Annotated in this window: 37 protein-coding genes, 1 tRNA gene and 1 pseudogene (1 of these 39 running past the window's edge); 23 read left to right on the forward strand and 16 right to left on the reverse strand. The window is 43.3% G+C overall.

The window, feature by feature from the left end; genetic code table 11:
- Positions 1-121: 121 nt before the first annotated feature.
- The gene (locus CXF61_RS14235; RefSeq protein WP_264755654.1) at positions 122-256 is read left to right on the forward strand and encodes a hypothetical protein; all 135 of its coding nucleotides are present in this window, start codon (positions 122-124) and stop codon (positions 254-256) included.
- Here the strand turns inward: CXF61_RS14235 and CXF61_RS01275 are convergent.
- Positions 244-1476, reverse strand: a pseudogene (locus CXF61_RS01275) (IS3 family transposase). The gene CXF61_RS14235 and the pseudogene CXF61_RS01275 overlap by 13 nt on opposite strands.
- Before the next feature lie 74 nt (positions 1477-1550).
- On the opposite strand from CXF61_RS01275, the gene CXF61_RS01280 reads away from it, so the two are divergent.
- Positions 1551-2318 (forward strand): hypothetical protein, encoded by a 768-nt coding sequence (locus CXF61_RS01280; RefSeq protein ID WP_165596875.1) that lies wholly within the window; start codon positions 1551-1553, stop codon positions 2316-2318.
- 332 nt (positions 2319-2650) lie between these two features.
- Here the strand turns inward: CXF61_RS01280 and CXF61_RS01285 are convergent.
- The 3 genes from CXF61_RS01285 to CXF61_RS01295 form a co-directional block, all read right to left on the reverse strand.
- A tRNA-Leu gene (locus tag CXF61_RS01285) sits at positions 2651-2735 on the reverse strand.
- Between the two features lie 218 nt (positions 2736-2953).
- On the reverse strand, positions 2954-4735 hold the full coding sequence (locus tag CXF61_RS01290) for a sigma 54-interacting transcriptional regulator (protein WP_165596876.1): 1782 nt from the start codon (positions 4733-4735) through the stop codon (positions 2954-2956).
- A 115-nt stretch (positions 4736-4850) separates the two neighbouring features.
- Positions 4851-6206, reverse strand: coding sequence for a two-component system sensor histidine kinase NtrB (locus CXF61_RS01295; RefSeq protein ID WP_165596877.1), 1356 nt, complete (start codon positions 6204-6206; stop codon positions 4851-4853).
- Positions 6207-6341: 135 nt separating this feature from the next.
- Here CXF61_RS01295 and rimO point away from each other — a divergent pair, with 135 nt between their 5' ends.
- The 12 genes from rimO (at position 6342) to CXF61_RS01355 (ending at position 21551) form a co-directional block, all read left to right on the forward strand.
- Positions 6342-7937, forward strand: coding sequence for a 30S ribosomal protein S12 methylthiotransferase RimO (gene rimO / locus CXF61_RS01300; RefSeq protein ID WP_165596878.1), 1596 nt, complete (start codon positions 6342-6344; stop codon positions 7935-7937).
- A 172-nt stretch (positions 7938-8109) separates the two neighbouring features.
- The gene (gene pyrH / locus CXF61_RS01305; RefSeq protein ID WP_057759121.1) at positions 8110-8835 is read left to right on the forward strand and encodes a UMP kinase; all 726 of its coding nucleotides are present in this window, start codon (positions 8110-8112) and stop codon (positions 8833-8835) included.
- 115 nt (positions 8836-8950) lie between these two features.
- Positions 8951-9505, forward strand: a complete 555-nt coding sequence (frr, locus tag CXF61_RS01310; RefSeq protein ID WP_057759123.1) for a ribosome recycling factor — start codon at positions 8951-8953, stop codon at positions 9503-9505.
- A gap of 389 nt (positions 9506-9894) precedes the next feature.
- Positions 9895-10653, forward strand: coding sequence for a polyprenyl diphosphate synthase (gene uppS, locus CXF61_RS01315; RefSeq protein ID WP_165596879.1), 759 nt, complete (start codon positions 9895-9897; stop codon positions 10651-10653).
- A gap of 189 nt (positions 10654-10842) precedes the next feature.
- The gene (locus CXF61_RS01320) at positions 10843-11652 is read left to right on the forward strand and encodes a phosphatidate cytidylyltransferase (protein ID WP_165596880.1); all 810 of its coding nucleotides are present in this window, start codon (positions 10843-10845) and stop codon (positions 11650-11652) included.
- A gap of 179 nt (positions 11653-11831) precedes the next feature.
- A complete protein-coding gene (ispC, locus tag CXF61_RS01325; protein WP_165596881.1) occupies positions 11832-13040 on the forward strand; it encodes a 1-deoxy-D-xylulose-5-phosphate reductoisomerase in 1209 nt (402 codons plus the stop codon).
- A 96-nt stretch (positions 13041-13136) separates the two neighbouring features.
- Positions 13137-14513 (forward strand): RIP metalloprotease RseP, encoded by a 1377-nt coding sequence (gene rseP, locus CXF61_RS01330; RefSeq protein WP_165596882.1) that lies wholly within the window; start codon positions 13137-13139, stop codon positions 14511-14513.
- A gap of 262 nt (positions 14514-14775) precedes the next feature.
- The gene (gene bamA, locus CXF61_RS01335) at positions 14776-17193 is read left to right on the forward strand and encodes an outer membrane protein assembly factor BamA (protein ID WP_165596883.1); all 2418 of its coding nucleotides are present in this window, start codon (positions 14776-14778) and stop codon (positions 17191-17193) included.
- Between the two features lie 146 nt (positions 17194-17339).
- Positions 17340-18356 (forward strand): UDP-3-O-(3-hydroxymyristoyl)glucosamine N-acyltransferase, encoded by a 1017-nt coding sequence (lpxD, locus tag CXF61_RS01340; protein ID WP_165596884.1) that lies wholly within the window; start codon positions 17340-17342, stop codon positions 18354-18356.
- A gap of 52 nt (positions 18357-18408) precedes the next feature.
- Positions 18409-18945 (forward strand): 3-hydroxyacyl-ACP dehydratase FabZ, encoded by a 537-nt coding sequence (fabZ, locus tag CXF61_RS01345; protein ID WP_165596885.1) that lies wholly within the window; start codon positions 18409-18411, stop codon positions 18943-18945.
- A 173-nt stretch (positions 18946-19118) separates the two neighbouring features.
- Positions 19119-19898, forward strand: coding sequence for an acyl-ACP--UDP-N-acetylglucosamine O-acyltransferase (gene lpxA / locus CXF61_RS01350; RefSeq protein WP_165596886.1), 780 nt, complete (start codon positions 19119-19121; stop codon positions 19896-19898).
- A 300-nt stretch (positions 19899-20198) separates the two neighbouring features.
- Positions 20199-21551, forward strand: coding sequence for a sodium-dependent transporter (locus tag CXF61_RS01355; protein WP_165596887.1), 1353 nt, complete (start codon positions 20199-20201; stop codon positions 21549-21551).
- Between the two features lie 140 nt (positions 21552-21691).
- On the opposite strand, the gene tgt is transcribed toward CXF61_RS01355, so the two are convergent.
- Positions 21692-22843, reverse strand: a complete 1152-nt coding sequence (tgt, locus tag CXF61_RS01360) for a tRNA guanosine(34) transglycosylase Tgt (RefSeq protein ID WP_057759140.1) — start codon at positions 22841-22843, stop codon at positions 21692-21694.
- 321 nt (positions 22844-23164) lie between these two features.
- Between tgt and CXF61_RS01365 the strand changes: the two genes are divergently transcribed.
- On the forward strand, positions 23165-23758 hold the full coding sequence (locus CXF61_RS01365) for an SOUL family heme-binding protein (protein WP_227526564.1): 594 nt from the start codon (positions 23165-23167) through the stop codon (positions 23756-23758).
- 64 nt (positions 23759-23822) lie between these two features.
- Here CXF61_RS01365 and asd read toward each other — a convergent pair whose 3' ends face one another.
- On the reverse strand, positions 23823-24956 hold the full coding sequence (gene asd, locus CXF61_RS01370) for an aspartate-semialdehyde dehydrogenase (RefSeq protein WP_165596889.1): 1134 nt from the start codon (positions 24954-24956) through the stop codon (positions 23823-23825).
- Between the two features lie 439 nt (positions 24957-25395).
- Between asd and CXF61_RS01375 the strand changes: the two genes are divergently transcribed.
- The gene (locus CXF61_RS01375; RefSeq protein ID WP_102091961.1) at positions 25396-26526 is read left to right on the forward strand and encodes an endonuclease/exonuclease/phosphatase family protein; all 1131 of its coding nucleotides are present in this window, start codon (positions 25396-25398) and stop codon (positions 26524-26526) included.
- 473 nt (positions 26527-26999) lie between these two features.
- Here CXF61_RS01375 and CXF61_RS01380 read toward each other — a convergent pair whose 3' ends face one another.
- Positions 27000-28391: a peptidylprolyl isomerase gene (locus CXF61_RS01380; RefSeq protein WP_165596890.1), complete on the reverse strand. Its 1392-nt coding sequence runs from the start codon at positions 28389-28391 to the stop codon at positions 27000-27002.
- Positions 28392-28547: 156 nt separating this feature from the next.
- The gene (locus CXF61_RS01385; protein ID WP_165596891.1) at positions 28548-31631 is read right to left on the reverse strand and encodes an LPS-assembly protein LptD; all 3084 of its coding nucleotides are present in this window, start codon (positions 31629-31631) and stop codon (positions 28548-28550) included.
- Positions 31632-32012: 381 nt separating this feature from the next.
- Here CXF61_RS01385 and CXF61_RS01390 point away from each other — a divergent pair, with 381 nt between their 5' ends.
- A complete protein-coding gene (locus tag CXF61_RS01390; RefSeq protein WP_413775318.1) occupies positions 32013-33116 on the forward strand; it encodes an aminoglycoside phosphotransferase family protein in 1104 nt (367 codons plus the stop codon).
- A 46-nt stretch (positions 33117-33162) separates the two neighbouring features.
- A complete protein-coding gene (gene murU, locus CXF61_RS01395; RefSeq protein ID WP_165596893.1) occupies positions 33163-33900 on the forward strand; it encodes an N-acetylmuramate alpha-1-phosphate uridylyltransferase MurU in 738 nt (245 codons plus the stop codon).
- 182 nt (positions 33901-34082) lie between these two features.
- Here murU and CXF61_RS01400 read toward each other — a convergent pair whose 3' ends face one another.
- From CXF61_RS01400 to CXF61_RS01430, 7 genes are all read right to left on the reverse strand, one after another.
- Positions 34083-34199 (reverse strand): DUF2474 domain-containing protein, encoded by a 117-nt coding sequence (locus CXF61_RS01400; RefSeq protein ID WP_165596894.1) that lies wholly within the window; start codon positions 34197-34199, stop codon positions 34083-34085.
- Between the two features lie 95 nt (positions 34200-34294).
- Positions 34295-35311 carry a cytochrome d ubiquinol oxidase subunit II gene (cydB, locus tag CXF61_RS01405; protein ID WP_057759155.1) on the reverse strand — a complete coding sequence of 339 codons (1017 nt, stop codon included), beginning with the start codon at positions 35309-35311 and terminating at the stop codon, positions 34295-34297.
- Complete coding sequence (locus tag CXF61_RS01410; protein ID WP_165596895.1) at positions 35311-36807, reverse strand: cytochrome ubiquinol oxidase subunit I; 1497 nt, start codon at positions 36805-36807, stop codon at positions 35311-35313. The genes cydB and CXF61_RS01410 overlap by 1 nt, the downstream gene beginning before the upstream one ends.
- A gap of 451 nt (positions 36808-37258) precedes the next feature.
- Positions 37259-39736, reverse strand: coding sequence for an esterase/lipase family protein (locus CXF61_RS01415; protein WP_227526565.1), 2478 nt, complete (start codon positions 39734-39736; stop codon positions 37259-37261).
- Between the two features lie 305 nt (positions 39737-40041).
- On the reverse strand, positions 40042-41166 hold the full coding sequence (locus CXF61_RS01420; RefSeq protein WP_165596896.1) for a tetratricopeptide repeat protein: 1125 nt from the start codon (positions 41164-41166) through the stop codon (positions 40042-40044).
- Between the two features lie 250 nt (positions 41167-41416).
- Complete coding sequence (gene coq7 / locus CXF61_RS01425; protein WP_102094419.1) at positions 41417-42061, reverse strand: 2-polyprenyl-3-methyl-6-methoxy-1,4-benzoquinone monooxygenase; 645 nt, start codon at positions 42059-42061, stop codon at positions 41417-41419.
- 228 nt (positions 42062-42289) lie between these two features.
- Positions 42290-43621, reverse strand: a complete 1332-nt coding sequence (locus tag CXF61_RS01430) for an MFS transporter (protein WP_057759165.1) — start codon at positions 43619-43621, stop codon at positions 42290-42292.
- Between the two features lie 483 nt (positions 43622-44104).
- Here CXF61_RS01430 and CXF61_RS01435 point away from each other — a divergent pair, with 483 nt between their 5' ends.
- Together CXF61_RS01435 and CXF61_RS01440 are read left to right on the forward strand one after the other, a co-directional pair.
- Entirely contained in the window at positions 44105-47674 is a 3570-nt protein-coding gene (locus tag CXF61_RS01435; RefSeq protein WP_165596897.1) for an autotransporter assembly complex protein TamA, read from the forward strand.
- A gap of 119 nt (positions 47675-47793) precedes the next feature.
- The gene (locus CXF61_RS01440) at positions 47794-52788 is read left to right on the forward strand and encodes a translocation/assembly module TamB domain-containing protein (RefSeq protein ID WP_165596898.1); all 4995 of its coding nucleotides are present in this window, start codon (positions 47794-47796) and stop codon (positions 52786-52788) included.
- Positions 52789-52939: 151 nt separating this feature from the next.
- Here CXF61_RS01440 and hemP read toward each other — a convergent pair whose 3' ends face one another.
- Positions 52940-53098, reverse strand: a complete 159-nt coding sequence (hemP, locus tag CXF61_RS01445) for a hemin uptake protein HemP (RefSeq protein ID WP_227672156.1) — start codon at positions 53096-53098, stop codon at positions 52940-52942.
- Between the two features lie 299 nt (positions 53099-53397).
- Between hemP and CXF61_RS01450 the strand changes: the two genes are divergently transcribed.
- The 3 genes from CXF61_RS01450 to CXF61_RS01460 form a co-directional block, all read left to right on the forward strand.
- Positions 53398-54534 carry an NUDIX domain-containing protein gene (locus CXF61_RS01450; RefSeq protein WP_165596899.1) on the forward strand — a complete coding sequence of 379 codons (1137 nt, stop codon included), beginning with the start codon at positions 53398-53400 and terminating at the stop codon, positions 54532-54534.
- Between the two features lie 466 nt (positions 54535-55000).
- A complete protein-coding gene (locus CXF61_RS01455; protein ID WP_165596900.1) occupies positions 55001-56233 on the forward strand; it encodes a lipocalin family protein in 1233 nt (410 codons plus the stop codon).
- A 370-nt stretch (positions 56234-56603) separates the two neighbouring features.
- Positions 56604-57671 carry the 5' portion of a glyceraldehyde-3-phosphate dehydrogenase gene (locus tag CXF61_RS01460; RefSeq protein WP_165596901.1) on the forward strand. It continues 375 nt past the right edge of the window, so 1068 of the gene's 1443 nt are visible here — the first part of the coding sequence; it begins with the start codon at positions 56604-56606; its stop codon lies off the right edge, out of view.

Genomic DNA, 57671 nt, shown 5'->3' on the forward strand with positions numbered 1-57671 from the left:
GCTTTTGAAAAAGCTTCAAACTTAAGCTAGGTTCAATAAAATAGCATTACAGTCTAATCTAGAAGAATTAGTCATCACTAGATAGCAGAGGTTTTTCTAAGCAATTAATTTAGGAATGGTTATGAGTATTGGTAAAGATGCAGTCGATAGGATGTTTGCAAAACAAGAGCTTTTTGATAAAGCTTACCAGGAAGGTATGACCCCTGCCGTCAAATCCGTACAGTTAAACTTGGGAGATTTTAATTACGCAGCCTGACGATAATAGTCAAACCACACCTGTCTTGGCGATTTATAGCTCAAGCCCTTTTGAATCCTCGTTTGGTTGTAGTACAGCTCAATATAGCCAATGATATCGTTGATCGCTGCAAATCTAGTCTTATAATCCTGATGATATACCAGCTCGTTCTTTAAAGTGCCCCAGAAGCTTTCTATCGGAGCGTTATCGAAACAGTTGCCTTTGCCGCTCATTGAGCCTATAAACTGATGCTGCTTAATGGTCTTGTGGTAGGCGTGACTACAATACTGGCTGCCTCTGTCAGAATGGACTATTAGTTTTTTGGCAGGTCGTTTGTTCTTGATGGCAATGTTCAATGCGTGACAGACCAAATCTGCGGTCATGCGTTTGTTGATCGCATAGCCGACCAGCTCTTTGGTATATAAGTCTTTGACTCCTGCTAAGTACAACCAGCCCTCATGTGTCCAGATATAAGTAATATCGCTTACCCATGCTTGGTTAGGGCGATTGGCATCAAACTTCTGATCCAGCACGTTATCATAGACCAGTTTGTTGTGATTAGAGTCGGTGGTCACTTTAAAGCGCTTATGACGACGACATCTAATGCCGTGTTCCTCTTTGATGCTTCTTACCATATATAGGCTAATGTCATGCCCTTGCTCGCTTAGATGAGCATGCAGTCGATCTACGCCATAACGTTCTTTCGTTTCATTGTGAGCGGCTTTAACCAGTAACTCGCACTGATTACGATGTACCTGCTGACAGCTGATATGACGACCCAGCCAGTCATAGTAGCTTGAGGGTTTAACCTGTAGTACGCGGCACATGCTACTAATGCTAAAGACTTGCTGATTGTCTTTAATAAAGGCGTACTTCACTAACTGTCACTGCGGGCATAGCCCTACGTCTTGCGTCACTAAAACAGTCTACTAGACTGTTTCTTAACGTTCCTCATTGGCGAAGTACGCCGTCGCCTTTTTTAAGATCTCGCGCTCCTCTTCAGCCACTTTAAGCTGCCGCTTGAGCTGCTTTATTTCTTGAAGAGCACTTATAAGATCAGGATCATATTGATCTGTGCCGACAAGCTTGCCTTGATTGGCTTTGTTCTGCCAATTTGAGAGCGTTTGCATGGCAATGCCAAGCTGCTTTGCGGTAGCCGAGATATTGCCATTATTGTCTGATATCTTCTTGACAGCTTCTGCTTTAAATTCGTCACTGTAGGTTCTTATTTTCTTGGTCATGATAAACTCCGATTAATACGCTTAGTTTACCAAGTTTAGTTGTACGGTTTCTTCAGCATAGCTCAGATGGCTATATGGATATGTTATTGGATGACTATGTTGGGCTAGTAATAGGTTTAGATGATGCAGGTCGTGTTTATGAAGAGAGCTTCTATACTACTGTTAAATCGGTTTTAGGGTTGAAATTGGACAGATCGTCTTCAGTAGCTAATATGTATAGATCCTTGGTAGTGGGTTATGATTCTTCTAATTCCTATAGTTCTTACGATTCATATAATCTTGGCTACGACAGTATAACCAATAAGGTCGTAATAGAGCTACTTGGTAGAACAATAGCGCTCGCTAATCACTCTATAGCGCATTCAATAGATCCGGATGATATCCCAAAGATAGACGCAAAGAAGGTAACAGCGGACTTTAGAGGGTTTTATATACATACCCTTGCAAGAGTGATTATTCACTATATTGTCAATGCTAAGAATAAAGATACTTCAAGATTAGAATCTTTGCTTAAAGATGAAGAAGAAATCCTTGAGAAAGCTAAATTAGATTATCAATCTGAAGAGTCAATGTTATATATAGAGAAAAGAGTTTACTCCTTGAGAGACGAAATACACTACAAAACACAGCCTACGACATTTATCAGTTTTTTGAATTTCTTAAGATCAAATGGACTATGTTATGACTTAAACTACGATGAAGTCAAAATTGCTACAAAGCTCAAAGAATATGTCAACTCTCAGCAAATTCAAGATGTAGAGTATATCGATGACATTGAGTTGAAACGATTTTCTACTCTAAGCTTTGCTCAGTTTATCACCTCAGAATTTTTTGAAGCTTAGAGCAAACCATTCTACACAGCATAATGAAGCAGCCCTATAAGCTAATAACTTATAGGGCTGTTTCGTTATACGAAATACAGTGAAATACTCTTTGTAGAATTTACTTGGGCAAACATATGTAAAACTGATTATAGCCCACGGAAAAATATGGGCTATTTCTACAAAAAACTCTCCAAACACTTATGATTCAAGGCTTCTAGAAGGATGGTGCAGTTGATACTGTTCCACAATTCAGCCCACGGAAGATATTTATACTAGATTCCAGACATAAAAAAACCTGCCCGAAGGCAGGTTTAGTATAGGTTTGAGACAATTTATTCACTATCCGAAAATGGTGGGGCTGGAGAGACTCGAACTCTCACACCTTGCGGCGCCAGAACCTAAATCTGGTGCGTCTACCAATTCCGCCACAGCCCCATTTTCGTTACTCTATCATCAAAAGCGGTTAAGCTCAAACGCTATCTAGACAGTTAACTGATTCGGTAGTGCGTCTCAGTGGTTGGCTATTATATAGAGTTTTAATTGTTTGGCAACCCCTATTTGCAATTATTTTTAATTATTTAGCATTTATTTTCGATATTAATTTTAAGTAATTGATATTAATAATAATTTAATATCATGTTTTATGCGTTTATTTACTCTTTAGTTGGTACTCTCGGGGCAGAGATATCCAACTGCTGCAATTTGCGCGTCAGAGTATTGCGTCCCCAACCAAGTAAGCTCGCGGCTTCTATCTTTTTGCCGCCACTATGATTGAGTGCTGCTGTTAATAAAACGCGCTCAAACTCAGGGGTTGCTGTTTGCAAAATATCAGTTTCACCCGTGCTTAACGACTGCTCAGCCCAATCAGCCAATGCTTGCTGCCAACTTTGGTTTTTAGGCAACGGGCTACTTCGCTCATTTTGATGATTATTTAACGCACTGCCTTTTAGTACATCGCTGCTTTGTGTCAAACTCTCTTGAGTTTCTTCCTCTGCTGCGCGGTGCTCTTCATAAAGCGCTGCATCAGGTGAGATGTTTTCAAGTAGCTCTGGCGGCAAGTCTGTCGCCATCACCGTATCACCAGTGGCCATGACCGTGAGCCATAAACAGACATTTTCTAATTGACGTACGTTACCGCGCCAGTCAAACGTTTGCATAATTTGCAATGCAGCAGGATGTAAATGTTTTGGAGAGGTACTCATTTGTTCTGCGGCAGACTGCATAAAGTAGAGGGCTAATGCAGGAATGTCCTCAGGGCGTGTACGTAGTGGTGGTAGGGGTAACCGAATGACATTGAGACGATAAAACAAATCTTCGCGGAATCGGCTTTGTTTTACCAGCTCTTCTAAGTTTTGGTGGGTGGCTGCGATGATACGCACGTCGACCTTTATTGGCTGCTGACCACCAACACGATAAAACTCACCATTGGCCAGTACGCGTAACAGCCGTGTCTGAGTGCTAAAAGGCATGTCACCGATTTCATCTAAGAATAAAGTACCACCGTCTGCCTGCTCAAAACGGCCTTGACGCATCGTCGTTGCACCAGTAAACGCACCTTTTTCGTGACCAAATAGCTCAGACTCGATCAAGTCATGCGGTATGGCTGCCATATTAAGCGCAATAAATGGTTGCTGTTTACGCGGAGAGTGTTGGTGCAATGCACTGGCCACCAATTCTTTACCTGTTCCAGACTCACCAGTGATTAAGACGGAAATGGGAGATTGTGCCAGCCTGCCAATAGCACGAAACACCGTTTGCATGGCTGGAGACTGTCCAATGATGCCGCTAGGGTTCCCATTATCTTTGGTTACGCCGGCACTTTTGTTCTTATTGTCTTTGGTTGTCTTACTAGAAGATGCGGCTTTAGGTTTTATCAGGTCTTCGGTAGACGTGTCAGACGTTGTATTGGTATTGGGTTCATCAGAAAGGGAAACAGTCGTTGTTTCTAAATTGGGCTGATAATTGATGGCTTTATAAATCGTTGCAACCGCGTCATCTAAGTCAAAAGGCTTGGGCAAGTATTCAAAAGCACCAGTCTGATAGCTATTGATAGCAGAGGTCAAGTCTGAGTGTGCCGTCATAATTACGATTGGCATTTTAGGAAAGTGCTGATGGACCCAGTCGCTAAAAGACAATCCATCCATCATTGGCATACGAATATCGGTCAATATGACGTCTGGTAATTGCTCGGCTGACTCTTGCTGTTTTAAAACATCATTAAGGCGAGTCCATGCTGCTTGTGCTTGAGTAAAACTGATAACGGTCAATCCAGCATCTTCAAACGTGTCGGCCAACACCATACGTAGGGCTGCATCGTCATCGATTAACCACAATGTTGCAGAGTGGTCGCTGGGTGCATTATTCACAGTTACTATTTGTGATTGTGGTGATTGATCATCGCTTTTAGGTTGGAGGTCGTCGCTATATTCAGTCATGTATTGGGCCTAATCAGCAATTATTGATGGTAAGTTGGGGATTGGGAGTTGAGCGTTATGAAACTTAGCAGCCTTTAATTCATAAATTCATAAATTCATAAATTCATAATTTGTTTTATGTCTCAGTGATGGGTTGAGTAAATGGTAGATATAGCGTAAATCGGGTTTGCTTATCTTCTTGCTCTTTTGTCGAGCTCACATCAATCATACCATGATGATGACTGATAATATCTTGGACGATGGATAATCCAAGGCCTGTACCGGCTGCACGGCTAGTGACCATCGGGAAAAATATCTGACCGATCAATGCTGGATCAATACCTGAGCCATTATCAGTAATAGTAATTTGCATCACTTGCTTGTGCTGCTGCCCGACGATCGTATGCTGAAAGGCAACCCGCGTTTGAATATGCAATGTCGGTTGATAGTCAGAATTGCTCTCAGTTTGTATGGCAGCTTGTGGTGATTCTTGAGACTCTGAGATTTTATTCTGTTGTAGTGTTTGTTCGAACTCAGTCATCGATTCACAAGCATTATTAATGAGGTTTAAAAACACTTGAATAAGCTGATCCTTATCAGCGCACAATTCTGGCAATGATAAATCATAATCACGCTGTAACACTACCTGTGGATACTGGTTGGTCACTAAAGTTAAGACATGCTCTAGAGGCTCATGAATATTGAGCGTTTGCCAGTTTGGTAGTTGATTGGAACCCAGAAGCTGCCCAATAAGATGAGTCAATCGATCAGTCTCTGAAATAATAATGTCCGTATAGTTGCGCAGTTTTTGATTCATTTTTTGCAAATCATGCTGCGTGTCAGCGTTGGTAGTTATCAAAGCATTATCAGCGCTAGAGGTGTTAGTAGTAGATGCGTCGCTGAATTTAATGAATTGCCGTTGCAACAGTTGTGCTGCCCCGCGAATACCAGCAAGAGGGTTTTTTATTTCGTGTGCCACCGAGCGTAGCATATGACGGGCCACTGTATACTGCTGCTGTTGACGCTGCTCCTCAGAGATACGACTTTGACGATCTTTACCCCACATCTCGATAATAAAATAAGGCTGCTGTTCATAGATGACTGGCGTGACGCTATAGTCGACTGACAATGATAAATTACCGTTTAGCGGTGTTTTTATGATGTGGTCATGATCGATAAAAGGCTGTTGGTAGTTCTGAGCTTGCACAAAACGCTCGGTCAAAGAGTAAGCTGGCTCGCTCGAAGACTCATTTTCATTTATATCATTATCGATAAATGCAGTATCTTTAGTCTTCAATTCATCAGGTGCTAGCAGGGTCAATATTGATTGATTGATTAGTCTGCCGCTACTAATGGCGAGTAGCTGCTCGGCTTGAGCATTCAACCGTGTGATTGATAGCTCATCGTTAACCCATAAAATAGCGGTGAATAAGTGCTGAGATATAAATGCGAGGTCAGGGGTTGTTTTAGCGGTTATAAAATCAGCGTTCATCAGTAGTACCCAAAAAAGTCAGATGCTTGAGATAATATTTAACCACAAATCAAGACTATAGAGCGGCAAAACTGGTGATTTTTGCAAAAAAAACGTACAATGCGCTCAGCCAATTTATCTCTAGCAAGGTCAGCCATGTCCAAAACTTCTACCGAGTCAGTGAATACGACAGCAACAGCTCCTCTATCTGCCGTAAAAGACACTGCCACTATCTTCAATCCTGCCGCGCCTACCATAGTACAAGAGCAGAGTCAGGCAGATGCCAGTCAAACAGACACTAAACAACCTTACCATCATAAAGCCAACCATAACCAAAACCGTAGTGTCGGCCAAAGCAGCGATGCTACTTCAGCCTCGACTGCCAATGCGACTGCTACGATGCCAGTTAGTGCAGCGCCAAAGATTGGCTTTGTGTCACTAGGTTGTCCAAAAGCATTGGTGGATAGTGAGCGTATTATCACTGAGCTAAGCCGTGATGGCTATCAAGTAGCCAGTGATTATGACGGTGCCGACTTGGTCGTAGTAAACACTTGCGGATTTATTGAATCAGCAGTACAAGAGTCACTCGATGCAATCGGCGAGGCCATTAGCAAAAATGGTAAAGTGATTGTCACTGGCTGTTTGGGCAAAGAAGCGGACAAAATCCGTGAGATGCATCCAGCTGTACTAGCAGTGACGGGCGCGCATGCTTATGACGAAGTGATTACGGCAGTGGCGCAGCATGTGCCTAAGCCAAATCGCAGTCAGGACGCCAACTATGATCCAAAAATAGATTTGATTAATGAAGCGGGCATCAAACTGACCCCAAGCCATTATGCTTATCTAAAAATATCAGAAGGCTGTAATCACCGTTGTACGTTCTGCATTATTCCAAGCTTGCGCGGTGATTTGGTATCGCGCCCGATTGATAATGTGATGAACGAAGCACTGGCACTCAAGAAAGCTGGCGTGAAAGAATTACTTATCATCTCGCAAGATACCTCGGCATATGGCCTTGACCTAAAGTACAAGACCAGCTTTTGGAATGGTATGCCGCTCAAGTCTAAGTTTTATGACTTATGCCAAGCATTGAACGATTTGGGCATTTGGGTTCGCTTGCATTATGTCTATCCGTATCCACACGTAGACAAAGTCGTTGAGTTGATGGGTGAGAAGAAACTGCTTCCTTATCTGGACATTCCGTTCCAGCATGCCAGTCATCGCATCCTAAAGGCGATGAAACGACCTGCACATAGCGAAAACACCTTGGCCCGTATCAAAGCGTGGCGTGATATCTGTCCTGATATCGTGATTCGTTCGACCTTTGTGGTTGGCTTTCCTGGCGAGACAGAAGAAGATTTTCAGTGCTTGCTTGATTGGCTAGTTGAAGCACGCCTCGATCGCGTGGGCGCATTTACTTATTCAGAAGTAGAAGGCGCAGTGGCCAACGACTTGCCTGATCATGTCCCTGAAGACGTCAAGCAGTCTCGCTATGAGCGACTAATGGCGCTACAGCAAGATATTTCAGCGCAAAAGCTACAGGAAAAGGTCGGCAAGACTTTAACGGTATTGGTCGATGAAATTGATAGCGATGAAAATATTGCTATTTGCCGTAGCTATGCTGATGCACCTGAAATTGATGGTCATGTCTATGTTGATGACATCAACGCTCAAGTTAAAGTAGGGCAGTTCTTAACCGTGACTATCGACGATGCTAGCGAATACGATCTATTCGCCAGTTATCAAGGCTAGATATCCAATAAGATATGCGAGTGAAAATTGCCCAATGGCGGGCAGTTTTTGCTACAATTAGCGCAATTTAGCCTTTTTAATACGCTTAGCTGTAAGTGTAGCGTTGTGGGCAAACTCGATTTGTATTTTACCGATAATTTTCTTTATAATTTCATGATAACAAGGTGACCTCATGTCTGACAAAAACCCGCGTTACGCTCGTATCTTGCTGAAACTCTCCGGTGAAGCCTTAGCTGGCAGTAAAGACATGGGTATTGATACCGAAGTGCTTGATAAAATGAGCTTGTCTATCGCTCACTTGCGTGGACTTGGTGTCCAAGTTGGTATCGTGGTCGGCGGTGGTAACTTATATCGCGGTGCGCAATTGCAAAAAGAAGGTCTGGTTGGCCGTGTTACGGGTGATCAGATGGGCATGCTAGCGACCGTTATGAACGGACTGGCAATGCGTGATGCGCTTGAGCGTCGCAATATCAAAACGCGCTTGATGTCAGCGTTACCGATTGGTGAAGTCACCGAAAGCTATAGCAGTCGTAATGCCATTCGTTATCTCAAAAACGGCGAAGTTTGTATCTTTGTGGCAGGTACGGGCAACCCATTCTTTACCACTGACACCGCTGCTTGTTTGCGCGGTATCGAAATCGAAGCTGGTTTGATTTTAAAAGCGACTAAGGTCGATGGCGTTTATGACAAAGACCCGAGCTTACATGATGATGCGGTCAAATATGACGGTCTGACTTTTGATGAAGTACTAGAGCAAAAGCTAGGCGTCATGGATTTAACGGCTATTGCGTTATGCCGTGAGCATAACGTACCGCTGCAAGTGTTTGATATGACAAAGCCTAATGCATTATTAAATGTCATCATGGGTGAAAATGAAGGCACACGAGTTTTTCATTAATTGATGCGATACTGGCAACTAACGTCAGTAAATAATAGCTAACGATTAGCAATAAATAATTAATATCCCAATAGCAAATAAAAAATTTGTCGGTAACGATAAATAAGGATACACAATGATCAAAGAGATTAAGCAAGACGGCGAAGCACGCATGCAAAAAACATTGGAAGCGCTTGAAAGCACTTTCAGTAAAGTTCGTACTGGTCGTGCGCATCCAGGTATGTTGTCAGGTGTGATGGTCAGCTACTACGGTTCTGATACACCATTGAACCAAGTGGCAAGCGTTAACGTTGAAGATTCACGTACCTTATTGGTTCAGCCTTTTGACCGTACGATGGTACAAGCAGTAGACAAGGCCATTCGTGAAGCAGATTTGGGTCTAAACCCAATGTCTGCTGATGTGATTCGTGTGCCGATGCCAGCATTGACAGAAGATACCCGTCGCGATATGCAAAAACTTGCACGTGGTGAAGCTGAGAGCAGCCGAGTTTCTATCCGTAATATTCGTCGTGACATGATGAACGATATTAAAGACTTGGCAAAAGAAAAAGAAATCTCAGAAGATGACGAGCGCCGCGCTAGTGATGATATTCAAAAAATCACTGACAAGTATATCGAAACAATCGATGCTCGCTTGAGTAAGAAAGAAAGCGATTTGATGGAAGTTTAATACTGATATATTTGGTGTTGATAGCAAGAAATAGTTCGGAAGATTACCTGTAATTGAGCAGCCAATACTTTATAGCTATTGGCTGTTTATTATTGTGTAGACTGATATAGTCAATCTTTCATAAAAGAGCGACAGCGTTGACCTCGCTTAAAGTATCACAGTTACATCTGCACTCGGTTGCTCTGTTTCTCTTTTAAACTGAATCAACCATATGAGGCCATATCTAAGGCACGCAAAAGGTGTGATTGATTGAGCTGTATCTATCGCATTCTGAACGCTAAAAACTAACAATGCAATTGTGATAAGTTAGTGAATTATATAAATGTCGCTTTTTAATCGCTGTTACACACGTTATTATTATTTTACCTTAACAATAAGCAAGTTCGCCTATGTCCACTTCAGCCGTTTTGGCACCCGCTATTCTTCCGCGTCATATCGCCATCATTATGGATGGTAATAATCGCTATGGTAAGGCCAATGATTTGGGCCACGGTCAAGGACATGTGGCTGGCAAAGATGCGCTCGACCCTATCGTTGATTACTGTGTCAATACAGGCATTGAAGTACTGACTGTATTTGCGTTTTCTAGCGAAAATTGGCAGAGACCGCCTAATGAGGTAGCATTGTTGATGCAGCTACTTACATCGACGATTCATGAGCAAATGCCGCGCATGAATGAGTATCGTATTCGCTTGCGTTTCATCGGTGACCGTAGTCAACTTAGTGCGTCGCTGCAAGCGTTAATGGCTGACGCGGAAGAAAAGACGGCGGATTTTGATGCGATGACGCTGGTGATTGCGATTAGCTACGGTGGACAATGGGATATCGCAAATGCAGCACAACAGCTGGCTCAGCAAGTGCAAGCTGGCAAATTAAAAGCGGAAAATGTCAGTGAGGAGTTGTTAGGTAACTACGTACAATTAGCCGATACGCCAGCAGTAGATATGCTGGTACGTACGGGCGGCGAGTATCGTATTTCTAATTTCTTATTGTGGCAATCTGCTTATGCTGAGCTGTTCTTCACTCCTACATTATGGCCAAATTTTACAGCAGAAGAGCTAGCTTCGATGACCACAGAGTTTGCTAAACGTCAACGCCGCTTTGGCAAAACCAGCGAGCAGGTAGTGATAGAGCAGCAAGGGCACTGAGCAGTGAGCTGATAGATAAGTTTAGTCGGTTCAGTTCAGTTAGTATTGTATAACTGGTCAATAGGGTTGGTTTATGCAATGATAAACGGCTTGAATTAGTATTGAATGCTATCACTAGGCCATCGTTAGTTAGCTGCTATAATGCATTTTTTGACCATCTGTTCTTCATTATTATAAGGCTCGATAAGTATGTGGCAACGAATTAAGACGGCAATTGTTCTCGTTATTATCGTTGGTATTGCAATGTTTGCGAGCCAAACGCCTATTTTATTTGCACCACTGTTGGCCATTGGGGTCATTATCGCCGCTCATGAGTGGGCTAAATTGATGCCTAAATGGCGCCAGCCTGTGGTATTCGTTCTATTGATTTTAGCGCTCACTATATCCTCACTAATGTTCAAAGTGACTTGGTTGTTTTGGTGGGTGGCGTCACTCGTTATATGGCTGATGGCGCTGTCTTGGGTTCGAGTCTTCCCAACACAAACAAGATGGTACGGCAACCAATTGGCAATGATGGGCGCAGTTATTTTAACGGCATCTATTACGGCGATGTTCTATCTCTGGCAACTGTCGGCATGGTGGCTGCTGTATGTGTTCTTATTAGTATGGTGTGCAGATAGTGGCGCATATTTCGTTGGACGCAAGTTTGGTCGCCGAAAAATGGCACCCAATGTATCGCCCAATAAGAGCATGGAAGGGTTGGCTGGTGGCCTCGTCACAGGGCTATTAGTTGTGGTAGCTATCAGCGTCTTTAAATTACAGCTGACGGGTGTACCGCTAATCGCATTTGTAGCGTTATCGGCCATCACTATTCTTGCCTCTGTACTTGGAGACTTGTTTGAGTCGATGCTCAAGCGCCGTGCTGATGTAAAAGATTCAGGCACTATCTTGCCAGGTCACGGTGGTATCCTTGATCGTATTGATTCGCTTCTGTCTGCAACACCGATATTTGCCCTTGGTTTTTGGGCGATACAGCAGCTTGGTTTGATAGTGGTATAAGGTTTTATAGCAGCACTGTTCTATTTAAACCTACTCTGTCGTTTATTCTCAGTAATATTGATATAAGTGAGCCGAGCGCGAGTAATACATTAGTATGGCAAGCGTGGCTACTAGCATGACAATTTTATAGTTAACAGACGTTATTCTATTTTTATTATTTTTAAGTATCATGGGCATTAATGGTTATGACGCAACGCATCGCCGTACTAGGCGCGACAGGCTCGATTGGCGATAGCACCTTAGCAATATTAGCGGCGCAACCGCACACCTATGAAGTCTATGCTTTATCAGGCTATCATCGCTTAGATAAGCTATTTGCGCTCTGTCAGCAATTTCTGCCGAAACGCGTTAGTGTGCCGACGTCAGCCGTAGATGATTTTGCTAACAGGCTTAAAGCGGCAGGGATTGCTAGTGATGTCGTAGGGGGCGAGGCAGGATTGGTAGATATTGCCACTGACTCACAGACTGATACGGTTGTAGCGGCGATTGTAGGGGCGGCAGGGCTGCCGTCCACGTTAGCAGCAGCGCGTGCAGGCAAACGTATCTTGTTGGCCAACAAAGAAGCCTTAGTCATGGCAGGTAAGGTCATGATTGATGCGGTCAAGACACATAAAGCCACTTTGCTGCCGCTAGACTCTGAACACAATGCTATTTTTCAATGCTTACCACTCGCTATTCAACAAGACCATACGCAAATCCATCAGTCAAATCATGGTGTCCGCAAACTGTGGTTAACAGCCTCTGGTGGGCCATTTTTGCAGCAGTCGTTCGAGCAAATGCAGCAGGCAAGTGTCGCAGAAGCGGTCAAACACCCTAATTGGTCAATGGGTCAAAAAATATCTGTCGATTCGGCGACGATGATGAATAAAGGGCTTGAGCTGATAGAAGCCTGCCACTTATTTGATTTGCCTGAAGATAAGATAAATGTGGTCATTCATCCACAAAGTATCATTCACTCAATGGTAGAATATAGCGATGGGAGTTTTTTGGCGCAGCTGGGCAGTCCAGACATGAAAACGCCCATTGCGCACGCGCTGAGTTATCCTGATCGGATGGATAGTGGCTCACAGCCGTTAGACTTATTTGCACTCAGTGGTTTGGAGTTTATTGAGCCAGACTTGCAAAAATTCGCCTGCCTGCGTTTGGCTCGTCAAGCCATGCAAGCCGGAACACAAGCCACGATTGTGCTCAATGCGGCAAATGAAATTGCAGTGGCGGCGTTCCTTGATGGGAAAATTCGTTTGACTGATATTGCTAATATTAACGAACAAGCCTTAAATGACATACAGCTGCCCCCATTGAACGAAACTGCTGACATAGAAGACATATTGGCAATCGATAAGATTGCACGCCACTTGACTGATAAGTTGGTAGCAAAGCTAACATAATCGTAGCAAGCGTCTCTTAGCTGATACGTGACATTGATAAACGATATTGGCGAAGATGTTAATAAAAATGCTGAGAGACAATACTGAGAAAAAATCATGACGTTTTTACTAACACTTCTTGCCGCAATCTTTGTCTTAGGCCCGCTTATTGCCTTACACGAATGGGGACATTATATTGTGGCGCGGCTTTGCGGTGTCAAAGTACTAACGTACTCTATCGGTTTTGGCCCTAAAGTTTTTGGTTGGACCAGTAAAAAGAGCGGCATCGACTATCGTATCTCAGCATTGCCACTCGGCGGTTACGTAAAGATGCTGGATGAGCGTGAAGGTAATGTGGCAAAAGATGAGCAGCACCTTGCGTTTAATCGGCAGCATCCGCTCAAGAAAATTGCTATCGTTGCAGCTGGTCCTATCATGAATTTTGTTATCGCTATCGCGCTATTTTGGGTACTATTTATGACCCCATCTGAGCAGTTGGCGACTAAGATTGGACAAGTACTACCAGATACGCCTGCTGCGATGGCACAGTTGCCGGTCGGTAATAAGATTGTTGCGATTGATGGACATGATGTGCAGACATGGGAAGGTATTAACTATCGCCTTGCAGGACGTATGGGTGAGACGGATAATGTCAGCATTACCTTGCAGTCAGACGCCCAAACCAATCAGTCGACTAAAACCTATCAAGCACCAGTTACGCAGTTTATGCAAGGTGAGGCTCAAGGCAAAGACGCATTGACCAGCTTTGGTATGTTGCCATGGCAGCCGCAGATTGCGCCGATTGTAGGCGGTTTGACTCCCGATGGTGCCGCTAGCCGCCAAGGTCTAAAGGTTGGCGACCGCATTACTGCTATTAATAATGAGTCAATCGAAGATTGGATTACTGCCACACGTATCATTCGTGATAATCCTGAGACGCTATTGAACTTTACGGTGTTACGTGATGATAAGTCTGTACAGTTGCAGATTATGCCTCAAGGCAAAAAAGACAACTTAGGTAATGATTACGGACAGATTGGTGCAATGGTGGATCAGACTGAGATTGTGATTCCTGATGATTACAAGACTACCGTGGTCTACGGTCCTAGTGAGTCGTTAGTGAAGTCGTTTGAAAAGACTGAGCAGCTAGCAGTAATGACGGTAAGCTCGATGGGAAAAATGCTGTCAGGTATGATTGGTTTAGACAATCTATCAGGGCCAATTACCATTGCCAAAGTCGCCAAACAAAGCTTTGATATCAGTTGGCAAATGGTATTATCGACAGCGGCGCTGATTAGCCTGAGTCTTGCCGTCTTAAACCTTTTGCCGATTCCAGTATTAGATGGTGGTCATATTGTATATCACTTTATTGAGTTGATTCGCGGCAAGCCATTGTCTGAAGGTGTGCAAATGGTCGGTCTAAATATCGGTTTACTCTTGCTGGCAGGTTTCATGGTGTTAGCAATTGGTAATGACATCAGCCGACTATTTTGATCAACTGATGAGCAATATGGCTGATAAAGCACGATATACTAATGGTTTTACGCCTATTATAAGCTGATTATTGTTATGATAGGAATGCTACTCTGTGTCGCAGCCTCTGTACTAATCGTAATTTTTAGTTTATTTTGTGATGCAATTTATATAAAGTGTTCTGAGTTACCCTTGCATGGGTTTATAACCTTATGCGCACGGGTTAGACAATACGTGCCTTTTAACTTAACTTAAGCAATTTTTTTATTGACGGATAGTGTTTATGCGTACGCCTTTAATTATGAGCGCGGCTGGGTTGCCGTTAGTTGTAGCGATGATGAGTATGCCAGTACAGGCTGCAGAATTTGTAGTAACTGATATTGGTTTTAACGGCCTACAACGCCTAACCCCTGATAGCCTCTATCCGGTCTTACCTGTTACGGTAGGCGATACGGTGAATGATAGTAGCTTAGCTGCCAGTATTAAGGCGCTATATGCAACTGAGAACTTTGCTGATATTCAAAGCCGTGTCGAAGGTGGTAAGCTAAGGTTTGACGTCATTGAGCGTCCAACGATCGCTGAAGTTACTTTCGAAGGTAACAAGCTCATTCCAAAAGAAGGACTTGAGCAGGGATTGAAGAATGCTGGTCTTTCTGCTGGTGACGTACTTAAGCAGTCTACTTTGCAAGGCGTGGCTAATGAGCTACAACAGCAATACGTTAGCCAAGGTTACTACAATAGTAATATCGAAGTAGATCAAACGGTACTTGATGGTAACCGCGTAAAACTTGACGTGCGCTTTGTAGAAGGCAAGCCTGCTAAAGTTGTCGATATCAACATTATTGGTAATAAGCACTTTAGTGATGAAGAGATTAAAGACGTTTTCGCGGTAAAAGAATCTTCATGGACACGTCTATTATCTAAGTCTGATCGATACGCTCAAGAAAAACTGGCCGCCAGTCTAGAGAGTTTAAAGGCGCTATATCAAAACGATGGTTATGTGCGTTTTTCAGTTGATAATGCCGTATTGAACATCAGCGAAGATAAAAGTAGTGTGTTTATCGAAGTTAGCTTAAGCGAAGGCGAACAATACCAGTTTGGCGAAGTAAACTTTTTAGGTAAACCTACCTTTGAAAATAGTGAGCTAAAAGAGCTGGTGAGCTTTGCATCTAATGAAAAGTACTCGCAAGCAAAACTAGACGAAACCACTGCTTCTCTCAAAAGACGCTATGGTAACGAAGGCTATTATCTAGCTCAAATCAGACCAGTACCACGTATCAATGACGATACTAAAATGGTCGATGTCGATTACTATATCGACCCTGCGCGTCCTATTTATGTGCGCCGTATCAACTTTACGGGTAACTTAAAAACTCAAGATGAAGTATTGCGCCGTGAAATGCGTCAGTTAGAAGGTACGCTATCGTCCAATGACAAAATTCAACTGTCACGCACGCGTTTGATGCGTACTGGCTTTTTTAAAAATGTCACTGTCGACGTTAAGCCTGTGCCCAACCAGCCAGACCAAGTTGATGTCAACTATACGGTCGAAGAGCAGCCTTCTGGCAGCTCAACGATTGCTGCTGGTTACTCGCAAAGTGGCGGTGTGACTTTCCAGTTGGATTTAACCCAAAATAACTTTATGGGTACGGGTAACCGCGTGAAAGCAGCGCTATCACGTTCAGAAACGCGCGATTCTTACAGCTTAGGTTATACCGATCCGTACTTTACCGAAAACGGTGTGTCGCAAGGTGTCAGCGCATATTATCGCGAAACCAAATACGACGACAGAAACGTTAGTAAATATGTCACCGACGCTTATGGTGCCACGCTGAACTACAGCTATCCTGTTGATGAAACCAAACGTGTGAGCGCAGGCTTAAACGTTGATAAGACAACCGTGCGCGGTGGTAGCCGTCTTGGTGTGTCCAACGTGCAGCAGATTATTGATGGCGGCGGTACATTCGAGAAGTTCACGGATGTTGAACGTACTGGCTTTAAAAACGATTATCAGACCTACAACTTATTACTGGGCTGGGATTATAGCACCTTAGATCGCCCTGTATTTCCAAATAAAGGCATGAGCCATACGGTCGATGCGACCATTGGTCTTGGTGATGCTAATTACCAGAAGCTAACTTATAGCGGCAATATATATTACCCTATTTATAAAGACGTGATCGCGCGTGGTTATACCAAGCTTGGCTATGGTAATGATTTGCCATTCTATGAAAACTTCTATGCTGGTGGTTATGGTTCGGTTCGTGGTTATAAATCATCAAGATTGGGTCCTAAGTCGCAAAGCTATAATGATGCCATCAATGATAGTGTTCGTTATAAGGACGAAAAAGTAGGTGGTAATGCGTTAGTTACTTTTGGTACCGAATTGATTTTACCGATGCCGTTTAAAGGCGATTGGGCAGACCAAGTACGTCCAGTACTATTTGCTGAAGGTGGTCAGGTATTTGATACCACGGATAAAGAAGATCGTACCTTTATTGATCCAGATACGACAAATCCAGATAGAGATACCGGTGTTCCACTATTAACTCAAGATAATAAATTCCGCTTTAGTGCGGGTTTAGGTGTCACTTGGTATACGCCAATTGGTCCAATCTCACTTAGCTACGCGGTACCATTTGGTGACAAAGAAGGCGATGAGACTGAAAAAGTCCAGTTCCAGATTGGTAATACATTCTAAATTAATGACATCATTCTCATCTATTTGAGTAGTTTTAGAGATTGTCTCAAATAGACGGAAATATCATTAGAGCTTAGTAGGTCGTCAAAACGCATTGTTATTTTGGCGACCGTTTCATTTATAACCATATTTTATTAATAGTCATTATGATAACGATTGAGCAACTCATTACTCGAATTGAGCAGCGTCAGCCTATTATTAATAAGGCTGAGATTGATACTGAGCAATTGTGTCAACCATTCAGTAGCGTCGGTAGTTTGACGACAGCCAGTCAGCAGCAGTTAAGCTTTTTGGCAGATCCTCACTATATCTCTAGCTTGGCTAGCAGTGACGCAGGCGCGGTGTTGGTAACGGAAGCATATCGTGACCAAGTGCCTACCTCAGCGATAGCGCTAGTCGTCTCAAATCCATATTTGGCTTATGCCAGTGCCAGTCAGCTGTTTGCACGTCATTCTTTATCTAACGGGATTCATCCTAGTGCTGTGATTGCAGACAGTGCTGTTATTGGCGAGCAAGTCAATATCGGCCCTTTTTGTGTGATTAGTGACAATGTGCAAATAGGGGCGCGTAGCTCACTCGATGCTCATGTTGTGGTTGAGGCCAATACCAGTATCGGTACCGATTGTGTGGTTAAGTCGCAAGTCGTTGTCGGGCCTGAGTGTGTCATTGGTAATTACGTTAGATTGCATGCAGGGGTAAGCATCGGATCTGAAGGGTTCGGGTTTGCCCCGACTAAAGATCCTAGTAACACAGGTTGGGAGCGCATTGCCCAGTTAGGCCGTGTCATTATTGGTGATTATGTACGAGTTGGTAGCCAGACGTGTATCGATCGTGGCGCTATTGATGATACTGTTATTGGTAATCACGTGATTATTGATAATTTGGTACAAGTTGCCCATAACGTCCGTATTGGTGACGGTACTGCTATTGCTGCTCAAACGGGTATTGCGGGTAGTACTACGATAGGTAAGCGCTGTATAATAGGCGGCGCTGTCGGTATCACAGGGCATATCGAGATTACAGACGATGTTGTTTTGTCCGGCATGACCATGGTAACCAAATCCATTAAAACCGCTGGCTCATATTCATCTGGTACTGCTGCAATGCCGACTGCTAATTGGCGACGTGCGGCTGTACGTTTTCGTCAGCTGGGCAGTAACTAATACAAACACAAACAAATGATAGATATTCAAAACACAGCAAGGAAGCGTCATTATGAGCAATAACAATATAGATATCCCAACTGATGAAGACGTTAAAAGCTTGGCTGAGCAAGGTCTTACGCTACCATTGATGTATCATACGATTAAGCATTACTTACCGCATCGTTATCCTTTTATGCTGGTAGATCGTATTGTAGCTTGTACGCCAGGTGAGTGTATTACTGGTATCAAAAACGTGACTATTAATGAAGAGTTTTTTAACGGTCACTTTCCTGATGAGCCAATTATGCCAGGGGTATTGATGGTAGAGTCGATGGCCCAGGTATCAGGAGTGCTTGGTTTTATCAGTGCAGGACTGACAGCAGAAGACGGTTACCTCTATCTATTTGCAGGTGTGGATAAAGTCCGTTTTAAACGCCGTGTGATTCCTGGTGATCAGCTTATCATTCGCGCAAAAACTGTGATGCAAAGACATGGTATCTATAAGTTTGATTGTACTGTCCATGTCGAAGATGAATTGGCGGCTAGTGCGCAAATTATGATTGCACGTCAAGAGCAGCAAAAACCTGCTAACGTGAAGGGTGCTTAAGTTTTTAATAAGCCATACTGTACAAAGAGCAATATTGAAACCGCTCACTACCACTGCAATAAATAGCTATATGTAAATTCAACAACATAACTGGTATTAGCTTCGTTAGTAACACTGAAATAGCGATACTTTTTTATTATTTACTCGCATCAAATGATACAAGGGCCCATCTTATGAGTCAGATTCATCCTACAGCACTCATCTCACCGTCCGCGCAGATTGACGAGACTGCTATCATCGGGCCCTATTGTATCGTTGGTGATGAAGTATCAATTGGTGCGCATACGGTTTTGCATAGACATGTGGTTGTGACTAAGCTGACTCGTATTGGTCAACACAATGAGTTTTATCAGTTTGCGAGTATCGGTGAAGATCCTCAAGATTTGAAATATGCAGGTGAGCATACTTGGCTTGAAATCGGCGATCACAATACGATTCGTGAAGCCTGCAGCTTACATCGCGGTACAGCGCAAGACGGTGAGCTGACTAAAATCGGCAGTCATAATCTACTGATGGTAAACACCCATGTTGCACACGATTGTGTTATTGGCGATCATAACGTACTGGCTAACAATGTCGGTGTGGCGGGACATGTGACTATCGGCGACCATACCATCATCGGTGGTAACTCAGGTATTCATCAGTTTTGTACAGTAGATGACTATAGCTTGATTGGCGGAGCAAGCCTTATTTTAAAAGATGTGGCTGCATTTACGATGGTATCTGGCAATCCAGCAAAGGCTCATGGACTCAATATCGAAGGTATGCGCCGTAAAGGTTGGTCAAAAGAAACTATTAATGTCTTACGTCAAGCGTATCGTACGATTTTCAGATCAGGTTTGACCACTGCACAAGCGTTGGAAGTCTTACATAATGAGCTATTGGCTAAAGAGCCAAAAATTCAGCTACTTATTGATTCTTTGCAAAATAGCAGCCGCGGTGTTGTCCGCTAAAAAAAACAACTCGATTAATGATGAGTTAAATACTTTTAATAAGCTAAATTCTTATAGAATGAATGCGAATTAGATGAAAGCCATAACTATTTGTTATGGCTTTTTATATTTATGAGCACTTGACTTTTTTGGTCGCTTAGCAGAAACTGAGCGTTTACGATATTGTAATCAATTCTTTCTTAATGTTGCTGGGCGTTTCACATTGAAGCGTTTACTAAATAGTTCAACGGTAAGGCCGACTATTTATGTTGATCAAGGAAGATTATCAGTAACGTTAATTGAAGCACGAGGACGGAAAAAATGGCTATCAATAAACAAGAACATGCCCAATGGAGCTCAAGCTTTGGCTTCGTATTGGCAGCAGTAGGCTCAGCAGTTGGTTTAGGAAACATATGGAAATTTCCATACATGGTTGGCGAAAGCGGTGGTTCAGCTTTCGTTATTGCTTATTTGTTCTGTATCGCGCTGGTCGGTTTTCCGATATTAGTTGCTGAATGGTTAATTGGTCGACGTGGTCAAAAAAACCCAGTCAATACTTTTTCAGACGTAGCAGCGACTGAAGGTAAGTCACGTAGCTGGGGCATCGTTGGTGCTACTGGTATCTTAGGCGGCTTCTTAATTCTATCATTCTATAGTGTGATCGGTGGTTGGGCGCTTAATTATATCACTAAAGTTGCAACAGGTAGCTTTGCTGGTCAAGACAGTGATTCTGTTGCGGCAACCTTTGATGCTATGCTTGCATCAGCTGGTACATTGACGATCTGGCATACGGTATTTATGATTTTAACCGCTGTCATCGTTGGTATTGGTGTGACAAGTGGTATCGAAAAAACAGCTAAGATTTTGATGCCATTATTGGGTGTGATTCTGTTCGTTATCGTTGGTTATAACGTGATGAACGGTGGATTTGGTGAAGCAGTTGCTTACCTATTTACGCCAGATCTTAGCAAACTAACGGCTGATGTTATGCTTGCAGCATTAGGTCATGCATTCTTTACCCTATCAATTGGTATGGGTATCATGGTCGCATATGGCTCGTATTTGGGCCGTGAAGTGAACTTGCTAAAAACAGCACGTACCGTTGTTATTTTGGATACGGTTATTGCGTTGGCTGCTGGTCTTGCCATCTTCCCAATCATCTTTAGCAATGGTCTAGATCCTGCATCAGGTCCTGGTCTTATCTTTGTAAGCTTGCCAATTGCTTTCGGTAGTATGGGTGCGGGTACTATCATTGGCGCATTGTTCTTCTTACTTATTACCTTTGCCGCTATTACCTCATCTATCTCGTTACTTGAGCCAACCGTTGAGTTATTAGAAGAGCGTACATCGATGAGTCGTACTGTATCGACTATCGTGGCAAGTACAGTAATCTGGTTGTTAGGTATTGCAGCACTGCTATCGTTCAACCTATGGTCTGAATTTACTATCATGGGTAATGGTATCTTTGATGCATTAGATAAGCTTACTAGTAAGTTCCTATTGCCTCTAACAGGTCTGGCTGCAATTGTATTTGTTGGTTGGAAAATGGATCAACGTAACATTCAGCAAGAGCTTGGTTTATCTAATGGTACATGGCAGCTGTGGCAAATCGTTGCGAAATTCATCGCACCAATCGCTGTTATTGTAGTATTTGTGACGTCATTGATGGGATAGTAGTCAAGATTGACACTATATTAATCATTAGTTGATAATCATTAAATAATAAAAGCAGCACAGAAAAAGGGCTTAAGATTATTCTTAAGCCCTTTTTTATTTCAACAGATTCGTTACACAGTCGTGAATGTTAAACAGGATTAGCGCAAGTTTAACTCAGGAACCGTTTGACCGCGTTTAGCATAAAACTCGCTGACAAACTCATCAAATTTATCTTGCTCGATAGCATCTCTAATACCCTGCATCAAACGTTGGTAATAGCGTAAATTATGAATAGTCGCTAACTGAGCACCTAGCATCTCTTTACACTTATTAAGATGGTACAGATAAGCACGGCTAAAGTTTTGGCAAGTATAGCAGTCGCACTCAGGATCTAATGGACCTTCATCATTGCGATATTGGCTATTACGAATACGTACCACGCCAGCATTATCTGCATCGCCCGTCACAAAGTAATGGCCATTACGCGCGTTACGCGTTGGCATCACGCAGTCGAACATATCCACACCGCGACGTACGCCTTCAACTAAATCCTCAGGCTTACCAACACCCATAAGATAGCGCGGTTTATCTGCTGGCATATCGTCAGGCAGGTAGTCTAGGACATCTATCATCTCTTCTTTAGGCTCGCCAACCGAAAGACCGCCAATAGCATAACCATCGAAGCCGATCTCTAACAGGCCTTCAAGTGACTGCTGACGCAAATCAGGATACATACTGCCTTGCACGATACCGAACAATGCGTTGGTGCTGCCCAGTCTGTTGTGCTCATCGATACAGCGCTGTCCCCAACGTAATGATAGCTCTAACGACTTTTTCGCTTCATCATGGGTGGCTGGATAAGGCGTACACTCATCGAACTGCATGACGATGTCTGAGTTCAAGCTGTACTGAATCTGCATAGATTTTTCTGGTGAGAGAAATACCTTTGCGCCATCGATAGGAGATTTAAAATTTACGCCTTCTTCGGTAATTTTACGCATTGCGCCGAGGCTGAATACTTGGAAACCGCCCGAATCGGTCAAGATAGGCTTGTCCCAATGCATAAACTTATGTAAGCCACCGAATTTATCAATGACTTCAGTACCCGGACGTAACCAGAGATGGAAGGTATTGCCCAAAATAATATCAGCACCGATGGCTTCGATATCACGTGGCAGCATGCCTTTGACCGTGCCATAAGTACCAACTGGCATAAAAGCAGGCGTTTGCACGTCGCCATGATTGAGATGAACCGTACCACGGCGTGCACGCGTTGCACCGCTGGCCGTTTTATGTAAGACAAATTGCATATGATAACCGCTATTTAAGCTATGAAAATGGCGCTAATTATAGCATTGTTAGCGGTTTTTTTGGACATGGATATTTAGTGGTATCGATACATAGTTAATATGTTCTTTAGGGATTTTATTTGACATCCCTTTTTCATAACCAAAAAATACAGATAGCACGCCAAAAGACACAGACAATACTAAAGGTCTATTGATACAGTAGAAGTTATACAGGTGAGGTAATAATCATTGTCACACCATGTTTTTAGATGCTGGAGACATAACATGAAAAAGACAGCTTGCTTATTATTGAGTGGTTTATTATTGATATCAGGAGGGGCTATGGCTACCGAAGAGCCGAAATACACAGTATTGACCCAAGTAGATGATTTTGAGCTGCGTCGTTATGATGAGCAGCTAGTGGCGCAAACGTGGGTGAGTGGTGACCAAGACTCAGCAAGTCGTGAAGGGTTTAAAGTTTTAGCGGACTATATTTTTGGTAATAACACAGCACCAAGTGGAGACAGTAGTAAAATCAGTATGACGGCACCTGTCACGATGCAAGCTAATAACAAAGAAAGTGATAATGAGCCACAAAAAATTGCCATGACAGCACCAGTCAGTATGCAACAAGACGATGGTAAGTGGCGCGTGCAATTTACGATGCCTAGTAAATATACGATGCAAACACTGCCTAAGCCAAACAATCCAAACGTTGAGATTATAGAAGTGCCTGCACAGACGTACGGTGTGATTAAGTTCTCTTGGCTCGCAGGAGAGGATAAAGTAGCGGAAAAAACCGAAGCGCTGCAAACATGGATGCAAGACCAGAATTTGACGCCTATAGGCGAGCCTGAATTGGCCCGTTATAACCCACCTTGGACGCTACCATTTTTACGTCGTAATGAGGTGATGATTGCGTATCAACCTAACTAGTAATCAGCCCATAAAAAAAGACAGCAATCGCTGTCTTTTTTGTGCTTTATTTAAGGTATCTGAGTTAGACGTTTTGCTCACGGATGATATTAAGCATGCGACGTAATGGTTCTGCTGCGCCCCATAACAACTGATCACCAACGGTAAATGCGCCTAGATACTCAGGGCCCATATTCAACTTACGTAAGCGACCTAGCGCAACGGTTAGGGTCCCAGTCACGGCTACTGGCGTTAGGCGGTTCATGGTAGCTTCTTTGTCATCTTCGACCAAGTCCAACCATTCGTTACCACTATTTTTGAGTGCAGCTTCGATTTCTTCTAGCGGAATGTCTTTTTTCAGCTTGATCGTTAGGCCTTGCGCATGACAGCGCATAGCCCCGACGCGTACACACATACCATCGATAGGAATCGTACTGGCTTCATCGTTACCCAAAATCTTATTGGTCTCGACGCCGCCTTTCCATTCCTCTTTTGACTGTTTGTTTTCTAGCTGCACATCGATATAAGGAATCAAGCTACCTGCCAATGGTACACCGAAGTATTGTGTAGGGAAGTCTGCTGAGCGCTGAGTCTGAGCGATTTTTTTATCAATCTCAAGAATAGCACTAGCAGGGTCAGCCAATTCGTCTTGGACGGCATCACGTAACACACCCATACCGTTGATGAGCTCGCGCATGTTGTTTGCGCCAGAGCCACTAGCAGCCTGATATGTCATCGCGCTGACCCATTCGACCCAACCTTTATTAAACAGCTCACCGATAGCCATCAGCATCAATGATACGGTACAGTTACCACCGATAAAGTCTTTTTTGCCATTGGCTAGGGCACTATCAATAACATTACGGTTGACTGGATCAAGAATGATGATGCTGTCATCTTTCATGCGTAAGGTACTTGCCGCATCAACCCAATAGCCGTTCCAACCACTATCACGTAGTGGTTGATGGACTTTTGACGTATAGTCACCACCTTGGCAAGTAATCACGACATCACAAGCAGCAAGTGCGTCAATATCATGAGCGTCTTTTAGTTGGCCGGTTTCAATACCATCGAATTTTGGTGCATCACCACCAGCATTACTGGTAGAAAAAAACACGGGTGTAATACCGTTGAAGTCATTTTCTTCCTGTATACGTTGTATCAATACTGACCCTACCATACCGCGCCAGCCTACCAAACCTACTGTTAAATCACTCATGAAGTTCAATCCTATTTACAATTATTTGTTGCATCGTCAACCGATAACAATGCCGTGAATGGCGCGAAAAAGCAAGGCGTTTTGGCTATTATTTGGTCGTTTTCTATACACTATTAACTATGTCGACTATAACTTTAAGTTATTACTATTGAAGAAATACTTGGCTATCTGACGACCTCAAAAATATGGTGTTTAATAAAGCACTCATTATATTGAATGAGCCAATATTGTAACGTTTTATGATAGTTGTCGCATAATTGAGACTCACCAGTAGGCGAGAATCTTCTGAAATGCTAAAGTAAGTCTCAAACACAATTACTCGACGTTAGTTATTTAATGTCAGGTGAGTTACAACCACGATATTTCTTATCAAACAAAAGCTTAACCAATATACATCATCGGCTCTATTAATATTTCAATCAACGGTTAGTACCTACTTATGGATCTCTCACTATTATATTACGCCTTACAAGGTCTAGCAGGATTCATCGCCTTTGTTACAATCTGGGGCTGGTTGCCGCTGGATAACTGGTGGGTGCGCGGTGTTGAGTTTCCACGTATTCAAATAATGGTGCTTGGTATTATCGCTTGGTTTGGCATGTTAGTGTTTTTCTCAGAGTGGGAGTTATGGCAGTGGATATTGTTTGTTGTATTGAGCGGTACGTTAGCATTTCAGTTGAGAATGGTACTGCCGTATACTAAGCTGTGGAAAAAAGAAGTTCAAAAGGCAAAAGATAAGCCAGAAGGGCAAGCGCATCAGATAAAAATCATGGTATCAAACGTATTGACACCCAATGACGAAACGCAAAAGCTGGTCGATTTGGTTAAGCAAAAGCAGCCTGATATCTTAATTACATTAGAGAGTGACAAGAAATGGGAGCAAGCCTTACAGCAAGTCGAGTCTGACTATCCCTACACCGTGAAAGTGCCACTAGATAATCTATATGGCATGCACTTGTATTCTAAGCTTGAGCTAATTGATCCTGAAGTTAAGTATTTGATGATAGATGATATACCGTCTATACATACTCAATTGCGTTTGCAAGGAGGCCGCGTCATTTGGTTATATTGCTTGCATCCCATGCCGCCTAGTCCAACTGAAGCTGATAAGTCCACCACACGTGATGCTGAGCTGCTCATGGTAGGTAAACACATAAAAGAAAACGACCAAACGGCGATACTGGCAGGTGATCTTAATGATGTCGCATGGTCAAAAACCACGCGTCGCTTTCAACGTATTTCTGGTCTGTTAGATCCTCGTATTGGTCGACATTTTATTAATACCTTCCATGTTAAATACCCATTTCTGCGTTGGGCTTTAGATCATATTTTTCATAGTGCCTGCTTTACGGTAGTTGATATTCAGCGTATGCCATCCGTAGGATCTGATCATTTCCCTGTGATGACTACCTTGCAATATGAGCCAGAAGAGGCAAGCAAGCAAGAAGGCAATGCGCCTACTGCACAAGCAGAAGATATCCAAGAAACTGACAACAAAATCGAAGAAGGCAAGAAAGAAGGCGAAAAAGTGTCAGAAGAGCACAGACAAGAACAGCGCAGTTTTGGTTGATAAAAGAGGCCGTTTATTAGCTGTAATGTATAGAGATAATGTAAGCATATGCTTACGCAAAATAGAGTCTTTAGCTTCTATCGGCACCAAATTCATTGGCCTATAATACATCCATCAACACAAGGATACGCATGGATGTAGTGTTGAGACAGTATCAATAAAAGCACAGGTCAGCCCGCTGTCTTATATAATACTGTTAAATGACTTAGGATGAGTCAGCACGGAAGAGAGATAATAACAATAACACGAAGTATTGAAACCCTGAACCAATCGCCCTAGGTTCGGGGTTTTTCTTTGTATGGATTTTGATTTGGTAAAGTTTAGAATGCTTAACTTTGAGATTTTTTAAAGCCTCCAGTTAAATATTTAACTGCGCAAAATAAAGAAGGGTATATGCCATTGCATATACCCTTCTTTATTTAAATCGATTCAATATTCTAGCTAACTTAATACTATTAGCTTATTGCAACATATCAGCCAAGTATCTGAATATAAGCGCCAGCACGTAGCTCTTGTAACCAGTCTTCTTGAGCTTGCGGTGCTAGGCGTTGATACAGTGCTTGACGTGCCATGTTGCGACGATATTGCTCGCTAATATCCTGCTCACGCTTACCGTCGACTTTTAGGATATGCCAACCAAATTTTGTCTTAAATGGTGCAGAGTAGTCACCAACCGCTGTATTTTTCATGGTGGCTTCAAATGGACCAACCATATCTTCTTCGCTAACCCAATCAAGGTCACCGCCACGTCCCGCAGAACCTGGATCGTCTGAATATGTTGAGGCTAGGCTAGCAAAGTCAGCGCCGCCACGAAGTTGCTCGTATAGATCATTAATTTTTTGTTCAGCAAGCGCGTCAGTTTGTAGATCATCGACTTTGACTAAGATATGGCGAGTATGCCACTGTGGTATCAGCATCGTGTCACTGGCTTTTTTATCAGCAAGTTTGATGATATCAATACCTTCAGGAGTTAATAATGGCTCGCTTACGGTACCAACGTCTAATTTGGTAATTCTGCTAGACAGCTCTGTTGGTAAAGAGGCTGCCTTGTGGAAGCCCATATCTCCACCTTGTAGTGGAATCGGATAGCTACCTTGGCTAGCGGCAACGGCCTCAGCGACGTTGACATTTGGCTCAAGCAAACGCGTACGTAATGCTTGCGCGACTTTTAATGCTTTTTCACGTTGAGCGGCTGATAGGCGACTATAGTCATCTATATAAGGAACACGTACGTGAATGGTTTGATATTCGCTTTGATTAAGACGTTTGGCTTCAGGTGAGGCCAAAAATGCATCAATGTCTTGCTCGCTAATACGTACTCGGCGAGTAATTTGACGCTGCTGTAGCGCTTGGATAGAAGCCTCTTCGATCAGTTTGGCGCGTAGATTGGCATAGCTACCAGGTTGTGCTGCATCTAGACGTTGCTGCAATGCTGCAATGCTATTAAGGCCTTCAGCTTGAGCGATTTGACCAAGACGTTGATTGATTTCTGCTTCATCGGCAGACAGTCCCGCACGTTTGACCATAGACAGTTGTAGTTCACGCAAAATAAGCGCGTTTAACACCTCAGACTGTAGTTGTGCTGAGTTTGCGATAGGCTCTCCAGCCGCTTTTGCACGTGCTTGAGTTTGCTCGATAGCATCAACCAGTTCGCTTTTTAAAATAGCATTTTCATTAACTAGGGCAATAATACCGTCTGTGCTATTGGCTGGCGTTAAGCGATCAACTGAGCTTTGCGCAGCAGAAGTAGAAGCTTGAGCTGCTGCAGGTTTGACAGTAGCAGCGTTGGCACTTAACGTAAGCGTAAGGCCTGCCATAGATAGCAATACTGCTCTGCTAGTCTGACGTAAAGAAAAAAATCTCATGATGCTCCTCATCAATGTCATTGCATCGGATGGTAGTTGGTCAACTCTATCCGATACCCTTAATAATAAAATATTCGACAGCGTTTCCCATAATAGGGGTTTAAATAGTGTCTTATAAATATTTACGTAAATAACTCTAATCTAGCAAAAAACTGGTTAGTCTTTCCATGCCGTCTGTACAGGTTCAAAGCCCAAAATCTTATCAGCGAGCAATCGTGTCAAGCGGCTACTACCGCTGCCAAGACCATTTAATCTAACTTCTGCCATAATAGCTTGTGTTGGCTCGTCTTTTACGTTTAGGTCATTGTAATAGCGGCGACCATAAACAGCAAAGCCGAAACAGCAATCTTCGTAATCAACGCCGATGAGTGAATCAAGCATCTTGTTACGATTATAATCGTACTGACCCTGAGCCAATATACGCCAGCTGTTATTGATAGGGAAAACAGCGGAAGCGGTAAACGCAGATAATGGCAACTGATCGGTATTATCATCACGCTGACGCTTAACATAACCCACATTAAATAAGCTGTTGTCTGATGGCTGATAACGAAGTTCAGTCGTAATGTAGTTCAAATCATAATTACTGGTTAAGGCACCGCTGACATCAACCCAAAAATTATTATAAGGCTGAGTGCTGGTATCCCATACCATACCTGAAGAAGACGAGGTAAAAACAGGCTGATCGTCGTCAAGTGTTACACGTCCATCATCTAGATAGAACTGTTCTGCAATGCTACCATCAAAACGTGTCACACCCGTTGCATCGATGTAACGATAATTGACGCCAGGCGTAATAGAATGCAGATCCTGCAAACGATCATGACCTAAGAACCAACTGTCCGAAAACAGCTGCTCATAGTTAATAGAGGCAATACGCGTATTAAAGTTAGGAATGTCGTTTTGGTTCTCATACGGTGAATACGTATATTTTACGCGTGGGCTAAGTAAACGATAGCCGCCCATCGTATCGTCAAACGCACCAAATGGTGAGCCCGCTTGATAGAAGTGTAGACCTGCATCGATACTGGCTTGCGGAACAAACACAGACTGACTGCCATCTTCTTCACTAAGCTGATTATCTTCTAAACTATCTTCATCATATGACGTATATAGATGCTGCAAGCTGAGCTTAGGTTTGATATAGCCCCAAGATTTTTCCATCGGATAAACGGCGCTTAATTTATTATAAAAACGCGTGCCACTTTTTTCATTTTCATAGCCATCATCGATGGATTTTTTAAAATAAGCCGAGTCACTTACGCCTGTGATATCAAAGCTTTTTGCCCATGGTAGACGATAGTCAAGTTTAAGCTGTGGCAAGCGCGAGTACGGCTTGTCTTTATCTTGTAAAGGCTGTCCGTTATTGTTAAATGCATCGAGCGTTTGGAAAGTCTCGACTTTTAATTCACCATTGACATAATCGTTATAATAATTCACCCGCGCACGGCGTGGTAGGTTTAACGTATTGTCTGACAAACCCAAGGTATCGAAGTCGTTGAGATAATCGGCATCTGACACATAGCTATATTTTGCGTCGCCACTTAAGCGCGGAATACTGGTAGATGACCAATAATGATCGTAAAAAAAGCTGCTACGATCTTCGCCATCATATTTTTTATCATTGGGCAAATAAGAGCCGTTAAAAATTCCTTCGCCGTACTCCTCAGTTAGATAACGAAACTCACCGGAGAGCATGGGGTTACGGTTGGTATAAACGCGAGTATTAAGGGTGGCATCGTAGTTCGGCGCTAAATTAAAATAATAAGGTACGTCAACTTCAAGGCCGCTTTTACTACCGACACTCGCGCTCGGTAATAAGAAGCCGCTGCTGCGTCTATTGTCTATAGGGAAATTAAAATAGGGTAAATAAAATACGGGTATGTCAGCCACACGGAAAGTGGTGTTATACGCTTCGCCGCGTCCTGTATCGGTATTTAGATCGATACTTTTGGCTTCAAACTGCCATTTGCGGTTGGTAGGTGGACAGGTACTAAACATCACCTGATCCAGCTCGTATTCACTTTCGTTAGGTTTGTTTAAGCGTTTGGCATAGCCGTGCGCTTGTAGTCCAACACTAGCAAATGCCACATCATTGGCCGTTGATTGACCAGTCTCAGTATTGTAATTTAAGCTGTCTGCAACGCCAATTAGGCCGCCTTGTGCTGCTCTATCATTAAAGCTGGCTTGGCCATTATTTGTAGCGGCATTGTTTGTAGAGACGTTGCTTGTACGCTGTCCAGTCGCATTATCTGTAAACATGACTTTGCCTTGAGCAGCCGCAACGCCATTGCTCAAGTCAATCATGACTTTTTCTGCTTCGATATGCTGAGTGCCTTGGTCAATTTTTACATTGCCAGATAGCTCGGCATAATTAATATTGTTGTAATAACCGTAATCTGACTCGGTAAATAAAGGGGCTTGATTGTTCGGAACGCTAGCCACATTTGGTGCTGGTTGTCCGTTTGCCGTACCAGCTTCGTTTACAGCGCGTTGATAGTTGGGGTTACTCTGCGGATATACCCATTGACCTTCACAGCGCTGGGCACTGTCCACGGCATTTGGCAACAGACGTAAGTCTCTACCGACCTTTGGAATCGTCTGTGCAGCAGGCATCGCATTATTATGAGAATTGTCCGCCTCAGTGCTGACAGCCTCATTGTTTAATGTTGACGCATCGGTATCTGGTGTTAGCTCATAAAACTCTGCTAAGCGCATTAAGCTGGCTTGAATACTCTCATCATTAAGATCTAGCTTGCCATTTTCCGTTGTCACCGCTTTAGGGACAAAGGCACTGCTATCTGGTGTATTACTGATTGGTTGGTTGCTGGTTTCTGTATTTAGATTAGCAGTATTAGACACTTCGTTGCTAAAAGCTTCAGAGTCAGCAGCCTCATTAATCTCTGTAATATTTAGGTCATTGTTCTCAGAGAATCTGCTATCTAACGCAGTATCATTTAATAAAGTAGCGTTGTTCGTATTAGCAGAATTAGCATCGTCTGGATAGCTATCATTTAGAATATCTGCTTCTTGATAGCCATCATTACTTTGAGTACGACTAATACTATTGGCGTCAGTCGCCACACTATTAGACGCATAGCTGCCTGTACTGTCCGTAGTGAGTGGTTCAGTTTTTTGCGTATTGGCATCACCAATGGCAGCACTGACAGTTAGGCTAGATAAACCTAAGGCACCAAATAAGATCAAGCGGATGCTTTGGTAAAGCGGAGAATATAACAAGGGCACACCTATGATTGCAGAGCTTATTGGATTGCATGACTGAGTTTAGTAGCGGTATCACCGAACGACATAAAGCAGTGAACGAGCGACTAAAATATGACTAATGTATTCTCAAAAATTTGGATGTTTTACATATAATGACGACTAATCATAGTCAAAAAAAACCAAATCAGCTACACTATTTACCAAAATTTATAATATAGCCATGCTGATTTTTAAGTAGCGATAGCGATTCTATCCGACATCAAGTATTGAATGATATAGCAATACGTCTGTGACAGCTTGTAGAGCACCGACACATATCGCTATTTTAGCAAGTATTTGTCCGACTTATCACTACTTTAATTATTTATGACTTATATTTAACCAGCGATGCCCAATATGACTGACAAAACGACTTTAGAGACTGATATGATCGATGAAAATAACAACCGCCAACAGCAATTAGAACAATGGTTACAGCAAGTATTTTTAGATCAAACCTTTAGTCTAGATAGCTTACCTGGTGACGCTAGTGCCCGCCGATATCATCGTATCGAACTATCAGAGACAGACAATAGCGCCAACAAGCATTATATCGTCATGGACTCCGCTGACGAGCAAGATGCGATGCTGCAGTTTATCAGTGTGGCTAAGCTGATGGCACCTGCTGTCAACGTGCCGACACTGGCTGCACAAAATGTAGAAAAAGGATTCTTGGTATTACAAGATTTTGGCACAGTAGAATTTGCTCATTTGCTTGTCGATGCCACTGCAGACCAAATCAATGACTACTATCAACTAGCAATGCAGACACTAGTCGCGCTACAAACGGTACCAGTAGAAACGGCAAAGTCGCAACACCAGCTACCAGATTATGACACAGCACTATTAGACCGCGAGATGGATTTATTTAGCGAATGGTTTATGCCTTATATTGGTATAGCGCTAGATGAGCAGGTTTGGGGAAACCTAAAAACAGCGTTAATGAATGAGATTTTGCGACAGCCACAAGTGGTGGTACATCGTGATTATCACAGCCGCAACCTCATGCAAGATCAAGCAGATAAATCTCAGTTGGGCGTGATTGATTTTCAAGATGCTGTTATTGGTTCGTATGCTTATGATTTAGTGTCGTTAGTCCGCGATGCTTATGTTGAATGGCCAGAGAGCCAAATATCTACATGGATTAATGACTTTTGGCAGCTACAAAAACAAAAATCACTAACCACTGCTGATAGCGCGGTGCAGTTTGAAAACGATGTAAATGTCATAGGCGTACAACGTCACTTAAAGGTATTAGGGATTTTTATCCGTTTGTCTGAGCGTGATGGCAAAGACCGCTATTTGGCGGATATTCCTAAAGTCATGCACGATTTGATTATTGAATTAAACTGGCTTGCTGAACATGGCAACGATGAACTAAAGCAATCAATTATACCGTTTAACCAATGGCTACAAGAGGCAGTGCTACCTGCTTATAAAGAGAAGTTTGCTTCAGCGTAGATGACGCTCAGCTAAATTAATTTAAATAATAAAGATAGGAGCGCAGATGTCTACCTCTACGATTACACAAGCCATGATTTTGGCAGCGGGCAAGGGCACACGCCTACGTCCATTAACGCTTGAGACGCCCAAGCCTTTGGTTGAAGTCGCAGGTCAGCCACTTATTGTATGGCATATTAAAGCACTAAAATCAGCAGGCATTACTGATATCACGGTCAATGCCTCATGGTTGGCAGATAAGCTAATGGACGCCTTAGGCGACGGCTCACAGTATGGCGTAAAGCTGCATTGGTCAGTAGAAGATGATGAGCCACTTGAAACTGCAGGCGGCATTTTTCAGGCATTACAATCAGGTAAACTAAAGGATGAACCGTTTATCCTGGTCAATTCTGACGTCTGGACTACCTATGATTTTTCTCAATTAACAGACTATACATTGGGAGCGGATCAGCGCGCGCACTTATTATTGATTGATAATCCAGAGCACAATAATGGCGGCGATTTCGCGATTAATAATGGCCTAGCGAGTGAACAACCAGTGGGCGATGCAGATAAGTATACCTTTGCGGGTATTAGCGTAATGTCACCAAAATTGGTAGAAGGTCTGGTATCAGGACAACCTGCTGCATTAGCACCACTACTAAAGCAAGCAATGATAAAGTTTCAGATTACCGCTGAAGTGACGACAGATAATTGGATAGATGTGGGGACACCTGAGCGTCTGACACAGGTTAATGAGTTTATCGAACAGAATGATATCGAGCATGCAGGTAAACCAAACTGATAAATTTCAGTTAAATAAAAAGCAGCGTCGATTATTCAACGCTACTTTTTTTATGCATATAGAATTATTTTTTACGACATGTCTAAAAGGTATATTGGCAAGACAAAAATGCAAGTTTAGCATCTAGCAAGCTATTTATTAGCTAACTAACTGGCACTCAATCGTATGATTAGGCAATTACGCTAAACACCCATGGCCAGTTTAATTAGCTGAGCAATGGTAAACACCACTAAGAACCCTGCCAAATATAGACCCACGAACCATGCCCATTGCAATTGTTTTTTACTGAACTTTTTCATAGAGATCTCCTGATTAGCGTATGAAGTGTGACTACCATCTGTAAACGATGATAGCCATCCTTTTTAGCTGATCCGTTGCCCGCCGCGATTAGCGACTAGTACATCGGATTGTGATCAGACTTACCTTTGAAGGTATAGTAAGCAAATGCTGTATAGCTCAAGATAATCGGTAACATAATACAGGCGCCAATCAGCATGAATGATAACGAAGTATCGGCAGCAGCAGCTTCATAAATCGTCATTTGATACGGTACGATATAAGGGAATAGGGCGAAACAAACCCCAATATAACCCATTAAAAATAAGGCAACCGTTAGTAAGAATGGACGATACTCACGCTCTGTTTTTAAGTCTTTACGCATGATAAAGAATAAGAGCATGACAATGATAGGCATAGGAGCGAGGTATAATAAATCTGGGAAACTAAACCATCCTTCTAATGCATCGATGTCTGAGAAGTACATAAACGCTGTGACCACAACCATCGCTACTAGTAACGCAGTAAGCATCCATCTAGAAACTTGGCGCGCCCATACTTGTAATGTGTGCTCTGTTTTTATAATAAGCCACGTTGAACCAAGTAAGGCATAGCCGATAATCATGGCAAATCCGCACACTATTGAGAAGGGTGTGAGCCAATCAAATGGGCCACCAGTATATAGACGGTTACTGGCTTCTAACCCTTGCACTAACGCCCCAAGCATAATGCCTTGAGAGAAAGTGGCAACGACTGAACCGACAAAGAAAAAGGTATCCCATACATGCCGGCGCGAAGAGGATTTAAAGCGAAACTCAAACGCTACGCCGCGCATGATAAGACCGAACAACATGGCAGTTACTGGCAAATATAGACCTGTCATGATGATGCCATAAGCAACAGGGAATGCTGCGAATAAACCACCACCACCTAGGACTAGCCACGTTTCGTTACCGTCCCAAAATGGGGCGATAGAGTTCATCATGCGGCTACGGTTTTTATCTGAGCCTGCAAAAGGGAACAAAATACCGCAGCCCAAATCAAAGCCATCAAGCAGTACATAGACAAAGACAGACAAAGCAATCAAACCGCCCCAAATAAGAGGTAAATCTAATACATCACCGAAGTTAAACATTAGCGTAATCCTCCATCATCGACATCATTTGCAGGCTCATCTAAGCCTTCTTCAGTACCTTTAGCAGGATTACTATCACCACTTAACGCGCGGCCTTGGCTCTCGGTCACTGAGTGCTCGTAGAAATTATCTTCTGCAGGATCTGTATAAGGTTTCGGCCCTTGAGCAATCAAGCGCAAGATGTAAAAACTGCCTGCACCAAAGACGAATATGTACAGTACAATAAAGCCAATCAATGTCGTCGCTACTTGCTGTGCTGCAAGCGGAGACATACTTTCAGCAGTACGAATAACCCCATAAACTGTCCAAGGTTGACGTCCTGTCTCGGTTACGAACCAACCTGATAATAAGGCGATAAAACCAAGCGGAGTCATCATCATCCAAGCACGGTGGAACCACACACTGTCAGTATTGAACTGCTGTTTTTTGAAGTATTTGTATAGACTGAATAGGCCGACCAGTACCATAAGCATGCCAATACCAACCATGATACGAAACGCCCAAAACACGATGATAACAGGTGGTTGATCTTCAGGTGCCCAGTTTTTGAGCCCTTTAACTTCACCATCTAACGAGTGGGTCAAGATTAAACCTGTCACGTAAGGGATTTTTACTTCGTATTTATTGGTCTGATTTTCTTGATCAGGAATCGCAAAGAGACGTAGTGCTGCCCCGCGCTCATCTTCCCAAAGTCCTTCCATCGCAGCCACTTTGGCTGGCTGATGCTCAAGGGTATTGAGACCATGCTCATCACCAATCAACACCTGTGCTGGTGCCATAAAGATGGCCATAATCATTGCCATACCGAGCATCACACGACCATGCTCACGGTGCTCAGCGTGTTTTTTGGATTGGATATAGTAAGCGCCGATACCACCAATAACGAAGGCTGTGGTCAAGAATGCCGCTGTCACCATATGTGCGAAACGGTAAGGGAATGAAGGATTGAAGATAATCTCAAGCCAGTCGGTTGGGTAAAGTAGGCCGTCTGCACCCATCACAAAGCCTTGGGGGGTTTGCATAAAGCTGTTAGCTGACAAAATCCAAGTCGCTGATATCAGTGTGCCAATGGCGACAATAGCAGTCGAGGCAAAGTGCATGCGTTTGCTCACGCGGCCCCAGCCAAATAGCATGATACCTAAGAAAGAGGCTTCTAAGAAAAACGCGGTCAATACTTCATAAGCGAGTAGTGGGCCTATGACGTTGCCGGCTTTATCTGAGAACACCGCCCAGTTGGTACCGAACTGGTAAGACATTACCACACCCGATACCACACCTAGACCAAAGACCACGGCAAATATCTTGACCCAGTGCTTATAAACTTCAGCATAGATAGGTTCACCAGTTCTCAACCAGCGGAATTCAAGCACCGCAAGCCAGCTGGCAAGTCCGATAGAAAAGGCAGGAAAGACGATATGGAACGAGATAACAAAAGCGAATTGGATACGCGCAAGCGTCAGCGCATCGAGCTGGTCAATCATAAATGTAGCGAACATAAACGGTTACTCTCATCTGTTAGCTGAATAGCGCTGACTTCCATACAACGCTCAAGTAACTGTCCGTAACTATCCATCGATCAAAGTGGCAAGCATTACGGGCAATAGCTCAGTGACGTGGACTTAGCTCCATTAGACATAAATTGTGGCTAAGTTTGCGACTCACTGTTTAGCTGAATTGAATAATTTATGTCCTTATAAATTTACATATTACTGTCATGTGCTATAGATATATTATGCGCTCACCTAGATATACACGCAAGCAACCCAATCTGTCAGTTGCAGACATAAGAGTCATCAAAATAACATAATTCAAACATTGAAAAATAAAATTAATATTATTAAAAACAAAGTAGTACGCGTGAACATACTGCTTATTTGAAACCTATAACTAATATTTAAAGGTTACGATTTATACGCCAAAAACCTCGTGAAATAACAAAAATCTACATCATTCTTGTAGCTGCTTGTGCAAAATTCTTCGCAACGTCAAAATGGTCTGTGGATTGGTCTGAATACTATGACCGCCATTGATAATTGTCTCAGACGCAGCACCATCGAGATGGGCGCTATTATAAGGAACGATACCATCTGACAAACGCTCGGTCAGTGCTTGACTGATATCATCATTGACTGTCACAGCAGCAACAAGTGGCTCGGGTGGTAGCTGTGATGTCTCAGTATTGTCACTGACATCAACACTCGCCGTTTCATTTCCAGAGTTGTCTTCTACCGCTTGAGACAAATCAATCTTGGCACCATTTGGTTGCGTTTGCGCCAGTCCTTTAGTGATATCGGCATCGTTATTGGCAATGATTGAATGGTAAGTGATATGCTCATTCATAGTGATGTCTTTGGTTAACTCTATAAAAGAAGACTTATCACTTAACTGGCTGGCACCGTTCTGCAAATATAACGCGCCCAGTGGGTTTTGTGCCAAATCGCCTTGTGTGGCAATAGTCGCTAAGTTATCAGTGAATGTCTTGACCAGACCTACGGGTAAGTAAACGATGCGGCGTAGTGCACGGGTAAACCAACGATCTGCATAATCGGTACCACGGAAAGGTGCAGATAGAAAAACAGCGGTGTCTACTTGTGGCAATGCCTGTAGCTCAAATCTTTCCTTTAACTCATCTTCACCAAAAGACGTTTTGAGCGCGTTACGGATTTGCTGCTTCTCATTGCTAGAGAGGATATCTTTGTCGTTAAGTTTATCTAAATCATCGACTAAATTTTCATCAGACAGCATCATGCGAGCGATAATGGCACCCATACTGTGACTGATAATCACACTGTTTTGACTGGCACGATTTTGTCCATCAGGATCAGTCTGCTGGTAGGTGCTGTTGATTAGCTGCTGAATCTGATAGCGATTTTCTAAAATAGGCAGATTGGTTGGATAGAATATTTGCCAAACTTGGTAGTTATCACGCAGCTTGTCATCATTAAGAATATCGTTGGTCAGATTGACCCAAGTGGCCGGACTAGAGGCCAACCCATGCAACATAATCAACACGCGTTTATCAGGATCATAAGGCTCAAGCATGAAGAGTTTGGGCAGCTGAGCATCTGGTTGGCGAGTAATCAAGTTTAAATAACCTACACCATCTAACTGGTTTTCTGATAACCATAAGCCATATCCTGCCGAAAAGTTGGCTGCCAGTGGGTAATTATCATTGAGGATATTGACGGATTCAGTTTGGTACGGATTGTATAAATGAATATCAAGCTTACGACTGCTCAGCGCATCTAATACGCTATTACCGTCTGGCTTAATCAGACCAGTCAATAGCAGATGTCCCGTGGGATAAATACGTGAGCTTGGCTCGCTGTCGTCCGTGCTTTTATCCTCATTTGTTAGCCGACCAGATAATGAGGCGACTAGCAATTGACGGATCGTGGTGGTATAGCGATCATCCAATGACGCCACCAAACTGATGCCCAAACCGGGGCGTTTGCTCACAGAATTGAGACCAGATAGTCGCAGCTCATAAGTGGATGATAAGTCTGCCAAAGCGGAAGTTTGTTTATGAGCGTTTTGCAGATAGTTGTTTTCGTTGGGCAAATAAATATCAAGGTTATAGTTATCTACTGTCACTTTCATGACTTTGACTTGGTCTGTCGCTTTGCCCTTTAGTGGAGGTCGATTGGCAATTGCTGCTTCATCCGTGTTGTCACGCTTGGTAGAAGTTATCGGCAAATACTCTACTGTTGTATCACCCATCAATTTATTGGCGTTTTCAGTCGATTGATAAATTTGAGTAATAACGTCATTGCTAGCAGCGTTATAAATATCTTGGGTTTGGATATCATTGTCATTCGGAATACGGTTTTGCGCACGATGGCTATTGCTATTTTGCTCTGCACCTTCAAAGTCATGGGTCAAGCTGTCATAAAACAGATAGGTGTAGCTGTATTTGACGGCATCAAACAATCTTGCTTGATAATCGGTTAAACACAGGTCAGTCTCTTTTTGCTGCGTTTTGGCGTCATCATCACTTAAAGGCGCATTGGCGTAATACGGATCAAGTGGCGGGCGTGTAAGCGCATTACGACAGTTTTTCGAATCAGATAGTTGACGCGCTTTTGCATAGTGCAGTTCTGCAAAAATAGCCAAAGCAGGGCGATAGTGCCTGTTAAGCATACTGTCAGAGAGCTGAGTCAAGCATAAGTCAAATTGCTGCATACAGGCTTGCTCATTCAGTCCTGCTGATAATAAAGCAGATGCTGTGTCGCTGCTTAGCGCATTGTCAGTGACGATATTGCCGCGCTGTGCTGAGATGGTCTTGGCCGAGGCTTGTTTGTCGACCGTCACCGTACTACATGCTGGTAGCAATACTGCTGCCGCCAAAAGCATAAGTGACGTAATAGGCAAGGCTTTTTTATTAATATGCATTACTGTCTGTTTGCTAAAGCCAGCGAAAGTCATAAGTCAGTCCAATAAACGGTAGTTATGAGAGTATGAATGATGAAAGTAGCAATTGATAATGAGTGTAGCGCAACTTTTGACGTTAGACTATTCATTTGCAGTTCTACAAAAGCATGTTTTAAAACGAAAGTGTTTCTACTAGTCGAAAAAAAGCGCTTTTGTCTTATAGAGATAAAACAAAAGCGCTTGGTATTTAAAGCTTGGATTTAGATTATTTATTAGAGATTTGACCTAGTGACGGTTTTATTAAACAAATATCTTATGAATCAAACCCTCAATAGCTAATCTCAACAAGTATAAAATTTCTAAGCACCTGGTTTTACACTGATGTCAGGGGCAGGAATATCCCAAATGTAGAATTTGCCTTCTTCAACGAGTTTGATTTGTTGAGGAATAACAGTATTGTTAGGGTATTGCCCTTCAAGACGACGTAGGCGTTCTAACGCATTAGCACGGCGGTCACTAAGTAGATCTGACTGTGCCAAGCTTTGTTCTGCTTCGGTGTACCCTAGAGCGACAGCGCGATCTAGATACTTTTGACCTTCTTTGAATCCGCCACCCTCTGATAGCATCATACCGTATAGGAAGTTAGCCTCACCACTATCAGGTTGCAGCTTGATAGCGCGATCGACATACTGACCACCACGTACCGTGTAGTCTGAACCCAAGTCTAGGTTACGACCCATACCGTTTAGCTTAGCAGCACGAAGCAACACATCATAAGAAGCATTTGGCGACTTAGCATAAGGTTCGATCCAATCCGCTAATACTTTGATTTTTTCACGAGTGTAATGACGCTGTGTGCGGTTAGGGAAGTTTGGTGGATAGTGGCGCGCGTTAGGGGATACGTCAGCGATGAAGTCATCTAATAAGCTGACATCAAGCTTATCAGTACCTAGCCCTTTTTGTTGTGGAATTAGTACAGTTTTAACAAAGCTCATGTCTGAGAGCTGTACTTGCGGTGTAGGAATATTCGGAAGTTGTCCGCTACGCAGATCGATACCAGTAGCTGTCATTGGACCAGGCTCATAAACACGAGTAGTGCCGTTCATGACAGGTGCAGCAGCAGGCGACATCATTTGCGGTGTTTGAGGTTGAGCAGTGCTAACAGATGCATTGTTTTGCAGAGTGCCGCTTAGTTGCATGTTAGTTGTTTGCGCATTAGTCGGCTGGCTGTTGCTCGCAGGTGTTGCTGGCAGGCTTGTTTGTGCGGCATTGGCTTGAGCAGGACTGATAGCTGCATTAGGACGAGCAAGACGGATCACACGTTTGCTTGAATCCATCGCACTAGGTACAGCCGTTGCAGTGGCATCAGTTTCTGCTGCATTCACAGGTGCAGATAACAGCATGGCACAGGTTGCAGCCATGACGGTCAACGTTGCAAACTTCGGTGACTTAATAGAGTGGCTACTAGAGAGAATCGCTTTCATAAAAATCGTTACCTTGTTTAATTTATTTGGTTGTTATTCATTGATTGGACGGTAATATAAATAGCGCATTGCTGCAAAATCGTACAAATTTTTAATACCGTAGCAAATTAAGCTTTACGCTATCTGTGGTAGGATTGTTAATCGCTAGAATTAAGCAAACCTACGTAAATCTGTGCAGCTATTAATTAGTAAGAAAATCGACAACAGTAGCTAACCACAGTACCTGTAACCATAAGCTATAAGCTATAAGCTATAAGTGATAAGCAGTATCTTTCATGCGATTTGCCATCCATCGCATGGTCCGACGTACTGCCGGAGACAGGGCAGCGCCGCCACTTGCAAGTGCTAGCTCGCGATGATGCAGCTCCTCTTTATCCATTTGTGCCAGTATTTCTTTTGAGCGCTGATCATGTTCAGGTAGCTGCTTGATATGATCCTGTAGATGCTCGCTGACCTGCGCTTCTGTCTCCGCTACAAACCCTAGACTAAACTCATTTGAGATCGCACCTGCTACCGCACCGAGTCCAAAAGACATACCGTACCAAAGCGGTGTAAATACGCTGGCATGGCTACCAAGTTCGCTTAGACGAGTCTCGCACCAGACCAAATGATCGACTTCTTCTTCGGCCGATTGTTGCATGGCTTGTTTGACACCATTATCTTTCGCGGCAAACGCTTGACCATGGTATAGACCTTGCGCACATACTTCACCTGTATGATTAATACGCATAAGACCTGAGACGTGCCGCGCCTCTGTGATGGTCAGCTCAGGAATCTCATCGCTACTGACGGGCAACGGACGCGTGCTTGGATTGGAATGTGGCACGACAGCTCGTAATGCCTTATCGACCCCAAGTAACAACTGGTCAATTTTAGATAAAGGACGCAGGGTCATAACTCACTCCTGATGGTGTTAAAAACTGTCAATAAAATAAAGTGTGTTACCGTCTAAATGCAACGGCATAATACGTATTACTATAACAAACAATCCAAATTATCGGCTCGAATATTACTGTCTAGGTAGCCCATAAATAACCTATAAATAGTTCGTAGGTTGCTATAGCAATAAAAGCAACGAAGTCATCAGCCCAACATTAGACTATATCTATGGAGCCAAACTTATTTAAGGCGCTATACCATCGTTGGTTTGGATAACGGCATGCTTAATATGTTTATTGAGTTTGATGTATAAGAATGCGCCAAACACAATATTCAATAGCCCTGTCACCAAAAATAACTGCGGCAGCGTAAATCCTAAAACATTTAAGATAACAATCGCAAAAATCGCTGATGTGACCATAAATATCGCGTTAAAAATGTTATTTGCGCCAACAATACGTGCTCGATGACTCTTAGGTGCGTAGGCTTGCATAGAAGCATATAGCGGTACGATGTACAAACCACCACTAAACCCTAATAAAAATAAATCTGCAAACACCCGCCAGCTACCACTTATATTAAACAAATCACCGATGCCAAGTAATGTGTCATTATTCACATTTATATCTAAACCTGAAAGTGAAAAATACAAATCAATAGCAAAGATACTTAATCCAGCAATACCGAAAGGTAATAGACGCAAGCTGACTTTGTTCTTGGTCAATGTTTTGCATAGCACTGAACCGATCGACACACCAACAGAAAACAATGTGAGTAAGAAAATAACGACTGACTCATCACCAAGCAAAATCACCTTGCTGAACTCTGGCACTTGGGTCAAAAACGTCGCCCCATAAAACCAAAACCAGCTGTTACCAAGAATGATAAAGAACAAAAAAGGCAAAGAGTATAAGTAACGGACAGTGGCCAAGCTGGTCGTAATAATATTCCAGTTAATCTTCAGGTCAGGCTGCATCGCTGGCATAGTAGGGATATAGCGTGCGGCTAAATATCCCAAAACAGCGACAACCAACACCGTGGCACTAATCCAATACAGTGACTGCGATAGCTGAGTCAAAATACCAGCGACAATCATACCGACCAAAATAGCCAGCGAAGTACCCATCTGAAAAAGGCCGTTAGCGCCGACCAACTCATCTTCTTTCATCGCTTGTGGCAAATAAGCGTATTTAATCGGTCCAAAGAAAGTCGAATGTGTACCCATCAAAAACAACGCGACAAATAGCAGTGCATACCATTCAAAGACAAAGCCGACTGCGGCAACAGCCATGATGACCAGCTCAAGCAGTTTGATAAACTGCGTGAGCTTTGACTTTTCATACTTATCAGCAATCTGTCCTGCCAAAGCAGAAAACAAAAAGTAGGGCAGGATGAATAACATGGCGGCCAAGTTATTAAGGATGCTGACCTCTACGCCTAATTTACTGGCGGCAGTATAAGTCAGCACCAGTATGAGCGCCTGCTTAAAAATATTGTCATTGAATGCGCCCAAAAACTGGGTGAAAAACATAGCGCTAAAACGACGGCGCTTGAATAACTGAAACTGGTTGGACATGGACATTCCTACAGATAAATCGCGACTGATAGAGAAAATAGCGGCGCTGAACGACAATTTTTTTATGAGAGTAATCGTAAATTTTATTAAAAACTATATCAAGATATAGCATAGGTTTTATCAATATTAAGCCGTATAATAGCAAGGCTTCGGTGAAAATACATGCAGTCAATGCTATGATTCGATATTTAACTAAGTTATGATTTATAAATTTTATGTGATTGCGTTTTAGGGTATAAATAGTAGAGAAAACAAAGGCTACTACCCGTCAATGCTATCTATAAGCTAGTAGCCTTCTCTAAGCTAGTAGACCTACAAGGCAGTAGACATACATTGCTAAAGCCGACACTATAGATAACCAGTCATAAAATTAAAGTAGTAAACCATTAATTCAAGATAACTGCTATAAGTTTATTCACCGGTCAGACTTGACGATCGTTATCGTTGATAAGATTGTGCCGCGTGAGCTGATAGGACGTAAAGATGATAAAGCAGCCTTCAACTCGAGCATGCAAGGGTCTCATGATGCAGCGTGACACAGCCATAATTCAAAACGATAATAATAATCCAAGTACATATCCAGCAGCGCCGCGTAAAAATTTCAGACGCTCTGCACTGTGCACTGCGCTTGCGACCAGTTTCTTCGGTATAGTACCTGCAGCAATGGCAGATACCATTAATAATGTAAACAATACCGCTATCACTAACTCATCTGCTACTGACCAAACTGACAGAAATCAAACGCTTAGTAACCAGACCAACAATAGTCAAGCTGCGAATGATCAGGCGTCTATAAAGCAGTCAGCTACATTGTCAGATGACGACACTCAGCTAGATATGGCTCTAGATGCGCTACGTCTAAAAAAAGCAGTAGAGCAAGGCATCATCGATCAGTCAGTATTGGACGACTATAGCGAACAGAGCTTGGGCATTAAGAGACCTAACTCGACAAAGTCAGGCTCTAAAAACTCGACGACGCAAAATGCCAATGCTCAAAGCATATCTTCTCAGAGCAGTAATTCACAAAATACAACTTCTCAAAACAACTATCAAGGTTTAGGGACTTTCACTGATAGTCCACGCAATTCATATAATCCCAATAATGCTCAATCAAACTATTCTAATGATGACCTATTGCAACAAGCAACCGAGATCCAGCAGCAGGGTTATCAAATGATGACCCCTGAGCAGATCGATCGTGAGCTAGCGGCAATGGATGCGCAGAACGCTCAAGACATTGACAGTATCAATATTAGCAATAATGACAGTGACTTTGATGCGCCAATCGCTATGTTAGATGACACAACATCGCCAATTGGTCTAGATACAGAGCTAGATGCAACAAACTTGCCAGCACCTAACAACCTTGATACGTTGGGTAGAAGTGAAACATCGCAAGAGCAGGCGAGCACAGCTGAAGGGATGTCACGTCCGATTGAGGTAAGTGGCGCTGTTAGTAATGAAGCTACTGTTAAGAATGAAAATAGCCTGACGATTGATGATAGTAGTGATGAGGTGATAGCTGGTACGAATGTGCCTGCCAATGTAGAAGGTACGACGACAGATATTATCAATCCGAATGACTATCTACCAGATTATCAGAATGATACTCAGGCTGTCGATCAAAGTATCGAACAAGCCAATAGATCACGGCCACGCGCACGCAATAGAGGTAATATCGTGACGCGTCTCTACAATCGTTTTTTCAATGACGGTGGCGTGGTGGCTCTGCCAAACGTAGAAACCACTATTTATCTAGAGCAAGTATCCGCTGAAGACTCTCCTAATGGTAAGGCTCAGTTGGTTGAGGCTGACAACGATATTCAGCCAATGAAAAACATCAAAGCAGCACTGGATGATACTTCCGTTCAGTCGGTTATTGACTTTACTGCGGCATTGCCACGTTTGCGTGAGACGGCACAGAATGCTGCTAAAGCTGTTGGTTACTACGAGGTTGAGCTGCGTCTGACCCAACCTGACCGCGATACAGTCAATGTGGTGATTGAAGAGCTAGGCGAGCCGGTACTGGTAGACAGCCGTATTATTGAGATTCGCGGTGAGGGCAGTGAGCAAGAAGAGTTTGCATCGCTTGAGGCAGACTTGCCACCGCAAGAAGGTGATATTTTTAATCATCGTGTCTATAAGAGCAGTAAAGCGGCTTTAGAGGCCTTGAGCAATACCTACGGTTACTTTGACCAGTATTGGCTGAATAAATCTGTTGATATCATCTTGCCTGATAACAAAGCGGATGTCTCGTTGGTTTACAACACGGGTGATCGTTACGAGTTTGACGATGTGGTGTTTTTTACCTACGACAAAGAAACCAATACGCTGACCCAAGACCCTGACAAGCTACCAGTAGAGCTTTCATTGTTACAACAGCTCTATGGCTTTACGCCGGGTGAGCCGTTTTATCGTCCCGCAGTTACGAAGTTCAGTAATGACCTATCGGCAACTCGTTACTTTAATACGGTCAACGTCGAGTCGATACTACCACCAACTGATAGTAGTGAAGCTGGTACCTTGGCGTTTGACAATGCTGCTACCGAGGGTAACGGCACATTAGATGACGATATTAATAATGTGGACAATGATGGCGTCGCAGATCTGAGTAGCAATGATGGTGCAGCCGCCTCAAATGTGACTGCTAGTAAAGAAGATACGGTCAATGATAATAGCGACATAGGTGCAGAGAGCGATAATGCTCTGAGTGCTAACAGTGGCGAAACGGTCAATGAAGCGGATATCGCTGCTATTGATTTTGAAGCTGATGAAGCTACCCTTGATAAGCTGCAAGCCATCAGACAAAAAGCAGAACGACTAAGCCGCTTGCCGAATGATCGCGTGCTTGATGAAAAAGATCAGGAAGCCGATAATCTATTGGGCAAAATCAGTGACTCAATCAGCAATGTCGCACAAAAGATATTCCCCGACGAAAAAAGTCTGATCGCTGATGAAAACTTTGTACCGCCAACGCTAGCAGGACGTAAAACGCCGCAAGACGTTGCAGAAAGCAAAAAAGTACCTTTATATGTGTTTGTATACGCGGATAAACCACGTGATGCTCAAGTTGGTCTGGGTTATGGAACAGATACAGGCGTTCGCGCCACTGCAAAAATAGACTATAACTTGATTAACCGTCAAGGCTATCAAGCAGGGGCTGAGACGGAAGTATCGAGAATCAGCAAAAACGTGGCTGTCTATGCCAGTCGTCCATGGAAGCATCCGCTCAATGATAAGTTAGATGGGCGTTTGACTTATGAAGAAGAGGTAATTGATCAAGGTGAAGGCAACTTTGATCTATCAACCACAACGCTAAAAGCGGCTTTGGCACGTAACATTCGTAGTGACACTGGCTGGAATCGCAGCTACTCTGTGCGTTATCGCTTGGATGAGCTTGAGACAGGGGTTGATGGGGCAGCACTAGATGATCTGCCTATCCGCTTTACCTCTTCAAGTCCGAAACAGCGCGCGCTGCTATTTGGCTACGGTATGAATAAAACAGATACTGACAATGCTACCAACCCAACGCAGGGCATGCGCCAGTACTACTCAATCGAGGCTGGCACTGATAGCGCATTCAGTGATACCGATATGGCGATTATTCGCGCAGGCGTTAGTGGTATCTATAGCTTTGGCGAAGACAAAAAACATCAAGTATTAGGTAGTGCCAATGCCGGTTATATCTGGGCGGATGATTTTTACGATGTGCCTTATAAGTTGCGTTTCTTTGCAGGTGGCGATCAGAGTATCCGTGGTTATGACTATGAGAGCTTGTCACCATTAGATAAAGGCTATCTGACGGGCGGGCAGGTGCTAGCGGTCGGTAGCGCTGAGTATAACTATGAATTTAAACCAGGTTTCCGTGGCGCATTCTTCACTGATGTCGGTAATGCCTACGACAAAGATTTTGACACTGAGACAAAAGTCGGCGTTGGTGTCGGTATCCGCTGGGCATCGCCTGTAGGAATGGTGCGTGTCGATGTGGCTGCTGGCGTGACCGAGGAAAGTATTCCAGTACGACTGCACTTCTTCATTGGTTCACCGTTATAATCGCTTAATGTAGTCGCTCTAAATGTTTAGTAGCTCCAAATGTTTAGTAGCTCCAAATGTTCTAATCAGTACTTATCGTACCGATTGCTGGTCTTCATTTTTTAACGTAGTTGAGTGTCATGCTGACAGAAAATACCCCGCCTAATAATGCTCCAGATGAAGATCCAGCACAGCGTGATGCCCGTGCCGTTAGGCGTTGGTATCCGTTGTCATTTCTGCTTAAACTGCTGGTATTGGTGCTTATCGTACTGGCGATTATGTTTGCCATATTCTTTTATGCGGCTGGTACGGACGCTGGTACGAAGTTTATATTAGAAAAAATTAGTGTTGAAACAGGTATTGATTTCAAATATGGACGCGGTAACTTGCGCGATGGTATTTGGGTCACTGATATCGATATTGAAGCGACTGAAGATCTTGAGATATTAGTAGATAAGGCCTACGTCAAAATAGGCTGGCGTGCAGTATTTGCAAAAGAAGTGCATTTAAGCGATGCAGACATTCAGACTATAGAAATTATCAATAAAAAACCACCTACTGGTGAACCGTTCGATTATAAAACCTTAAAGTTGCCAGTAAATTTGCGTTTTGACCAAGCAAAAATTAAGAAAATCACTTATAAGCAAGTAACCAAAGACCCTATCATTATTCAAGACATTACGGCGCGTGACTTGACGTGGGTAGGTAGTACGGTAACCGTTGGCCGCGGTGATTTGCAGTATGCTGATATCGTGAAAGTTAGTGCCTTACAAGGAGAGATTGACCTACAGGGCGACTATCCACTAGATTTGAGTGCGATTGCGGAAGTCAGCGCCCTTGAAAAAGCCTATATCGACCCATTGAATATCTCTGCAACGGGAACGCTAAAACGTACTGTTGGTAAGGTGCGCAGTCGTTATAACGATAGCGATGTGAAAGGCGACTTTGTAGTACAAGGGTTAGATGCGGGTGCGCCGTTTGATGCAAAACTACAGTGGGATGATATTCTTATCCCTTACGCCGATAGCCAAAACATTCGCCTACAAAGCGGTACAGCCACAGCTTCTGGTGTCATCTCTGAGATACGATTGCGTATCAATACTGAATTGACCGCCAAAGACATTCCATCAGGTCATTACCAAGGCCGCGCCGTTATTGCCAACAGTCAGCTACGTATAGATCGCTTGGACGCTGACGTGCCAGCGGGACGTTTGGCGTTACAAGGTATTTTAGATTGGAAAGACAGCTTTGAGGCCACAGTGCGTGCGACGGGCAGCAACTTTAATATTCGTCGTGCTATTCCTGATGAATACACTGACTTCAAAGCTTATGCGCCGCAAACCCTCAACGGTAGGCTGTCACTGCGTTATCAGCAGCAGAATGGTACTGGTAATACACAGATCGATGCAGATTTGCGTCAGCGTGATGGTGAGCACATCAATGCCAATATGGTTCGCGGTAAAACTTCTGCCAAATCTAAGCAAGTTGCGCCTTGGTATATTGATGCTAACTGGAAAAACCTAACCCGCCGTAACGTCCCCAATATTGGCAATATCGACAGTCCTAGTGGTCAGGCGGACGTCATCGTTCGTGGTTCGACTCTATCAGTCGATGCCAATGCCGTTATCAATGAGCTAAATGCTGCCCCCAAAGGCAACTATGATCTACGTATACGTAAGGCTGGTGATGTCATAGATATCAATCGTCTTAATTATAATGGCATCGTAGGAGACTTATCCGGCACAGGACAGATTCAGTTGGCGAGCAAGCAGCGTCCACTGACATGGCAGATTGACGCCAGTACCAAAGGTTTACTTCCTAAGAAATATCGTAGCGATTTACCGCTTGAGCGCCTAACAGGTAGTATAAGCGCGCGTGGTCGACTGCTAAACATCACTAAAAATGGTGTCAGTGGTCAACGTCACGTGATTACTTTAAACAATACCGACATGCAAGCGCAGCTCGATGCGACGCAAGCAGATCGTGCTATTGGTATTACCGGTGCTGGTGATGCCAGTGTCGATATCATAGGTGGTGAGCTGTCAGTCTTTGATGCGCGTTTTGATGGTCGGATTGATACAGCAGATGTACCACAAGGTCGTCTGTCTATTGATGCTGCGGGTACGCCAAAGCTGATTAGTATTCGTAAGCTGAACTATAAAGGTGAAGCGGGCGCAGTTGATGCGAAAGGTGTTATCGACTTACGTAAAAATATCGGCTGGAATATAGATGGTCGTTTTGACCAGTTCAATTTGGGTTACTTCTTACCCAATAATCCAGCGATAATCACAGGCGATCTAAATACCAGTGGCGAATGGCAAAATGCGCCAAAAAACAGCAAAAACACTGCAGGCACATTGCAGCGCTTTGCCGTAAATTTCAACGGCATATTAGATGCCGAGCAATTGCCAGCAGGTAAGCTAAATATAGAAGCCAGTGGTGACAGTCAGTTGATCCGTATCAACCGTTTCCGTCATGTGGGTGCGGCAGGTAGTATCGATGCCAGCGGTACCGTTGATGTGCGTCAAGGCGTTGCATGGGATATCAACGCGGTGATGGATCGTTTTAACATTGGCTACTTCCTAAAAGATACTCCAAGCCTTATCACTGGTACGATTGATACAGATGGCCGCTGGAGTGACACGCAGCAGATTGTCAATATTAAACAAGTTAATCTAAATGGCATGCTGAAAGGTCAGCAACTGAGTGCCAAAGGCAGTCTATCAGCGAAAATGCGTTTGCCTAAAGATTTAGCAAGTTACTTTAAACAACTTCAGACCCAAGATGCCCAAGCACAATACAAGCAAGTAAATGCTTTGATTGATAGCCTAAACGCTAATAACCTTGTACTGCGTTGGGGTGACAACTATGTCACCGCTAACGGCAACGCTAAGCAGCTACAAACTAAAATTAATATCACCAGTCTAGATCAGCTGTCTAGCCAACTGGCTGGTAAAGTCACTGGCGGTGCCACGCTGTCTCAACCAGCTGGTCAAGCACTGCCTACTATTTATATTGATTTGGTCGGTGAGCGACTTGCGCTACCTGGCTTTATATTGCGTCAAGGCCGTGTACGCGGCAAGCTTGTTAACTTGGCTAATAGCCCAAGCCAGTTAATCGTGACGGCTGAAGGCCTAGATGCTGCTGGTCAGAGTTTCGATAGTGTTAAAGTGTCCTTTAATGGTACCGAAAAAGCTCATGTGGTCGATCTCAATGTGGCCAATAAGCAACTCGATGTCGGCGCTAGGCTAAAAGGTGGTTTTGATCGAGACAGGCTAAGCTGGTCAGGTGTCATTGGAAAAGGCCGCATTAAATCTAAATATGCGACTTTGAATCAATTGCAACCTGCACAGCTGATTGTGAATTTACCTTACAACCAAGGTGGTGAGAATCGTGATCTAAAAGTACAGCTTGCCGCTCACTGCTGGCAGGCCACGGATCAAACAGGCAAACTCTGTCTACGTGAAAAACTAGTGGCATCGCCAGACCAAGGTGAAGTCAATGTAGCGTTGCAGAATTTAGACACGTCGTTATTCTCAGTGTTCTTGCCAGAAGATATTGACTGGAATGGCAAGATTAATGGTAAAGCAATCGTTGGGTGGCAACGTGGTCGTCCGCCAACCATTAATACCACGCTATACTCAGACAATGGCAAGATAGGCCTTGTTCAAGACGGCGAAAGCACATCAATGACCTTGCCATACAAGCGCGTGTCTCTCATTGCTCTGTCTGTGCCTAAGGGCATCAAGCTGCGTACTGATATCAATACTGGACGCGGGGCGCGTGGCTATGCTGAGGTGATCGTCGATCCTTATAAAGACCCTAAACCAATCTCTGGTGCATTGGTGCTGAACGAGCTTGATCTTGCGATATTTAAGCCTTTCTTCCCTGGTATGCGCGTCCTAAGAGGTAACGTTACAATGGCTGGTGGCCTAGGTGGCACCTTAACCAAACCACAGTTCTATGGCGACGTAAAACTCTCTGACGGCCGTATAGCCATGCTTGATTTGCCAGTGAATTTGTCCAAAGTAAATGCGGCAGCCAAAATCCGCGGCACACAAGCGACCATTGATGGCACATTCAATAGTGGTACAGGTGAAGGCGAATTGTCAGGGACAGTCAATTGGCAGCAAAAATTGCAAGCCAAGTTGAGTATTGTCGGTGAAGGCCTAGTCATCACTCAGCCGCCATTACTGGTTGCTGAAATTGATCCTGATATCGATATTATCGTGCGCCCAGGCGACCGTTATGTTGATATAAAAGGGGCAATCAGTGTGCCGTCTGCGACCATTCGTCCGCCTGAAGCCAGCGAAGATATCATTACTCAGACTGAAGATGCAGTCGTACTAGATCGCCGTTTGATTGGTAATATCGATGAAGTACTGGCTATCTCAAAACCTTGGTCAATCAATGCTGATATCGGTGTTGATTTGGGCGATGATATCAATTTCCGTGGTTTTGGCGCCGTCATTCCGTTGGCAGGTGCGATTAATGTGACTCAGAATGGCACAGGTATCATGCGTGCCAGAGGTGTTGTGCAGGTCTCACGCCGTACCAATATCAATGCTTTTGGCCAAAGCCTAGAGTTGAATTATGGTCAAGTTCGTTTCAATGGTGACGTGATGAAACCGAGTCTGAGTATTGAAGCGGCCAAAACGATTAATGGCAAAACAGTCGGTCTGCGTGTCAAAGGAACGACTGAAAGCCCTAATATTATCGTCTTTAACAATGCAGGACTGACACAGCAACAAGCCATGAATGCATTGGTGACGGGTCGCATCGATAATAAGAGCGCGACGCAAATCAGTGAGCAAGGGTTTAAATCGCAAGTGACCAATAATCTGGCTGCCGCTGGACTGAGCTTTGGTCTGAGTGGCACTCGTAGCCTGACCAATCAAATCGGGCAAGCGTTCGGCTTGCAAAGTCTGACAGTCGATGCCTCAGGTAGTAGCGAGGACACCAATGTCAACGTTACAGGTTACGTTACCCCTGATTTGTACATTCGCTATGGCGTGGGTGTTTTCAATGCGCAAAACAGCCTTTCTGTTCGTTATCAATTGACGCGCCGCATCTATGTAGAAGCAAGCTCAGCAGCAGAAAATGCAGTAGATGTGGTCTATAGTTGGCAGTTCTAAATCGTTTATTAATAAGACAACTGCTTTCTAGTCGATGTTAACTGAGAGAGCTTTTGAAATTATTTTTAAGTTGGATAGCCTATAAAAAAACGCCTCATAATGAAGGCGTTTTTTTATAGAAGTATTGAAAAAGGTGTCACTGAAATAGACGTTACTTGGTTAGAATCAAGCGATTGTTACGAGTTAGGCGTAGTCGATACTCTTCGCCTTCATGCTCGATACGTACCTCTTTAGTCAGTGCAAATAGATGTTGTGATTGTAAAGTAGGTAGACGGTTTTCACGACAGTTTAAATAACGAGAGATGACCATGCTCATAGTAAATTCCTTTTGAGAAGAAGTGGCTTAAAAAATTGGCTAACCATAGCGTAATTGTTTTTAACGATAATAATTATCATTTAGATTTGATAAATTTGCAAGGCAATTGATAAAATAAAATGCAGTTATTATGTAAACTTATCTAAGTTTAGTGTCATAAAATATCTTAGTTGAATATTTTATCCATATAAATTAATAAGTTAGGCAATAAATTTAAATGAATCATCTAGCCTATAAAAACTATTAAATTATCAAAAATAATCAGAGTAAACACCGAAATAAAGGATATAAGTATGTCGAACGGGTCAAATCAACAATCAGAAACCAAGCCGGAAAGTAAGACAGATGGTAAGACGAAAACTAACAAACCCAGCATCGTAAATGTTGCAGTGGCTGTCATTCATTATAAAAATCAGTATTTGCTTGGGTTTCGAGATGCTACTCAGCATCAAGGAAATCGTTACGAGTTCGTTGGTGGAAAGATAGAAGCAAATGAGTCAGCAGCGCAGGCATTGATAAGAGAAGTGGCAGAAGAGACGGGTATCCTGCTTGATAATAATACTATCGTTAAGCTTGGGCGTTTGCATCATGATTATGGCGACAAGCAGGTCAGCTTACAGGTTTATAAGATTGAGCTGACAGCAGAGCAGTACGAGCAGCATAAACACTGTGAACAAGGTTTAGAAGGGCAGGCACTGACTTGGGTGACCAAACCATATCTTTTGGCAGGAGCGTATCATCTACCCGCTGCTAACAAGACAATCCTTGAATGGTTGAAACTCCCATCGAAGATAGCGATTACTTATCCTCTGGCACATTTTGGCGCACATACTGATGCAGCGGCAGCATGGCTACAATATCACCAAGAAAATCTAGCATCAGAATCGTGGGTATATATCCGCTTGAAGGACGCAAATTCTAAACATCTTGCTGAGCAATTGATGACGGCACGTCCAGATATTTTAGCGATTTTACCTAATGATAATGAGCAGCCTTTGAATGAGCAAGGCTCATTAACCGCTAATGAGACAGAGATTAGCCAGCGAATAGTTGCCAAGCATTTGACACACTCGACACTGATGCAGTGTTTCAATGAGGTAGGCAGTTCTACAGCTCTCACGCAGTCGTTACCTAAAGACCATCCGCTTATCGTCAGCTGCCATGACATCGCGAGCATAACGGCAGCCAATAAAATTGCCAGCATAAGAATAAAACATGGGCTACCACCAGTGATCGGTGCTTTCGTATCGCCTGTGTTCGCCACCCAAACGCATCCTGATGACACACCACTTGGCTGGGAAGCATGGTCGGAGTTAGCAGAGTTAGCTGATATGCCTGTCATTGGGTTAGGCGGGCTGGAGCCTGCTATGCTCAATCAAGCATTGCAGTATGGCGGTATCAGTGTGGCAGGCATTCGTCAGTTTATATAATCCGCCAGTTTATATAATCCGCATGACTCAAGAAAGCTATAGGCAATCTATAGTTCCATTTGCCTGAATGTGACCCGTATTAGACGTGCGTATTAAGCTTAGTAAGTTCAAATAACTGATTTTTAACTTAGTTATCCAGCAAGTAACTGTGTGGTTATGATGTGTTCAAACAACACTCAAACCCCATAGTTACTTACAAACCGTTGCGTTTTCCTACATTGCACTACTGTTTTAATAGTCCAGTTGTCCTTAATATATATTGCATATCTACGATACGTTGATCTTATTTCTATAGACAAGTGACTAACCAAAAGTAATGCTCAAAATACAATAATAAAAAAGCTTTTGTAGAGTCAAGTTTTGCACAGATAATGTATACCAAAGCAAATGGCTTTTAGAAAACGAGACCAAATAGATGCCGTACATACAGCGTTTTTAACAATCACTATTTAAGAATGGTACTCCTATGAAAACCAATAAGTTACCTGAGTCAGCATGGACTGATTCACAGGCAGCTGGTTCTCAACTTCAGCAGCCTAAGCAATCGCTTAATGACAATGAATATGGCGATGATACGCAACAGACAAACCAAGCTAGTAACGATGCTAGCTATAATCACGACAGCTCGAATGGCGAATATTCGCACCATCTGGCAAAAGACACGTCTTCGCAAGACAGCTATTTTGGATACAAAAGCGCCGACAAAAGCCCTAGGGCAAAAGAGTCAGCTATGAGTAACAATGAGATAAGCAAAGATCTAAAAAATAGCAATGAGGACAATCATGACGTGGCTAGTGGCTACAAGTCATCTGGCTACAAGTCAGCGCAAAATAAGCAGCCACAAAAGCTGAATGAAGATGAGCCATTAATGTCAGGACTGTTAGAGGATCAAATAGATAATCTACACAGTGGTTCTGAACAGGCTATCGATGCTGAGCAAATCGGTGATGCATCAACAAATAATTCATCCTACAAAGAAATACCGGAGCGTATATTTATGAATGGACTGATCAAACATACAGGCATTGCTTTAGCGATTATTATACCGTTAGCAGCGTTCTCAGCCTATGCGGCCACGCCGCCAGTGAACATGGGGACTAATAACTCGGCAACTAATGGAATGTCTGATGATGCGATGAGTGAGAAGACCACGACTGATGTACTATCGGTTAAGCCAAGCGATATTATTCATAAATCTGCAAGCACCCCAACTACCGTAGATAGCGTAGATCTGAACACTTATGCAGGTACTTGGTATGAAATCGGCCGTTTGCCGATGTATTTCCAACGTAAATGTGCTGGTGATGTTACCGCTAACTATGCTCAAAAAGAGGACGGCTCAGGAATCACGGTTACTAATAAATGTGTGAGCGAGGACGGCTCAGGTATTATCGCAGAGGGTTTGGCTAAGCCAGTCGATGAAAGCGGCAGCAAACTAAAAGTGACGTTCTTGCCGAAGTGGATTCGCTGGATTCCAGTCGGCCGTGCTGACTATTGGGTACTGGCACGTGATGCGGAGTATAAAACTGCGCTAGTAGGAACGCCTGACAAAAAATACTTATGGCTACTAGCACGTTCGCCAAATATCAGTCAGGAAACGTATACTAAATATCGTCAAATTGCTCAGCAGCAAGGTTATGACTTAAAAGAGTTTACATTGACGTCGCAGAGCGACCAAACGGTAAGTCTAGCACCATAAGCGTTATAACTAAATCTACTGCTCTAACTAATTAAGCCCTATAGCGATTATTATTTTATTACGTCTCGAATAAGGCAGCATATATAGCTGCCTTTGTTTTTATTACTAGCTGTATATGAGAACTATATATAAGAGCTGTATATAAGAGCTATATACGAGAGTAAAACCTATTATGCACGCTAGCTAATCGGTTACCACTGGCAAAATGAGGCGTTTTAGGCTAAAATCTAGGCGATTCAAATACTCTAGCGTCAATAACCCATATTGATAGTGGTTGATTATCACATTAGAGTCGCCATTTAGAGCATACACGACCTATCTATTTTACACTTCTTCATATTTTATTGATCATACATTACTGACCATAAGGATGTTTCTCGTGAGCAACGCTGATACCTTACGCCAATTACATCAAGACCACTTGAACAACTACAACAATCAAGAGCAACAAGCGATTGAGCTTATGGGGCTACTAAACAAGCTCTATAACAAGCAAGACGTACAAGTGACTTTGTTTGGCGAAACGCTAGACTCTACCTCAGTTGGTCAAATACTTGCTTTACATCAAAAAGTAGCACTACGCGATCATGGCGCCAAGGCTATCGATATCGCTGATACTCTAGCGATGGTAAAAGTTATCTCAGAAAACACTGATATCCAAGCCACTCGTATCGATGTTGGTCAACTGATTGCTAATGACACTGACTTACAAACCGCTCTACAGTCTATCAACAACGCTGGTGCTGTAAATGGCGCGACGGATGTTGTGCTTTACGGTTTTGGCCGTATCGGTCGTATCTTGACTCGTCTGCTATTGTCACAAGCATCAAGCGCGAAAGGTCTACAACTAAAAGCGATCGTTGTACGTCCAGCCGCTGCTGGTGACTTGGCTAAGCGCATCTCATTGCTTGAGCGTGACTCAATTCATGGTAGATTCTTAGGCGGCATCAGCATTGACGACGATAACAACGGCATGATCGTTAACGGTCGTTTTGTACAAGTTATCTATGCGAAAGACCCAAGCGAAATCGACTATACTGCTTATGGTATCGACAATGCTCTTGTTATCGATAACACAGGTATCTGGAAAGACGAAGCAGGCCTTGGTAAGCACTTACAGTCTACTGGTGTGAAAAAAGTGTTGCTAACCGCACCTGCTGGTGGTGATATCAAAAACGTCGTTTATGGTGTGAACAATGACACCGTTGGTGATGATACGATCGTTAGTGCTGCTAGCTGTACGACCAATGCGATTACGCCAACGCTGAATGTATTGAATGATGAGTACGGTATTGTAAATGGTCATGTAGAGACTATTCACTCATTTACCAATGATCAGAACTTGGTTGATAATTATCATAAAGCAGACCGCCGTGGTCGTAGTGCTGTGATGAATATGGTTATCACCAGTACTGGTGCTGCAAAAGCTGTTGGTAAA

Origin of the sequence: Psychrobacter sp. 4Dc (genome assembly GCF_002836715.1) — a bacterium.
Classification (GTDB): Bacteria; Pseudomonadota; Gammaproteobacteria; order Pseudomonadales; family Moraxellaceae; genus Psychrobacter.

Coding starts and splice junctions, on each gene's coding strand:
- CXF61_RS14235 (WP_264755654.1), top strand. CDS start 122: ATGAGTATTGGTAAAGATGCAGTCGATAGGATGTTTGCAAAACAAGAG.
- CXF61_RS01280 (WP_165596875.1), top strand. CDS start 1,551: ATGGATATGTTATTGGATGACTATGTTGGGCTAGTAATAGGTTTAGAT.
- CXF61_RS01290 (WP_165596876.1), bottom strand. CDS start 4,735: ATGACTGAATATAGCGACGACCTCCAACCTAAAAGCGATGATCAATCA.
- CXF61_RS01295 (WP_165596877.1), bottom strand. CDS start 6,206: ATGAACGCTGATTTTATAACCGCTAAAACAACCCCTGACCTCGCATTT.
- rimO (WP_165596878.1), top strand. CDS start 6,342: ATGTCCAAAACTTCTACCGAGTCAGTGAATACGACAGCAACAGCTCCT.
- pyrH (WP_057759121.1), top strand. CDS start 8,110: ATGTCTGACAAAAACCCGCGTTACGCTCGTATCTTGCTGAAACTCTCC.
- frr (WP_057759123.1), top strand. CDS start 8,951: ATGATCAAAGAGATTAAGCAAGACGGCGAAGCACGCATGCAAAAAACA.
- uppS (WP_165596879.1), top strand. CDS start 9,895: ATGTCCACTTCAGCCGTTTTGGCACCCGCTATTCTTCCGCGTCATATC.
- CXF61_RS01320 (WP_165596880.1), top strand. CDS start 10,843: ATGTGGCAACGAATTAAGACGGCAATTGTTCTCGTTATTATCGTTGGT.
- ispC (WP_165596881.1), top strand. CDS start 11,832: ATGGTTATGACGCAACGCATCGCCGTACTAGGCGCGACAGGCTCGATT.
- rseP (WP_165596882.1), top strand. CDS start 13,137: ATGACGTTTTTACTAACACTTCTTGCCGCAATCTTTGTCTTAGGCCCG.
- bamA (WP_165596883.1), top strand. CDS start 14,776: ATGCGTACGCCTTTAATTATGAGCGCGGCTGGGTTGCCGTTAGTTGTA.
- lpxD (WP_165596884.1), top strand. CDS start 17,340: ATGATAACGATTGAGCAACTCATTACTCGAATTGAGCAGCGTCAGCCT.
- fabZ (WP_165596885.1), top strand. CDS start 18,409: ATGAGCAATAACAATATAGATATCCCAACTGATGAAGACGTTAAAAGC.
- lpxA (WP_165596886.1), top strand. CDS start 19,119: ATGAGTCAGATTCATCCTACAGCACTCATCTCACCGTCCGCGCAGATT.
- CXF61_RS01355 (WP_165596887.1), top strand. CDS start 20,199: ATGGCTATCAATAAACAAGAACATGCCCAATGGAGCTCAAGCTTTGGC.
- tgt (WP_057759140.1), bottom strand. CDS start 22,843: ATGCAATTTGTCTTACATAAAACGGCCAGCGGTGCAACGCGTGCACGC.
- CXF61_RS01365 (WP_227526564.1), top strand. CDS start 23,165: ATGGCTACCGAAGAGCCGAAATACACAGTATTGACCCAAGTAGATGAT.
- asd (WP_165596889.1), bottom strand. CDS start 24,956: ATGAGTGATTTAACAGTAGGTTTGGTAGGCTGGCGCGGTATGGTAGGG.
- CXF61_RS01375 (WP_102091961.1), top strand. CDS start 25,396: ATGGATCTCTCACTATTATATTACGCCTTACAAGGTCTAGCAGGATTC.
- CXF61_RS01380 (WP_165596890.1), bottom strand. CDS start 28,391: ATGAGATTTTTTTCTTTACGTCAGACTAGCAGAGCAGTATTGCTATCT.
- CXF61_RS01390 (WP_413775318.1), top strand. CDS start 32,013: ATGACTGACAAAACGACTTTAGAGACTGATATGATCGATGAAAATAAC.
- murU (WP_165596893.1), top strand. CDS start 33,163: ATGTCTACCTCTACGATTACACAAGCCATGATTTTGGCAGCGGGCAAG.
- CXF61_RS01400 (WP_165596894.1), bottom strand. CDS start 34,199: ATGAAAAAGTTCAGTAAAAAACAATTGCAATGGGCATGGTTCGTGGGT.
- cydB (WP_057759155.1), bottom strand. CDS start 35,311: ATGTTTAACTTCGGTGATGTATTAGATTTACCTCTTATTTGGGGCGGT.
- CXF61_RS01410 (WP_165596895.1), bottom strand. CDS start 36,807: ATGTTCGCTACATTTATGATTGACCAGCTCGATGCGCTGACGCTTGCG.
- CXF61_RS01415 (WP_227526565.1), bottom strand. CDS start 39,736: ATGACTTTCGCTGGCTTTAGCAAACAGACAGTAATGCATATTAATAAA.
- CXF61_RS01420 (WP_165596896.1), bottom strand. CDS start 41,166: ATGAAAGCGATTCTCTCTAGTAGCCACTCTATTAAGTCACCGAAGTTT.
- coq7 (WP_102094419.1), bottom strand. CDS start 42,061: ATGACCCTGCGTCCTTTATCTAAAATTGACCAGTTGTTACTTGGGGTC.
- CXF61_RS01430 (WP_057759165.1), bottom strand. CDS start 43,621: ATGTCCAACCAGTTTCAGTTATTCAAGCGCCGTCGTTTTAGCGCTATG.
- CXF61_RS01435 (WP_165596897.1), top strand. CDS start 44,105: ATGATAAAGCAGCCTTCAACTCGAGCATGCAAGGGTCTCATGATGCAG.
- CXF61_RS01440 (WP_165596898.1), top strand. CDS start 47,794: ATGCTGACAGAAAATACCCCGCCTAATAATGCTCCAGATGAAGATCCA.
- hemP (WP_227672156.1), bottom strand. CDS start 53,098: ATGGTCATCTCTCGTTATTTAAACTGTCGTGAAAACCGTCTACCTACT.
- CXF61_RS01450 (WP_165596899.1), top strand. CDS start 53,398: ATGTCGAACGGGTCAAATCAACAATCAGAAACCAAGCCGGAAAGTAAG.
- CXF61_RS01455 (WP_165596900.1), top strand. CDS start 55,001: ATGAAAACCAATAAGTTACCTGAGTCAGCATGGACTGATTCACAGGCA.